This window comes from Streptomyces kurssanovii (assembly GCF_040677245.1).
Classification (GTDB): Bacteria; Actinomycetota; Actinomycetes; order Streptomycetales; family Streptomycetaceae; genus Streptomyces; species Streptomyces kurssanovii.
This window is the reverse complement of the sequence record NZ_JBFAQK010000062.1, coordinates 1-45333: the sequence shown is the minus strand read 5'-3', so window position 1 is coordinate 45333 and position 45333 is coordinate 1. Positions and strand designations below refer to the sequence as shown.

Below are 45333 nucleotides of genomic sequence, written 5' to 3'. Positions count from 1 at the left end.
GTTGTGGGGGGGGGGGGTGTGCCGGCGTTCGAGCCCCGCGTCGCCGGGGGGCGGGGCCCCGGCGCGCGCGGGGGCCGCCGCCGCTGTGCGACATCTGCGTGCGAGGTCTCAGACCCTGACGTTCTCCCGGGCCGCCGCGCGGTCACGGGCCGCCACCACGTGGTCCGGCTCCTTGGGCGTGCCGAGGCCGGCCATCTTCATCGCGCCGCCGACGACCGCGCCGAGCAGGATGAGAGCAGAACCGGCCCAGAAGCCGGCCGGGCTGTTCGCCACCATGAAGACGCCTGCGACACAGAAGCCGATGAAGGCGATGATGACGCCGGTCCAGGCGGCCGGGGTGTGTCCGTGTCCGTGGCTGCTGCCCGCCATGAGTTGCTCCTCGTTTCCGATGCGATTCGTGCGCCGGTGCTCGTGCTGAGCCGGACGCTCGTCCTTCATTGTCCCGTACGCCGGGGCGGGCGCGGCGCGGGGGTCACCCTTCGCGCGTCGGATCCTCGCCCCGGTCCAGGGCCTTCCAGAGGTCCTCGGGGCGGTCGGGGTCGGCCGGGCGTTCCTTGCGGGCGCGCGGGCTGCCGTCGCGCTCGTAGCGGCCGGACATGGACGGCCACCGCGGGCCGTAGCGGAGGGCGAGCAGTCCGGCGAGCAGGATCAGCGCACCGCCCACCGCGGTGACGTAGGGCCAGACCGTGTGGGAGAGGGCTTCGACGGTGGAGGCGGCGTCGCCGGTGGTGCGGGCGGCCTTCTCGTCGAGCGCTCCGGTGTCGGACGCGCCGAGGAGTGCGGCCGTCGCGGCGCCGGCGCCGCTCAGTGCGAGCAGTGCGGCGACGAGCATCCGGCCGGCACGGCGCACGGCGAAGACGGCGACCAGCGCGGCCAGGCCGACGATCGCGAGTGCCGTGGGGACTCCGGTGACGTCGGAGCCCTTGGCGTCGAGGGAGACGGTTCCGCCGCCGACGGACGCGGTGCCCTCGGCCCAGATCCGGCCGGCGGCCAGCAGGACGACGGTCGCGCCGACGGCGCCGAGGAACAGGGCGGCGGCCAGGCTGCGGCGGCTGCTGGTGGCGGGCGTCGCGGCTGCGGCTAGGGGCTGGGGTACGGGTACGGCACTCACGTACCCACTATCCCTTACCGCTCACCGGGTCGTTCAGGCGGTTGGCCGTGTGCACGGCCCGCAGCACCGCGGCCGCCTTGTTGCGGCATTCCGTGTCCTCCGCGACCGGGTCGGAGTCCGCCACCACACCCGCGCCGGCCTGCACGTACGCCGTGCCGTCGCGCAGCAGGGCGGTACGGATGGCGATGGCGGTGTCGGAGTCGCCGGCGAAGTCGAGGTAGCCGACGCAGCCGCCGTACAGGCCGCGGCGCGACGGCTCGAGCTCGTCGATGATCTGCATGGCCCGGGGCTTGGGCGCACCGGAGAGGGTGCCTGCCGGGAAGCAGGCGGTGAGCACGTCGAAGGCGGTGCGGCCCTCGGCCACCTTGCCGGTGACGGTGGAGACGATGTGCATGACGTGGGAGTACCGCTCGATCGACATGAAGTCGACGACCTCGACACTGCCCGGCTCGCAGACGCGGCCCAGGTCGTTGCGGCCCAGGTCGACGAGCATCAGGTGCTCGGCGCGCTCCTTGGGATCGGCGAGCAGCTCGTCCGCGAGGTCGCTGTCCTCCTGGGGCGTGGCGCCGCGGGGCCGGGTGCCGGCGATCGGGTGGACCATGGCGTGCCCGTCCTCGACCTTGACGAGGGCTTCGGGGCTGGAGCCGACGACGTCGAACCCCTCGAAGCGGAAGAGGTACATGTACGGCGAGGGATTGGTGGCCCGCAGGACCCGGTAGACGTCGAGCGCGCTTGCGGCGCAGGGGGTCTCGAACCGCTGCGAGGGCACCACCTGGAAGGCCTCGCCGGCCCGGATGCGCTCTTTGACGTCCTCGACGGCGGCCTGGTAGTCGGTGCCGCCCCACAGGGCGGAGAACTCGGGCAGCTCGGAGGCGGGCAGCGCGGTGGGCGGGGAGGCCAGCGGCCGGGCGAGGTCGGCCTGCATGGCGTCGAGGCGGGCCACGGCGTCGGCGTAGGCCTCGTCGACGCCGGTGTCGAGGTCGTTGTGATTGATCGCGTTGGCGATCAGCAGGACCGTGCCGTCCCAGTGGTCGAGGACCGCGAGGTCCGAAGTGAGGAGCATGGTCAGCTCGGGGAGCTTCAGGTCGTCGCGCTCGCCGGGGCCGATCTTCTCCAGCCGTCGCACGATGTCGTAGCCGAGGTAGCCGACCATGCCGCCGGTGAAGGGCGGCATGCCGGACGCGAGATCGCGCGGCGTGTGCAGGGTCTCGACGGTCTCGCGCAGCGCGTGCAGCGGGTCCCCGTCCGTGGGTACACCGACCGGAGCGTTGCCCAGCCAGTGCGCCCGGTCGTCGCGGACCGTCAGCGTGGCGTCGGAGCGCACGCCGATGAAGGAGTAGCGGGACCACGAACGTCCGTTCTCGGCGGACTCCAGCAGGAAGGTGCCGGGGCGCTCCCCGGCGAGCTTGCGGTAGAGCCCGACGGGCGTGTCGCCGTCCGCGAGCAGCCGGCGGCTCACCGGGATGACGCGGCGGTCGGCGGCGAGCTTGCGGAACGTCTCGAGATCCATGGCGCCAGACCCTACTTGTCGAGGAGTACGTCGGCGTCGAAACAGGTGCGGGCCCCGGTGTGGCAGGCGGCGCCGACCTGGTCGACCTTGACCAGGACGGTGTCGGCGTCGCAGTCGAGCGCCACCGACCTGACGTGCTGGAAGTGGCCGGACGTGTCGCCCTTGACCCAGTACTCCTGGCGGCTGCGGGACCAGTAGGTGCAGCGGCCGGTGGTCAGGGTGCGGTGCAGGGCCTCGTCGTCCATCCACCCGAGCATCAGCACCTCACCGGTGTCGTACTGCTGGGCGATGGCGGGAATCAGGCCGTCCGGGCTCCGCTTGAGGCGGGCGGCGATGGCCGGGTCGAGGCTGCTTTCGGGGACACTGCTGGTCATACGGGCCATTGTGCCGTGTCGAACCCGGTGACCGGCGGTGAGTCCACTGGGCGGACCCGGTGCCCCCGCCGTACGCTGGCGGGCATGTCGACCCATGCCAAGCGTGAACGACTCCTGTTCGCAGACCTGTTGGAGGCGTCCGGCCCGGACGCGCCGACCCTGTGCGACGGCTGGCTCACCAGGGACCTGGCGGCCCATGTGGTGATGCGTGAGCGGAGGCCCGACGCGGCGGGCGGGATACTGCTCAGCGCCCTCAAGGAGCGGGCGGACCGGATCCAGGCCGAGTTCGCCGCCAAGCCGTACGAGGAGCTGGTGCACCTGATCCGTACGGGGCCGCCGCGGATGTCCCTGTACGGGATCAAGCAGATCGACGAGGCCGCGAACACGGTGGAGTTCTTCGTCCACGCGGAGGACGTGCGCCGGGCGCAGCCGGAGTGGACCCCGCGCGAGCTGGACCGGGTCTTCGAGAACGCCCTGTGGGCGCGGCTCGAGAAGGGCGCCCGGCTGCTGGGCCGCAAGTCGCCGGTCGGTCTGGTGCTGCGCAGGTCGAACGGCCAGACGGCGGTGGCTCACAAGGGCACGCCCGTGGTGACGGTGACCGGCGAGGCGGGCGAGTTGACGCTGTTCGCGTTCGGGCGGCAGAACGCGGCGCGGGTGGAACTGGACGGGGACAAGGACGCGATCACCCGGCTGAGCGGGGCCGCACTCGGGTTCTAGTGCGACCCTGCTCCCGTGCCGGGACGCGCTCGGGTTCCGGTGCGACCCTGCTCCCGTGCCGTCAGCGGCCCCGGGCCCACTCGGCGTACGCGTCCTGCGGTTCAGGGGCCACGGCCGGGGGCGCCGGGGGCACGGCCGGGGCCGCGGGGCGCCGCCGGAGGAGTCCCGAGCCGGCCAGCGCCAGCAGGAAGCCGGCCGGGATGGTGACCAGCCCCGGTGTGTGGAGCGGGAACCAGTGGAAGTCCCGGTCGGGGAAGAGTGAGATCGGTGTGCCGGACGCCGCCGGTGACCAGGCCATCAGCACGGCGACCAGCGGCAGCGTCCCGTACACCGCCCAGCGCACCCCGCCCGCGGTGAAGTGCCGGCGGAAGATCGCGAACAGCAGCACGGGCGGCAGTACGGACGCGGCCCCGGCGAACGCGAACGAGAGCAGCACCTGCGGATTCCGTCCGACCGTCTGCGTCGCGACGAACACGGCGAGAACTCCGACGACGGCGACCGCCCAGCGCGCCAGGCGCACCTCCCCGGCCATCGAGCGGCGTCCCCGGCCGCCCACGCCCGTCGGCCCGGCGAGGTCACGTGTGAAGGCCGACGCGGCGGCGAGGGTGATCCCGGCGACCGTGGACAGGGTGGTGATGAACACGGCGCAGGCGACCACGGCGAACAGCAGGCTGTGCCGGGGACCGCCGGACTCGGGGTCGAGTGCGGTGGTGACCATGAGCAGGGCCGAGTTGCCTCCCGGGTCGGCGGCGACGATGTTCTTGTGGCCGACGAGGGCGGCGGCGCCGAGGCCGATGACGATGACGCCGGTGCACAGCACGGCGACCGGCCCGACGGCCCAGGCGGCGGCTCGGCGGGCGTTGCCCGTGCCGCGGAGGGGGTGCAGGCGCATCGTGATGTGGGGCATGCAGGCGGCGCCGAGGACGAGCGTGAGCAGGAAGCCGGTGAGATCGAGCCAGCCGGCGAAGCCGCGCCCGAACTGCAGGCCCGGCAGGGCGTACGAGTCGCTCCGGCTGCTCTGCCGGGCGGCGTCGAAGAGCGAGAAGGGCGACCAGCCGAAGCGGTTGAGGACGATGCCGGCGAGCAGCACGACCACGGCGACGACGACGACCGTCTTGAGGATCTGGATGTAGCCGGTGCCGCGCATCCCGCCGAAGGCCGAGTAACAGATCATCAGGGTGCCGCTGGCGACGGTGCACCCGGTGAGGGCACCCGGCGGGAGGTCGAACATGGACGTCATGATCTTGCCGGCGACAGCGAGCTGGACCACGAGCAGCGGGAACAGGACGACGATCGCCGCGATCCCGAGGGGCACGCGGACGGAGCGGTCGGCGAGCCGCTCGGTGAGGAAGTCGCCGAGCGTGTAGATCCCGCCGCCGCGCAGCGGCTTCGCCAGCACCAGCATCACCAGGACCAGCGAGGCGACGGTCGCCATGGCGAAGAGGATGCCGTCCGCCCCGACGAGAGCGACGGAGCCGGTGGTACTGAGCAGGGTCGCGGCGGAGACGTAGTCCCCGGCGACGGCGAGCCCTCCGCCGACCGGGCCGAGCGTGGCACCGCCGGCGTAGAAGTGCTCCGGGTCGTCCTGGTCGGCGGCGGCCAGGCCGCACAGCAGAAGCGAGACCGTGACGAACGCGAGGAAGACGACGAGGGCAAGGGAACGGCCCTCGAACCCGGCACCCGCCGCGACGGGCCCGACCAGGTGGATATCAGATGACATGCCGGGTAGATCACCAGGCATCCGTCACCGCGTACAGCGGCCGGTCCGGCATCGGTGCCCGCGCACAGGCACGGGCACCTCAGGGTGTGCGGCGTCACACCCCGGCTGGCGTCAACTCTCCAGCAGCCGGCGGGCGGTGAGGGCGAGGGAGACCTCGACGACGTCGGACGGCCGGGACAGCGAGCGGCCGGTGAGCTGTTCGAAGCGGCGGAGCCGGTTGAGGACGGTGTTGCGGTGGCAGTACAGCCGCGTCGCCGCGCGCTGCGCGGAGCCCTCGGCGTCGAGCCAGGCCGTGAGCGTGTCGACGAGCAGGTCCCGGTCGGCCGGCTCGATCGCGTACAGCGGCCCCAGTACGCGCTCGGCGAGCGCTTTGCCGAGGGCCGGGGAGGAGACGACGACCGCGGCCGGCAGGTGGTCGTCGAGGAGGACGACACCGCCGGTGCGGGGGCAGGCCCGCAGTGCTGTACCGGCGAGTCTTCGCCCCTTGCCGAGCGCGGCGAGACCGGTGACGGCGGAGCCGATCCCCACACGGACGCCGGGGGCGGCGCTCAGCCCGGCGGCGACGGCGGCCGGGTCGGCCGGCCCTTGGGGTGCGGCGCCGGCGCCCTCGCCGGGGCCGTCCTCGTCGCCGCCGTCCTCGTCGCAGCGGCGGGGACCGGACGCCGGGCCGTCCACCAGGTGCACGATCCCCAGTTCGGCCTCCGGGGTGGAGTGCCACACCACAGGAGTGCCGGACGGCAGGGTGACCAGCGGGCCGGGCGCGTGCGGATGCGCGGAGGCGGCCGCGATCACGACGAAGCGGCCGTCCTCCGGCAGTTCGAGCATCACCGACGCGTCGGGCAGGTCGGTGATCCGGGCCGTGCCGTCGAGCAGCGCCGCGGTCATCAGCCGCAGGCGGTTCTCGCGCCGCCACGCCATCCGGCGTTCGGCCTGGCGGTAGGCCTCCGTGACGAGGGCGCAGTGTTCGTCGACGAAGTTCCAGACGTCCGCGGCGACGTGGACGAGCAGCCGTATGTCCTCCGGGTGCCGGCGTGCCGTCTCGTCCACCAGGCCCTGCCACACCATGGCCCCGCCGAGCCGGAACGCGTGCAGGACGGCGTCGAGCGGCACGTTCTGTTCGGCGCGTGCGGCGCCGATGGAGCGTGAGGTGCGCCGGGCGATGTCGCGGCTCTCGCGGGGGCGGATCAGGGAGGCGATGTTGTGGCGCAGCGACTGGTACACCTCCTGCCACACCTCTGTCGCGTCGGCATCGATCGCCGCCCGGTAGGCGGGTTCCTGCTCGCGCAGCTCGCTGACGAGGGTGGTGGTCAGCCCGGCCACGTCGTCCAGCAGTACCTGGGCGGCGCGGTGCAGTACGGCGATCGCCTCGGCGTCCAGCAGGGAGCGGGAGCGGGGCAGAACCGCGTGGGGCGTGGGAACCGCCCTGACGCGCGAACGTACGAGATTCGACATGGGCGGCCTCCACCAGGAGTCGGCTCGCTCCGGCGCGCGGCGTGGGACACGACCGCACCGGATCTACCTGACGCTCGCAGAATGGCATACCGCCCAGTCGGTACCCAGGGGTTTGCGGCATAGTTCTCATCACGGTCCAGCAACGCAGGCGGTCGGCGTCAGGCGCCGGAGCGCTCCAGCAGACGTGCCAGTTCGGTCCTCGAGCGCACTCCGAGCAGCGCGAACACGTTCCTTAGATGGTGATCGACGGTCCTCGTGCTGACCGACAGCCGCAGGGCGACCTCCCGGTTGGTCGCGCCTTCCGCGACATGGTGGGCGATGCGCCGCTGCTGCGGCGTGAGCCGGTCCAGCGGGCCGCTCCCGGAGTCGCCGGACACCGCCTCGCCGGCGGCCCGCAGCTCGCCTCCGGCGCGTTCGGCCCAGCCGCGTGCTCCGCAGCGCTCGAACGCGACGAGCGCGTCCCGCAGCGGGCCGCGTGCCTCCCGCGTCCTGCGGCGGCGGCGCAGCCACTGCCCGTACAGCAGCAGGGTGCGGGCCCGCTCGAAGTCCCCGCCGGCCCGCTCGTGGTGGGCGAGCGCCTCCTCATAGCGGGCGGCGGCCTCCTCCGGCGGGGCGACGAGGGCGCGGCAGCGGGCCAGCTGTGCGGGCGCGAGCGGGTCGGCGGTGCTCGCCGCCCACGCCGCGAACTCCTCCACGGCGACGGCCGTTCCGTCCGTGCGGCCCGCGAGGACGGCCGCCTCCACGAAACACGGCACGGCGAGCATCATGACCGCGAAGTGACCGCGCCGCGGGCCGGGTACGACAAGGGGCCGCAGCCGCGCGGCGGCCTCCGCGCACCGGCCCGCCGCCAGGTCCGTCCTGGCCACCGCCCACACCGCGAGGCTCGCGGCCTGGGACAGCCCGTGCGCCGCGGCGGTCGAGCCTGCGGCGGCGGCGTGCTCGGCGCAGGCCTCGGCGTCGCCCTCCAGGGACGCGGTCAGGGCCAGTACGGCGTGCAGATGCGCGGCGCTGTTGCGCCGGCCCAGCTCGAGGGCGGCGCGCAGTCCCTCGAGCGCGTGCACCCTGGCGCGGGCGTGCCGGCCCGCGCGCAGTTCGGCGTACGCGAGGCGCTCCAGTGCCGGGGGCAGCATCACCCGGGGCCCGTGGACCCGTACGGCGGCCAGCGCCCTGGCGCCCGCCCGGCAGGCGGCGTCCACGTCGCCGACGACGAGCGCGGCGGCGGCCGACCGCAGCAGTACCGACGGGTCCCCGGCGTGTCCGGACGCCTCGACGCATTCCCGCAGCAGGGCCTGGCCGGTGCCGGTCCGTCCCGCGAAGACGGCCAGCAGGCCCTCGACATACCTGCCGAGCACCTCGTGGCCGTCCGGGCCGCCGGTCCGGGCGCGCGGGGCCGTGGCGGAACGCGGGGAACGGTCCGGGTCCGGCGCGTCCGTCACCGCCGCCGGGACCCGGGCGAGCGCGTCCACGTAGCCGTGCGGGTCGCCCATGGCCCAGGCGGCGTCCGCGGCGGCGAGCAGGGCGGCCGTCGAGCGGTCGGCGTCGTCGGCGGCCAGGAGCGCGGCGGCGGCGAGCAGGGACTCACGGGCGTCGGCCACCGGACCGTCGCACAGGGCGATCAGCCCGCGTACATGGTGGGCCCGGCCGGAAGCGGGGACGGCACGGACCCGGGCCAGCAGCGCGCGGGCCCGGCCGGGCTCACCGTCCAGCCAGGCGTGCTCGGCCGCGGCCGAGAACCGTACGCCCCGCAGGGTCTCGTCGGCCGTCAGTTCCGCGGCCCGCGCGAGGGCCGTGGCCCGGTCGGTGTGCGGCCGGGGGGCGGTGGCCGCGCCCGCCAGCGCGTCGGCGAGGAACGGGTCGTAGCCGCCTGCCGCGCAGGCCCGTTGGACCAGTCGCGGCAGGGTGAGGTGCGGCCCGTCGAGGGCGGCGGCCAGCAGCCGGTGCGCGGCGCGCCGGCGCGGCAGCGGCGCGCGGCGCAGTACGGCGGTTCGCAGCAGCGGATGGGTGAAGCGGACCCGGGTGCCGTCGTTGTGGAGTGTGCCCGTGCGCTCGGCGGGCAGCAGGCGGTCGGCGTCTATGCCGGCCAAGCGGGCCGCGCGCAGCAGCAGGGCGGCGTCGGCGCCGGCGCCTTCGGGTTCGTGTTCCTCCGCGGCCGCGGCGAGGAGCAGCAGGAGCCGGGTGTCCGGGGGCAGCACCTCGGCGCGGGCGGCGTACGCGTCCAGGATGCGCTCCGCGCCGGGGAGGGGGTGCGGCAGCGGGGCGTGGCCGGCGAGCTGGTCGGGCGTGAGCCGCGCCGTGAGCGCGGTCAGCAGCCCCGGGTTGCCCGCCGCCTCCCGGCGCAGCTCGTCCCGTACCAGCGGGTCGGCCCGGCCTTCCGTCAGCCGGTCGATCAGCGCGCCGGCGGCCGTGTCGTCGAGCGGCCCGAGCCGCAGCCGCGGCAGTCCGGTGAAGGCGTCCCCGCCGCCGGGATCGTCGGTCGCGGTGAGCACCACGGCGGCGCGGTCGCGCGGGGCGAGACGGCGGGCGGCGAAGCCGAGGGCGATGCGCGAGTCGCGGTCCCAGGCGTGGGCGTCGTCGACGCAGAGCAGCAGCGGGCCGTGGGAGCCGAGGATTCTGAGCAGCTCCAGCAGCGCGGTGGGCGCGGTTCCCGCGCGGGTCACGTCGTCGGCCGGCCCCGGCAGCGGTCCGGGCGCCGAGCAGAGCAGAGCGTGGAGTCCGCTGTACGGCAGCCGGGCTTCGGCGGGGGCGGCACGCGTGTGGAGCACCGTCCCCTCGCGCTGGTTGCCGACGGCGTGCCGCGCGAGTGCGCTGCGGCCGAGGCCGGGCGGCCCGGTGATCACGAGGGTGCTGCCGCGGCCGTCGCGCAGACGGCCCGACAGCTCGTCGAGAAGGGCGAGTTCACCGCTTCGGCCGTACAGCCGAAGGGGACTGTGCACGGTCGTCGATGGATTCACGCCCGGCAACTTACTCCCGCGTAACTACCCTCCGGAAGGGTCCGGTCCGCGCTTCGCGGCCCTGGCCCGCCGCGCTGGGCACGGTCCCACCGTGAGCCGCTCCGAACTGTGCGCCCGCACAGCACGTTGCCGGTGGCGGTCGTCCGCCACCGGCAACGTCATGTCGTCCGGGTGGAGCCGCTCCGGACCGGAGCGGCTCCCGATGGGTCAGGAGGTGTGCGGGCAGTTGCCCCGGTACTCCTCGATGGTCAGGCTGGGCCGCGGCAGCGGGCAGAGGAACTGCTCGTAGCGGGTGTCGTTGTCGATGAACCGCTTCAGCCACGAAATGCTGTACTTGGCGATCGTGGTGTTGCTGCTGTTCGGGGTGAAGTGGTTGGCGTTGTTGAGCTCCAGGTACGCCTTGTCGAGCGACGCCGGCAGCGACTGGTAGAACGGCTCCGAGTGCGAGGAGACGGAGGCGACGGTGTCACCGTCGGCGCCGATCACCATGGTGGGGGTGCGCAGTTCGGGCCACGTCTTGTCCGTGTTCCAGCCGGTCAGCGGGATCGCCGCCTGCAGCGAAGGACGTTCCTTGGCGGCCTCGAGCGTGCCGCCGCCTCCCATGGAGTGGCCCATGACCCCGAGCCGGGTGCTGTCGATCCGGCCGCGGACCGAGCTGCGCTGGGTCAGGTAGTCGAGCGCGGCGAGGAGTTGGTCGCCCCGGCTGCCGGGCTGGTCGTAGATGCTGTTGGTGTCGATGGTGAAGACCACGAAGCCCTGAGAGGCGAGCCGGGGGCCGAGCCACGCGATGGACGACTCGTAGGCGGTGAAGCCGGGCGAGATGGCGACGGCCCCGAACGTGCCGTCCGCGGTGGACGTCGGGTAGTAGATGGTGCCGCCGCCGAAGCCCGTGACGGCCAGCGAGGAGACGGACGTGTCGGAGACCGAGTACGGGCCGCGCGAGGCCTCGATGGACGCGACGGTCGGAGCGGGACCGCGCTCGTACGGGTTGTCGGCGGCCTGGGCCTGCGTGCCGGGCAGGAGGGTGGCACACAGCGCCGCCGCCGCGGCGGCGGCCGCGCCCAGCAGGGAGCGGCGGTGGGTGCGGCTCGTGGGGGTGAGGTGCACGAGGAGGGTCCTCTCGGGTCGAGGCGGTTACGCGCCGCAGGACCTGACCCGTCGTCACCAGGAGTCCGTCGTGCCGGTCGCGTACCGCCGTGTTGATGGCGGTACCACCGTCGGGGCCCGGCCCCCGGTAGGGCATCGGCAAGTTCACCGGTCTCCTCGCGGACCGGCGTCCGCCGCGGCGGGCCGCCCACCACGGGCCCTGTACACAGCGGAAGGGGCCGGCAGGACGTGATGTCCTGTCGGCCCCTTCGGGCTACGGTGTCTCAGCGGACCGGGTGGCCCGCCTCGCGCAGCGAGTCCTTCACCTGCGAGATCCGCAGATCGCCGAAGTGGAACACGGACGCGGCGAGCACCGCGTCCGCGCCCGCGTCGATCGCCGGCGGGAAGTCGGCGAGCCGGCCCGCTCCGCCGGAGGCGATCACCGGGACCGTGACGTGCCTGCGCACGGCGGCGATCATCTCGGTGTCGTAGCCGTCCTTGGTGCCGTCGGCGTCCATGGAGTTGAGCAGGATCTCCCCGGCGCCCAACTCGGCGGCCCGGTGCGCCCATTCGACGGCGTCGATGCCGGTGCCCTTGCGGCCGCCGTGCGTCGTCACCTCGAACGTGCCGTCCGCGGTGCGCCGGGCGTCGACGGAGAGCACCAGCACCTGGCGGCCGAACCGCTCGGCGATCTCGCGGATCAGCTCCGGCCGCGCGATCGCCGCCGTGTTGACACCGACCTTGTCGGCGCCCGCCCGCAGCAGCTTGTCGACGTCCTCCGCGCTGCGCACGCCGCCGCCGACGGTGAGCGGGATGAACACCTGTTCCGCGGTGCGGCGCACCACGTCGTAGGTGGTCTCCCGGTTGCCGGAGGACGCGGTGATGTCGAGGAAGGTCAGCTCGTCGGCGCCCTCGGCGTCGTACAGCTTCGCCATCTCGACGGGGTCGCCCGCGTCGCGCAGGTTCTGGAAGTTGACGCCCTTGACCACCCGGCCGTTGTCGACGTCCAGGCAGGGGATCACCCGTACCGCGAGGGTCATACGGCACCTCCATCGGTTCCGGTCGGCCGGTACGCCTCGACCTCGACCTCGACGACCAGCGAGGGGTCGACGAAGCCGGAGACCACGAGCATCGACGCGGCCGGCCGGACCTCGCCGAAGATCTCCTTGTGGGCGCGCCCGATGTCTTCCACGTCTCGGGCGTGCGTGATGTACATCCGGGTGCGTACGACGTCACCGGCGCCGAGCCCGAGCTGCTTCAGCGCGTCGATCGCCACGCCGAACGCGGTGACCGTCTGCTCGTACGGGCTGCCCGCGGCGATCTCGCCGCCGACGACCGACGTGCAGCCGGAGACCAGGACCAGGCCGTTCGGCAGCTCGACGGCACGGGAGTAGCCGAAGGCCTCTTCCCAGGGGCCGCCGGAGCCGACGCGGCGCACCGGGCCGGAGCCGGAAGGGGGACCTGCGGTCATGCGGACACCGCCGCGAGGGCCTCTTCCAGGGTGAAGGCCTTGGCGTACAGCGCCTTGCCGACGATGGCGCCCTCGACGCCCTCGGGGACCAGCGACGCGATGGCGCGCAGGTCGTCGAGCGAGGAGACGCCGCCGGAGGCCACGACGGGCTTGTCGGTCGCCGCGCAGACGTTCTTCAGCAGCTCGAGGTTGGGGCCCTGGAGGGTGCCGTCCTTGGCGATGTCGGTGACGACGTAACGGGCGCAGCCCTCGGAGTCGAGGCGGGCGAGGGTCTCGTAGAGGTCGCCGCCGTCGCGGGTCCAGCCACGGCCGCGCAGCGTCGTCCCGCGGACGTCCAGACCGACGGCGATCTTGTCGCCGTGCTCGGCGATGACCTTGGCGACCCACTCGGGGGTCTCCAGCGCCGCGGTGCCCAGGTTGACGCGGCGGCAGCCGGTGGCGAGAGCGGCCTCGAGGGAGGCGTCGTCGCGGATGCCGCCGGAGAGCTCGACCTTGATGTCCATGGCTCCGGCGACCTCGGCGATCAGCGCCCGGTTGTCGCCGGTGCCGAAGGCGGCGTCGAGGTCGACGAGGTGGAGCCACTCGGCGCCGGCGCGCTGCCAGGTGAGGGCCGCCTCGAGGGGGGAGCCGTACGACGTCTCGGTGCCGGACTCGCCATGGACGAGACGGACGGCCTGGCCGTCGCGGACGTCGACTGCGGGAAGGAGTTCAAGCTTCGGCATCAGAGGGTCTCGATCCAGTTGGTCAGCAGCTGGGCGCCGGCGTCGCCGGACTTCTCGGGGTGGAACTGGGTGGCCCACAGGGCGCCGTTCTCGACGGCGGCGACGAAGCGCTCACCGTGCGTGGCCCAGGTGATCTGTGGCGCGCGGATGGCCGGGTTGGTGACCTCCAGCTCCCACTCGCGCACCGCGTAGGAGTGCACGAAGTAGAACCGGGCGTCGTCGTCCACGCCGGCGAAGAGCGTGCTGTCGGCGGGCGCCTCGACGGTGTTCCAGCCCATGTGCGGCACGACCGGCGCCTTCAGCGGGCCGACGGTGCCGGGCCACTCGTCGAGACCCTCGGTCTCCACGCCGTGCTCGATCCCGCGGGCGAACAGGATCTGCATACCGACGCAGATGCCCATGACGGGGCGTCCGCCGGAGAGCCGGCGGTCGATGATCCATTCGCCGCGGGCCTGCTTGAGGCCGTCCATGCAGGCGGAGAAGGCGCCGACGCCGGGGACGAGCAGTCCGTCGGCGTTCATCGCCTTGTCGTAGTCGCGGGTGATTTCGACGTCGGCCCCGACCCGGGCGAGCGCGCGCTCCGCGGAGCGGACGTTGCCGAACCCGTAGTCGAGGACGACGACCTTCTTCTGTGGCGTCGCTGTGGTCATTCCCAGATCCCCTGAATCCGCATGACGCCCGCGATCAGGCACATCGCGGACGCTCCGGCGAGCAGCACGACGGTGCCCTTGGGCATCTTCTGCTTGGAGAACGAGTACGCACCGCCGGCGAGGAACAGCCCGACGACGATGAGAATGGTCGAAAGGCCGGTCACAGGGCGCCCTTCGTCGACGGAAGGATGCCGGCCGCGCGGGGGTCGCGCTCCGAGGCGTACCGCAGGGCGCGGGCGAGCGCCTTGAACTGGCACTCCACGATGTGGTGGGCGTTGCGCCCGTACGGGACGTGGATGTGCAGCGCGATCTGCGCCTGCGCGACGAAGGACTCGAAGATGTGCCGGGTCATCGTCGTGTCGTAGGTGCCGATCATCGGCGCCATGTTCTCGGGCTCGGTGTGCACCAGGTACGGGCGGCCCGACAGGTCCACGGTGACCTGGGCGAGCGACTCGTCCAGCGGCACGGTGCAGTTGCCGAAGCGGTAGATGCCGACCTTGTCACCGAGGGCCTGCTTGAAGGCGGCGCCCAGCGCGAGGGCGGTGTCCTCGATGGTGTGGTGCGTGTCGATGTGCAGGTCGCCGTCGGTCTTGACGGTGAGGTCGAACAGACCGTGCCGGCCGAGCTGGTCGAGCATGTGGTCGTAGAAGCCGACGCCGGTGGCGACGTCGACCTTGCCGGTGCCGTCGAGGTTGATCTCGACGACGACCGAGGTCTCCTTGGTGGTGCGCTCGACCCGTCCTACGCGGCCGCTCATCAGTGCTGCTCCTTCTTCAGTGCGCGAACCGCATCGAGGAACGCGTCGTTCTCTTCGGGCGTGCCCGCGGTGACCCGCAGCCGTCCCGGTACGCCGTTGTCGCGGACCAGTACGCCCTGGTCGAGGATCCGCTGCCACGCCTTGTGCGCGCCGTCCTCACCGTCGAACCGGCCGAACTGTACGAAGTTGGCGTCGGAGTCGGTGACCTCGTAGCCGATGGCGCGCAGCTCCGTGACCAGCCGGTCCCGCTCGGTCTTCAGCTGCTCGACGTACCCGAGCAGCGTATCGGTGTGCTCCAGCGCGGCCAGGGCGGTGGCCTGTGTGACGGCGGACAGGTGGTACGGCAGGCGCACCAGCTGGACGGCGTCGACCACGGCGGGGTGTGCGGCCAGATATCCGAGGCGCAGTCCGGCGGCGCCGAAGGCCTTGGACATGGTCCGCGAGATCACCAGGTTGGGGCGGCCCTCGATGAGCGGCAACAGCGACGGCCGGTGGCTGAATTCCACGTACGCCTCGTCGACGACGACCAGCGACGGCTTCGCCGCCTGTGCCGCCTCGTACAGCGCGAGAACCGTCTCGGCGGCGACCGCGGTGCCCGTGGGGTTGTTGGGCGAGGTGATGAACACGACGTCCGGGCGGTGCTCGGCGACGGCCGCGGTGGCGGTGGCGGTGTCGATGGTGAAGTCGTCCCCGCGCGGGCCGGAGATCCAGCCGGTGCCGGTGCCGCGGGAGATCAGGCCGTGCATCGAGTAGGACGGCTCGAAGCCGATGGCGATCCGGCCGGGGCCGGCGAAGGCCTGCAGCAGCTGCTGGATGACCTCGTTGGAGCCGTTGGCCGCCCAGACGTTCTCCCGCACGACCTCGTGGCCGGTCGTGCGGGTGAGGTAGCGGGCCAGCTCGGTGCGCAGTTCGACCGCGTCCCGGTCGGGGTAGCGGTTGAGCCCCCTGGCCGCTTCACGCACCCGCTCCGCGATCCGCTCGACGAGCGGCTCGGGCAGCGGATACGGGTTCTCGTTGGTGTTCAGCCGGACGGGGACGTCGAGCTGGGGGGCGCCGTAGGGGGACTTGCCGCGCAGTTCGTCCCGGATGGGCAGTTCGTCCCACGGGGAGGTGGTGCTGCCGATGTCGGTCACTGGCCCGGCACCTTCCAGTCGAAGCGGGCCTTGAGGGCTGCGCCGTGCGCCGGCAGGTCCTCCGCCTCGGCGAGCGTCACCACGTGGTGGGTGACCTCCGCGAGCGCGTCCCGGGTGTAGTCCACGATGTGGATGCCGCGCAGGAAGGACTGCACGGACAGGCCGGAGGAGTGGCAGGCGCAGCCGCCGGTCGGCAGGACGTGGTTGGACCCCGCCGCGTAGTCGCCCAGCGACACCGGGGCCCACGGGCCGACGAAGACGGCGCCCGCGTTGCGGACCCGGCCGGCGAGGGCGGCGGCGTCGGCGGTCTGGATCTCCAGGTGCTCGGCGCCGTAGGCGTTGACGACCTCGAGGCCGTCCGCGATGTCGGAGACGAGCACGATCGCGGACTGCCCGCCGCTGAGCGCGGGCACGATCCGGTCCTCGACGTGCTTGGTCGCGGCGATCTGCGTCTCCAGCTCGCGCTCGACCGCTTCCGCCAGTTCCTCCGAGTCCGTGACCAGCACGGCGGCGGCCAGCGGGTCGTGCTCGGCCTGGCTGATCAGGTCGGCGGCGACGTGCACGGGGTCGGCGGTCGCGTCGGCGAGGACGGCGATCTCGGTCGGGCCGGCCTCCGCGTCGATGCCGATCCGGCCGGTGAAGTAGCGCTTCGCGGCGGCGACCCAGATGTTGCCCGGGCCGGTGACCATGTTCGCGGGCGCGCAGGACTCGGTGCCGTAGGCGAACATCGCGACGGCGGTGGCGCCGCCGACCGCGTACACCTCGTCGACGCCGAGGAGGGCGCAGGCCGCGAGGATCGTGGGGTGCGGGAGGCCGCCGAACTCCTTCTGTCCGGGGGAGGCCAGTGCGAGGGACGCGACGCCCGCCTCCTGCGCCGGGACCACGTTCATGATCACGGAGGAGGGGTAGACGGACCGGCCGCCGGGGGCGTACAGGCCCACTCGGTCGACCGGCACCCACTTCTCGGTGACCGTGCCGCCGGGCACGACCTGCGTGGTGTGCTCACTGCGGCGCTGGGCGCGGTGGACGATCCTGGCCCGCCGGACGGACTCCTCCAGGGCGGCCCTGACGGCGGGGTCGAGCTCCTCCAACGCGCGCTTCAGCGCGGCGACCGGCACCCGGACCTGGTCGAGCCGCACACCGTCGAACTTCTCCCCGTACTCGATCAGCGCCGCGTCGCCGCGATGATGCACGTCCTCGCAGATCGGCCGCACCTTCTCCAGGGCGGCCGCCACGTCGAAGTCGGCACGGGGCAGCAGGTCGCGCAGGGCGCCACCCTCGGGGAGGGCGTCACCGCGCAGATCGATTCGAGAGATCACGGAACCAATTCTCTCAGACCCGATCCCACGCTTGTTTCCCGTATCAGTGGCTGATACAGGCCCCACAAGTTGACCATCACCACTAGCGTTCAGGCCGTCACTCAGCGGGAAGAACAGCTGTACGAGCCAACGAAGCGGAGGAGCGGCAGTGACCGAGCCGCTGGACGACGGGCCCCCGGACGGGCTGAGCCCGACCGAGCTCCACATGTGGAACGCCTTCAGAAACGGAAGCACGTACGACCTCAGTGACACCGATCCCCTGCTGAACGATCCCTTCTCCCCCCTGCCCTGGGGTCCCGAGCGCAGCGTCCGGGCGTCGATCGTGGCCCGGCTGCTGCTGAGCGGACCCGCCGCGAGGCCGGGCCGGGTCTGCGCGCTCAAACTGCGCGGCGTCCTGATCACCGGCACGCTCAAGCTGGCCGGCGGCAGCATCTCCCCGTACGTGGAGCTGCACGGCTGCCGTTTCGAGAACGAACTGCTGATGCCGGAGGCGCACTTCACGACCGTGCGCATGGTCGGCTGCGCGATCCCGCGGATCGAGGCGGCGAGGCTGCGTACGGAGGGCGATCTGCATCTGCCCCGCTGCCGCGTCGAACACGGCATCCGGCTCACGGACGCCCAGATCGGCACGGACCTGCTGATCAACCAGATCCATGTGCGGCCGGACCGCCGGGGCCGCGCGATCACCGCCGACGGGATGTCGGTGGCCCAGGACTTACAGGCCGAACTGATAGAGACCTACGGCGAGTTCAGCCTGCGCGGTGCGAAGGTGGGCGTCTCGCTCAGTCTGCGCGGCAGCCGGCTGCGGGCGGCGGCGGAGCGCCGCGCGCTCAACGCCCCCCAGCTCAGTGTCGAACGCACGCTGTACATGACGGGCGCCTGGGTGAGCGTGACCACGGGCAACCAGGGCGCCACTCCCCCGTTCGGCATCGCCGCCTACGGCACACCCGCGCGCGGCTCCCGGCTGCAGCCCTTCGAGTGCCACGGCGGCGTCCGGCTCGACGACGGGCGGTTCGGCGACGCGGTCGACCTCCAGCGGGCCCGGTTCGTGCTGAGCCCGCGCGAGGAGCTGTCGCTGCGCAGGATCGCCACTCCCGAGCTGCGGTTCAACGCGGAGCGCCCCGAGGAGGGGCGGGTCGTGCTGAACGGCGCGAAGGTCGTGACGCTGATCGATCTGGCCGCGAGCTGGCCGGGCCCGGGCGGCCTGGCGATGGGCGGCTTCGTCTACGAGAACCTGGTGCCGTACGAGGAGTTCCCGCTCTCCCGGCGGCTGGAGTGGGTGGCGTCGGCGACCCCCGAGTACTCGCCCGAGCCCTACGAGCGGCTGGCGACCGTCCTGCGCAACAGCGGCGAGGACGCGGACGCCCGCGAGGTGCTGCTGGCCAAGAACCGCCGCCGGAGGGAGACGCTGCCGCTGGCCGGGAAGCTGTGGGGATATCTCCAGGACCTCACGGTGGCGTACGGCTACCGGCCCGGCCGGGCGGCCCTGTGGATGGCGGTGCTGTGGGCGGCCGGCGCGATCGCCTTCGCCCAGGTCGCCCCACCACCCATCAAGCCCGACGAGCATCCCGAGTGGAATCCGGCGCTGTACGCCCTCGATCTGCTCATCCCGGTGATCAATCTCGGCCAGGACGGCCACTGGCGGCTCCAAGGCGGATGGCAATGGGCGGCCGCCGTTCTGGTGCTGCTGGGCTGGATCCTCGCGACCACGGTCGCGGCGGGCGCCTCCCGGCTCCTCCGTCGCGGTTGAGTCGCTTTCTTTACCGTCTCTTGACTTCGGCCGGGACAACCATTCCGTTGCCACCAAAGCTTCACAGCTGCCCTCTGGCGTGGCGTTCACCTGCGCGTTTTCAATGGTCCGCACCATGTCACTGATCCGCGCCCTGATCCGTACCGCGCGCATGATCCGTCATACGCCACGGCTCACCGACTGCCTCGCCCCTGACGAGGCGGTACTGCTCGACGCCCCCGACGACCGGCTCGGTCCGGCGCTGGTCGCTGCCGCGGTCGGGGAGTACGAACCGGCCGCCAAGCTGCTGGCGACCACACGGGAATCAGCCGAATGGGAGAACCGCGACCGGTACGTCGTCAGGCTCGCGGCATTCGCCCGGAACCGGGACGAATGGCTCGGCGACTGGCTGGGCGCGGCCCCGCGCGACGCCGACGCCCTCGTGGTCAAGGCCGAACTGGCCGTCCGCAGGGCCTGGGAGTCACCCGCCCGTACGGAACAGCTGCGCGAGGTGGGCCCGCTGATCGACGCCGCGGCGGAGGCCGGGCCCGGCGACCCCGTGCCCTGGCGGATCGCGCTCGACCACGCGCGCGGCACGCACGCCACGCACACGGCCTTCGAGACGCTGTGGGAACAGGCCGTCCGCCGCTCCTCGCACCACTACGGCTGCCACGTCGCGGCGCTCAAATACCTGTCCGCCCAGTGGTACGGCTCGCACCGCGAGTGCTTCGACTTCGCGGAGCAGGCCGCCGCCGACGCGCTCCCCGGCTCGCTGGTGCAGGCCCTGCCGGTACGGGCGGCCTTCGCGCAGCTGCTCGGCGGCGAGGCCAGGACATCGGTGCAGGACGACCGGATCGACGCGGCCGCGGACCTCGCCATCACCTTGTCCCGGGGGTACGGGCCCGGCGACCCCTGGCCGGCCGAGGTGCGCAACCTCCTGGCCTACGTGCTGGTGGCACGGGGGCGCTGGGAGGAGGCGCTGAACCAGTTCCGGCTGATCGGCCCGCACGCGACCTCGTTCCCGTGGTCGTCGGTGACCGAGGACCCGCTCGGCCGGTTCCTCCAGGCCAGGGACGACGTACGGACCGAGGTCGCGTCGGCGACGCCGCTGCGTGGACGGGGAGGACAGGTCCGCCTGCTCGACCATTACTCTTGACCGCTGTGACCACCGCTCGCCTGCCGCTCTTCCCGCTGAACTCGGTTCTGTTCCCGGGCCTTGTGCTGCCACTGAACATTTTCGAGGAGCGTTATCGCGCCATGATGCGCGAGCTGCTGAAGACGGACGAGGAGGAGCCCCGGCGCTTCGCCGTGGTCGCCATCCGCGACGGCCGGGAGGTCGCGCCCGCCGCACCCGGGATGCCCGACCCGACCACGGTCGTGGAACGCGGCCCCGCCGCCGGCTTCGGCCCCGACCCGGTCCAGGCCTTCCACCGAGTGGGCTGCATCGCCGACGCGGCGACCATCCGCGAACGCGGGGACGGCAGCTTCGAAGTGCTCGCCACCGGCACGACCCGGGTCAAGCTGCTGTCGGTCGACGCGAGCGGGCCCTTCCTCACCGCGGAGCTCGAAGAGATCCCGGAGGAACCGGGCGACGGCGCCGCCGCCCTCGCGGAAGGCGTGCTGCGGGCGTTCCGCAGCTACCAGAAGCGGCTGGCCGGCGCGCGTGAGCGCTCGCTGTCCACCGGAGCGGAACTGCCGGACGAGCCGTCTGTCGTCTCCTACCTCGTCGCGGCCGCGGCGGTGCTGGACACGCCCGCGAAGCAGCGGCTGCTCCAGGCGCCGGACACGGCGACACGGCTGCGCGAGGAACTGACACTGCTGCGCGCGGAGACGGCGATGCTGCGGCATCTGCCGTCGCTGCCGGCCGTCGATCTGACGTGGCGGCCCACCAGCCCCAACTGACGCGAGGACCTGCCTTGGCGAAGAACGCGACGAAGAAGACGAAGAAGCAGCAGTCGGGCGGTACGCCGGCGACGGTCGCCCTCGCGGCGGCGGGCACCCCGTTCACCCTGCACGCCTACGACCACGACCCGTCGTCCCCCTCGTACGGCGAGGAGGCCGCGGAAGCGCTGGGCGTCTCCCCCGAGCGGGTCTTCAAGACACTCGTCGCGGACGTGGACGGCGCGCTGACGGTGGCGGTCGTCCCGGTCGCGGGCCAGCTCGATCTGAAAGCGCTGGCATCGGCCGTCGGCGGCAAGCGGGCGACGATGGCGGACCCGGCGGCGGCGGAACGCACCACCGGCTACGTCCGCGGCGGCATCTCGCCCCTCGGGCAGCGCAAGCGGCTGCCGACGGTGCTGGACGCGTCGGCGTCGGCGCACGAGACGATCTGCGTGTCGGCGGGGCGCCGCGGCCTGGAGGTCGAACTGTCCCCGACGGACCTGACGTCCCTGACATCCGCGACCCTGGCCCCGATCGCCCGCGCGTAGCGCTTTTCGGGGCTCCGCCCCACGAACCGGGCTCCGCCCGGACCCGGCACCGCGCTGCGCGCGGTGTTTCGGGGGCTCTGCCCCGGACCCCCGCGCCTCAATCGCCGGCGGGGCTGAAGTTGCCTCCGCCGCCGGCCAGGCTGGATGCCGCGCAGCGGCATTTCAGCCCGCCTGGGGGCACCTCCCACGGCCGCCAGGCCGTAGGGGGAGATTGAGGGCACCGCGCGAAGCGCGGTACGGGGTCCGGGCGGAGCCCGCCACGCGGCGGAGCCGCACATCGGTACAGCGGGAAGGGGCGGGGAGGGGACAAGCCCCCGCGCAGCGGCCACGCCCGCCACCCGCAGGGAAACGTCACTGCCGGGGCGCAGCCGCCCCCGTCGCCCCCGTCGGCCACTCCGCCTCCGGCTCCGGATCCCGCGGCCCGAACAGCGCCGTCAGCCCCAGATGCACCACCATCGCGGCCACCGGCCACGCCAGCAGCGCCCCCTTCGCCCGCAGGTCCAGGTACGCGTCGAAGGTGACCCCTTCGCCGACCTGGCGCGCGTGCTCCACCACGTCCCTCGACGGGCCGAACCACACGCCGATGCCCCAGCCCAGCAGGGAGCCGAGCACGGCGCCGACCGCCAGGGCGACCACCACCGCGATGCCGCCGCGCCTGCGGAAGAGGAAGACGGCGACCGCGGTCAGCACACCGAGGGCGACGCCCAGCAGCAGGAACGTGCCGTCCGCGCCGATCGCCTCCTCGCCCTCGGTGTCCTTGAGGAAGACCGCCTCGTCGTTGGAGACCAGCGGTACCCGCGGCGCCAGCCACAGCCAGAGGAAGCCCAGGGCAATGCCCAGGAGCGTGACGGCCACGAGGATCAGCGCGGAGTCCCGCAGGTCCTTCCGCAGCTCCGCGGCCGACTCGGCCTCGTCCTTCGCCGGGTCGTAGGCGTACATCGAGGACGGACCCGGTCCGGTGGGCGGCGCCTGCCAGGCGTTGTCGTCCCGGGAAGGTTCGTGCGGCTGGTGCGGCGGCGTCAGAGGTGCGGTCACACCGCCATCGTGCCAGGCCCGCCCGGGTGACGCCTCACCGGACCGCTGCCCGCCGGTAGGCCCACGTCGCGACCGCCAGGGAGACGACGCCGACGGCCGCGCAGACCGCGAGGTCGAGGGCGACCGAGGGCCAGTCCGGGTGGGCGTCGAAGGTCCGGGCCATGGCCTCGACCCCGTACGTGGACGGCAGCAGATCACGCGCGTAGGAGACCGGTTCCGGCAGGCGGTCGGCCGGCAGCACGCCGAGCAGCAGCGCCGCCGACATGCCCAGCTGCCCGAGGAGCGTGGCCATTTCCTGGCGGGGCGCCAGCAGGCCGAGGGCCGCGCCCAGTCCGGCGAGGGCCGCGCCCGACAGCGGGATGACGGCGGCGAGCACCCACAAATGTGTCAGCGGCAGCTCGAACAGCACACTTCCGGCGACGGCCGTCACCACCGTCCCGGGCACGGTGAAGGAGGCGTACGCGCCCGCCGCGCCGAGCACCACCGCCGCGGGCGGCACCGGCAGGGTGGCGTAGTGGTCGAGGCCGCCTCCGGCGCGTAGCTGGCCGAAGTACTGGGCGAGCAGGTTGAGCGCCACGAAGGCGACGACGAGCACGCTCGCGCCCGCGACGACGGCGCGAGCCTCGTCGCCGCCGTCGACGACGCCCCGCATCAGGACCATGATCCCGACGGACTGGAACGTCGCCACGAAAAGCAGCGGGATGCGGGCGACCCGCGCCCGGGAAAGCTGCGCCCGGTACACGGCCGCCAGCGCCGGCAGCAGCCGCGCTCTCGGGGCGAGAGGCGCGGCGGCGGTCTCCTCCGCCGGCGTCCGGCGCGCGGACACCGCCGCGTCGGATTTGGCGGACACGATGCTCACGCCTTGACCAGCCCCTTCGTCGCGTTCCCCCCGAGTGCCAAGTACACGTCCTCCAGGCTCGGGGTGGCCAGGGTGAAGTCGTCGAGCGCCGCGAAGGCCGCGCCGCCGGTCACCGCGGCGACCGCCGCCCGCGCCTCTTCCGGGGCGAGCCGGAGAACCCAGCGCCGCCCCGATTCCTGCGCGGAGCCGCGCAGCGCGGCGACCTCGGGCACGTCGAGCGGGGCACGCTCGCGCCACACCAGCTCGACCCGTACCTCGCCGGCGACGTGTTCCTTCAGCCCGGACGGGCTGTCGCAGGCGATGACCCGGCCGCGGTCGAGGACGGCGACCCGGTCGAGGACCGTCTCCGCCTCGATGACGTTGTGGGTGACCAGGAGCACCGTCGCGCCGTGTTCGGCGCGGCGCCGGTCGACCGCCGCCCATACGGCGCGCCGTGCGACGGGGTCCATCCCGGTGGTGGGTTCGTCCAGCACCAGGACCGGCCGCTCGCCCACCAGGGTCGCCGCGAAGCAGGCGAGCCTGCGCTGTCCGCCGGAGAGTTTCTTGAGGGGGCGGCCGGCGAGGCCGGTGAGGCCCAGTTCCTCGAGGACGGCGTCCCGTTCCGCGCGTGCTTCGCGCGCGGACAGTCCGCGCAGCCGCCCGGTGGTCTCGGCGGCGAGCGCGACGGTCAGTTCGTCGAGCGCGGTGGACTCCTGGCCGAGGTAGCCGATGAGCCGGGCGGCGCGCTCGGGGTGGCGTACGAGGTCGTGGCCGAGGACGTGGACCGTGCCGGCGTCGGGGCGCATCAGGCCGGTGAGCTGTCGCACCAGGGTCGACTTGCCCGCGCCGTTGGGTCCGAGCAGCCCGAAGATCTCGCCGCGCCGCACCTCGAGGCTGATTCCGTCGCTGGCACGCACCTCGGGTGTACCGGGCGTGCCCCGTCTGCCGCGCGCGGCGGGGTACGTCTTGACCAGATCCCGCACCACGCACACCGTACTCACGAGGTACGAGACTACGGGGTCCGCCCGCCCCGGATGCCCTCGGGCCCCGGCTGCTCACCCGCCGGGCCGTGATCCGCGGCCGTCCGTACGTCGATCTCCCGCCAGAAGCCGGCCCGGATCGCGTAGCGGTCGTGCTCGTCGATCTGGTCGTCCTTGTGCGCGAGAAGTCCGAAACGTGCGGCGTAGCGCAGCAGTTCGCCGTCGATGCGGTGCGGGATGCGGGGGTAGAGCGTGGACAGTTTCTGTACGTGGCCGTTCTCCGGCAGCCGCTCCATCCAGCGCCGCGCGAAGACCTGGCCGACCTCGAAGGGATCACCGCCGACGGTGGTGATGTCCTCCTCGCGGTCGGCCCAGCGCTGTTCGGCGCTGGTGAGCTGGGCGAGGGTGGGCAGTGAGGCGGTCTCCGGGGGTTCGCCCAGCGTTCCGCCGCCGGGCCGTTCGATCCAGCCCTTGTCGGAGGACCAGCGCAGGGTGGCGTTCGGCGGATGGGGTGCCGGATGGGCGGCGGAGGGCTGGCCGGGGGCCCGCAGCCCGGCGAGGTCCTTGGGTGTGGGTACGCCGCCGCCCTTGGGGCCGGCCGGGGCGGGTGCGGGCTGTGCGCCGTCCTCGGCCGGCGCGGTCCTGCTGCCGTTGCGTACGGCGTCCTCCGCGCGCTCCGCGGCGGCGGCGAGCGCCGACTCCGGCAGCGGCGCGGAGAGGATGGCCGCGATCTCGGGCCGGGGAACAGGCGGCGGCGCGCAGATGCCGGTGAGTTCCTTGGCCCGTACGGCCCGGGTGATCCAGGCACGGTCGAGGACCCGGCGCTCGTCGGCCTCCGCGACGAGGTCCTCCGACTGGTTGTAGTCGCCGTCCGCGGCCTGCACGGCCCAGAGGTGGACGGCGACCCCGTGTTCCTTCGCGGACATCAGGCCGGGCAGCAGGTCGCCGTCGCCGGTCACCAGGACCACGTCGGAGCAGGCCCGGTTCCTGGCCAGTTCGGTGAGCTCCGCGTGCATCGCCGCGTCGACGCCCTTCTGCGCCCAGCGTCCGTCGCTTCGGGTCAGGGCGCCGAGCCGGACGGTCACCCGGGGCATCACCCGCAGCCGCCGGTGCTCGGGTTGCGGGACACGGTCGGGGGCGCCGTCGAACCAGTAGATCCGCAGCAGGGGTTGCCGGGTGTCGGCTTCCGCGAGTTCGCGCAGGCCCTGGATGAGGGACGCGTGGTCGACGGTGATCCGCGATCGTGCGGGCTCTCCGGCGAGAAGGCTGGCAGCGGCCCCCAGCAGATAGCCGGCGTCCACCAGGACGACGCAGCGGTCCACGCGTTCCACCCTCTTTCGGGAGCTCAACGGTGCTTCGAGATCCGGGATTGTTGCGGGTTTCCTTCGAGTCTGCCCGACCACGGGAAGGTTGACGTCCGGAACTCGATCATCGGCGTGGCGGATCGCGACGCGTACCGGCCCACCGGGGGCGACTACGGTCCGCAATGATCCAAAATGCGGCGGTTTTACGGGTATGTGAGTCTGGTCGCGGCCCTGGCCCCTAAACCCCCACAGGAGGCATCCCATGGCCAAGAACAAGAAGCAGGAACGCACTCAGAGCAAGGCTTCTCCCGCGGAGCGCGGCACCCAGCAGGCGCGCAGCTCCTCGATGGAGGCCCAGGCCGAGCAGCGGGCACAGGCGGTCACACCTTCCGACGTGGCTCACAAGGGCCGGCAGAAGCGCTTCGGTCACAACTGACCGTCCCGAAGCTGATCGCACAACGCCAGAAGGGGCGCTCCCGTGACGACGGGAGCGCCCCTTCTGCGTGCGGGACCGGTCAGCCGGCCAGACAGGACGGGCCGAGCAGTACCTTGAGGTCACCGAAGAGGGCGGGGTCGGGCTGGACGCGGTGCCGGTCGAGCCGCAGGACCGTGGTCTTGCGGGGGCCCTGGAGCTTGATCCGTACCTCGGTGTTGCCCTTGTGGTGGCTGAGGATCTCGCCGAGGCGGCTGACCATGGGCGGGGTGACCTTGACCGTCGGAATCGTCACCACGACCGGCGCGTTGGTGCCGGCCGAGGACAGGTCGGGGACCATCAGCTCCATGGCGACCAGTCGCGGGATGTCCTCGCGCTTGTCGAGCCGGCCCTTGACGAACACGACCGTGTCCTCGACGAGCTGGGTGGAGACGAGCTGGTAGGTCGCCGGGAAGAACATGCACTCGATGGAGCCGGCCAGGTCCTCCACGGTCGCGATCGCCCACGCGTTGCCCTGCTTGGTCATCTTGCGCTGCAGGCCGGAGATGATGCCGCCGATGGTGACGACCGCGCCGTCCGCGTGTTCCCCGCCGGTGAGCTGGGAGATGGCGGCATCCGTCTTGTCGGACAGGACGTGCTCGATGCCGAAGAGCGGGTGGTCGGAGACGTAGAGGCCGAGCATCTCTCGCTCCTGCGCGAGCAGGTACGACTTGTCCCATTCGACGTCGGAGAACTCGACGTCGAGCCCGAAGCCCGGCTCGTCGCTGACTTCCTCGCCCATGCCGCCGAAGAGGTCGAACTGCCCTTCGGCCTCCTTGCGCTTGACCGCGACCACGTTGTCGATCATCGGCTCGTGGTGGGCGACCAGGCCCTTGCGGGTGTGGCCCATCTCGTCGAACGCGCCGGCCTTGATCAGGGACTCGACGGTGCGCTTGTTGCAGACGACGGCCTCGACCTTGTCGAGGAAGTCCGGGAAGGAGCTGTACTTGCCCTTCGCCTTGCGGGTCTTGATGATCGACTCGACGACGTTCTGGCCGACGTTGCGCACGGCGGTGAGGCCGAAGAGGATCACGTCGTCGCCCTGCGCGGCGAAGTTGGACATGGACTCGTTGACGTTGGGCGGCAGCACCTTGATGCCCATGCGCCGGCACTCGTTCAGGTAGACGGCCGACTTGTCCTTGTCGTCCTTGACCGAGGTGAGCAGCGCCGCCATGTACTCGGCGGGGTGGTTGGCCTTGAGGTAGGCGGTCCAGTAGGAGACCAGGCCGTACGCGGCGGAGTGCGCCTTGTTGAAGGCGTATCCGGCGAAGGGGACCAGCACGTCCCACAGGGCCTGGATGGCCTCGTCGCTGTAGCCCTTCTCGCGGGCGCCCTTCTGGAAGAGGACGAAGTTCTTCGCCAGTTCGTCGGGCTTCTTCTTGCCCATCACGCGGCGGAGGATGTCGGCCTCGCCGAGCGAGTACCCGGCGATGATCTGTGCGGCCTTCTGCACCTGCTCCTGGTAGACGATCAGGCCGTAGGTGACGTCCAGGACCTCCCGGAGGGGCTCCTCCAGCTCCGGGTGGATCGGCGTGATCTCCTGCTGCTTGTTCTTGCGCAGGGCGTAGTTGGTGTGCGAGTTCATGCCCATCGGGCCCGGGCGGTAGAGCGCGGACACGGCGGAGATGTCTTCGAAGTTGTCGGGCTTCATCAGCCGCAGCAGGGAGCGCATGGGCCCGCCGTCGAACTGGAAGACGCCGAGGGTGTCACCGCGCTGGAGCAGCTCGAAGGTCTTGGGGTCGTCGAGCGGCAGGGAGAGCATCTCCAGGTCGATGCCCTTGTTGGACTTCACCATCTTGATGGCGTCGTCCATGATCGTGAGGTTGCGCAGGCCGAGGAAGTCCATCTTCAGCAGGCCGAGCGACTCGCACTGCGGGTAGTCCCACTGGGTGATGGTCACGCCGTCGGTGTGCCTGACCCACACGGGGACATGCTCGGTGATGGTCTCGCTGGACATGATCACGCCGGCGGCGTGCACGCCCATCTGCCGGACCAGGCCCTCGACGCCCTTGGCGGTGTCGATGACCTTCTTCACGTCCGGCTCGTTCTCGTACATCGCGCGGATCTCGCCGGCCTCGCTGTACCGCGGGTGCGAGGGGTCCGTGATGCCGTTGAGGTCGATGCCCTTGCCGAGGACGTCGGCGGGCATGGCCTTGGTCAGCCGGTCGCCCATCGCGTACGGATAGCCCAGCACGCGGGCGGAGTCCTTGATGGCGTTCTTCGCCTTGATCTTGCCGTACGTGCCGATCATGGCGACCTTGTCGGCGCCGTACTTCTCCGTGACGTACCTGATCACCTCGACGCGCCTGCGCTCGTCGAAGTCGATGTCGACGTCGGGCATGGAGACGCGCTCGGGGTTGAGGAACCGCTCGAAGATCAGACCGTGCGGGATCGGGTCGAGGTCGGTGATGCCCATGGCGTACGCGACGATCGAGCCCGCCGCGGAACCACGGCCGGGGCCCACCGCGATGCCCTGGTTCTTGGCCCACATGATGAAGTCGGCGACGACGAGGAAGTACCCCGGGAACCCCATCTGGATGATGACGTCCATCTCGTACTCGACCTGCTTCTGGCGGTCCTCCGGGATGCCGCCGGGGAAGCGGCGCTCCATGCCGCGCATGACCTCCTCCTTGAACCACGTCACCTCGGTGTGGCCCTCGGGGATGTCGAACTTGGGCATGAGGTTCTTGGCCTCGAACATGCCCGCCGTGTCGACCTGCTGCGCGACCAGCAGGGTGTTGCGGCAGCCCTCCTGCCAGGCGTCGGAGGAGTCGATCGCGTACATCTCGTCGGTCGACTTCAGGTAGTAGCCGGTGCCGTCGAACCGGAAGCGGTCGGGGTCGGAGAGGTTCTTGCCGGTCTGGATGCACAGCAGCGCGTCGTGGGCGGCGGCCTCGTGCGCGTAGGTGTAGTGGGAGTCGTTCGTGACCAGGGGCGGGATGCCGAGCTTCTTGCCGATCTCCAGCAGTCCGTCGCGGACGCGGCGCTCGATCTCGATGCCGTGGTCCATCAGCTCCAGGAAGTACCGGTCCTTGCCGAAGATGTCCTGGTACTCGGAGGCGGCCTTCAGGGCCTCGTCGAACTGGCCGAGGCGCAGCCTGGTCTGCAGCTCTCCGGAGGGGCAGCCGGTGGAGGCGATCAGGCCCTCCGACCACTGGGCGATGGTCTCCTTGTCCATACGCGGCCACTTCTGCAGCCAGCCCTCCGCGTACGCGTCGGAGGAGAGCCGGAACAGGTTGTGCAGGCCGGTGGCGTTCGCCGCCCAGATCGTCTTGTGGGTGTAGCCACCGGAACCGGAGACGTCGTCGCGCTTCTGGTGCGGCTGGCCCCACTGGATCTTGCGCTTGTTCCGCCGGGACTCGGGGGCGACGTACGCCTCGATGCCGATGATCGGCGTGACGCCGGCCTTCTTGGCGGAGTGGAAGAAGTCGTACGCCCCGTGGAGGTTGCCGTGGTCGGACATGGCGATATGGGTCATGCCCATCTCGTTGCACGCCTCGAACATGTCCTTGAGCCGCGCAGCACCGTCCAGCAGCGAGTACTGGGTGTGGACGTGAAGGTGCGTGAAGGGCGGCTTGGTCACGGCGGCGGGCCTCCGGGCTGCAATCTCCTGGGGGCGGACCCCCAGACCCCCGCTTTGGGGGACAGCGTGGAAGTCTACGTCGCCGCACTGACACTCCGAGGGCACTCCTGCGTACCTTCATGCGTTGGACGGGGCGGAAATGCTGTCCCATTTGTCATGTACCAGGAGGCGCTCAGAGATGCCGGTCCCGCAGCCCACCGCCGAACAGCGCGGCGAGGAGATCCTCGCCGTCTTCGACACCGCCTTCGGCGAGCTCCTGGCCGCCGACCCGGCCGCCTTCAGGGTCAAGTTCCGCAAGATGGCGGCCTCGGCGTTCGCGTTCTACCGGGGCACGGCCTGTCTCTTCTACAACGACATGGAGCGGGACCGGCACACCGGCCCCTACCTGGACGAGCGGACGAGCCGGGTGTGGATCCACGGCGATCTCCACGCGGAGAACTTCGGCACGTACATGGACGCCAACGGCCGGCTGATCTTCAACGTCAACGACTTCGACGAGGCGTACGTCGGCCCCTTCACCTGGGACCTGAAGCGGCTGGCCGCCTCGCTGGCCCTGATCGGCTACACCAAGGCGCTGAGCGACGAGCGGATCACGGAACTGGTGCGGATCTGCGCGGCCGCCTACCGGGAGCGCGTCCACGCCCTGGCCACCGGCGCGAAGGAGGACGACGTACCGCCCTTCACGCTGGACACGGCGGACGGGCCGCTGCTGGGCGCGCTGCGGATGGCGCGTTCGCTGACCCGGTTCTCGCTGCTGGACTCGATGACCGAGATCCGTGACTTCGAGCGCCGGTTCGCGTCCGGCGGCGGCTCGATCGAGCTGGACGCGGCGACCCGGTACAAGGTCCTGGCCGCCTTCGACGGCTATCTGGAGACGCTGCCGGACTCCAGCCTGACCCGCCCCGACTCCTACCGCGTCAAGGACGTCGTGGGCCGGCGCGGCATCGGTATCGGCTCGGCCGGTCTGCCCTCGTACAACATCCTGCTGGAGGGCAACAGCGACGCCCTGGAGAACGACGTCGTGATCTACATGAAGCAGGCCCAGACCCCGGCGGTCTCCCGGCACATCACCGACCGGGAGGTCCGCGAGTACTTCCAGCACGAGGGGCACCGCACGGTCATCTCGCAGCGCGCCCTCCAGGACCACGCCGACCCGTGGCTGGGATGGACGGAGCTGGACGGCTCCGGCCAGCTGGTGGCGGAGGTCTCGCCGTACGCGGTGGATCTCGACTGGTCCGACATCGACGAGCTGGACGAGATCGCCGCCGTCGTCGCCGACCTCGGCCGTGCGACGGCGACCATGCACGCCGCCGCCGACGACGAGAGCGGCCACTCCCTGGTGCCGTTCTCCACCGAGCGGGCCATCGACGCGGCGATCGCCGCGGACGAGGAGGGCTTCGGCGACCTGCTCGTGGACTTCGCGCACCGCTACGGCGCGAGGGCCCGGGCCGACCATCAGATCTTCGTCGACCTGTTCCGCAACGGCCGGATCCCGGGCCTGTAGGCGCGGGCGCCCGGCCGGAGATCTTGACGGGCTCCTCTTTTAAGAGGCTCTTAAGGAACGCATGGCACACTCGGCGGCGATGGACATGTCCGGGACGCGGCTCAGGGGGCTGCGGGCAGCGATCTTCACGGCACTGGTCGTGACGCTGTCCGCCGCCTCCCATGTGCTGCTGTCCCGCGCCCCGCTTCCGCTGTCCACCGTCGCCGCCCTCGTCGCGGCCGTGTTCGCCGCCGCCTTCGCGCTGTCGGGCAGGGAGCGCGGGTTCTGGCGCATAGCCGGGCTGCTGATCCCGCTGGAGCTGGCCGCGGACACGGTCTTCACCACCGGCCAGCATGTCTGCTACGGCCCCGCGGGCGGACCGGTCGCGGGTTCGCTGCGTGCCGTCGGGTTCGACGTGCTGTGCGGCGGCGAGGTCGGCTCGACGCTGCCGGGCACGGCGCTGCCCGGGGACGAGCAGGGCCTCGCGGCTGTGCTGAACAGTCCCGACCCGGCGCAGCCCTGGCTGCTGCTGGCCGCCCACGTCTGTGTCGGCCTGCTGGCCGCGGCCTGGCTGCGGCGCGGCGAGGCGGCGGTGGCCGCTCTGGTGCGGGCGGTCGGCGCCGTCGCCTTCCGGCCGCTGCTGCTGGCGGTGGCCGCGGTGCACACACCGGGCCCCGCGCGGCCGGTGTCACGTCCTGGCCGGTACCTGCCGCGCTCTTCCCGCACCCGTCTGCTGGTGCACTCCGTGGGACGGAGGGGACCACCCGTTCCGGTCGCACTCTGCGCCTGAACCGGAGATCCCCCTTTTCTTTCGTCCCCGCACGACCCCACACGGAGTGAATCATCATGAGCAAGCGCAACAGCCAGGCCAACAAGGCGGCGGCACGCGAGCGGCTGCGCGAGGAGCGCGAGCGGCAGGCCAGGAAGGACAAGGTCCGCCGGCAGCTCGTCGTCATAGGCTCGGGCATCGCGGTGCTCGCCGTCGCCGGCGGTATCGGCTTCGGCATCATGCAGGCGAACAAGCCCGGCCACTGGGAGTCGGTGGCCGAGCAGTCGAACGTCACCGCGCCGAAGAACACCTCGGGCAAGAACGGGACGACCGTCGTCGTCGGCAAGGACAGCGCGAAGAAGACGCTGGAGCTGTACGAGGACTCGCGCTGCCCGGTCTGCGCGACCTTCGAGCAGGCGGTCGGAGAGACGGTCGACAAGGACGTCGAGGCCGGCAAGTACAAGGTCAAGTACATCGGCGCCACCTTCATCGACGACGCCACCAACGGCGAGGGCTCCAAGAACGCGCTGAGCGCGCTCGGCGCCGCGCTGAACGTGAGCCCCGATGCCTTCCTCGCCTACAAGTCGGCGCTGTACTCGGCCGAGTTCCACCCCGAGGAGAGCGACGACAAGTTCGCCGAGGACTCCTACCTCCTCAAGGTCGCGGACTCGGTGCCCGCGCTCAAGAGCAACGCGGAGTTCAAGAAGAACGTCGAGGACGGGACGTTCGACGCCTGGGCCATGAAGATGTCGGAGACGTTCGACAAGAGCGGCGTCAACGGCACTCCGACGCTGAAGATGGACGGCAAGAAGGTCACCGCGGAGGGCAGCGACAACGCGCCCATGACGGTGGAGGAGTTCAGCACGGCGATGGACAAGGCGCTGGCAGGCTGATCCCCGCCCTCCCGGGAGCCGTGGGCGGTCCGGAGGGCGAAGCGCTGGTTTACCGCTCCGGATGGGCGGGCGAACTTTTTCCGTTCGCCCGCCCGTTCGACGTACTGATCAGTAGTCTGATCGGCCGTGACCAGTCGATTTTCCTCAACTCCCAGTCGCCGCACGGTCGTCAAGGCCGCTGCCGCCACCGCTGTCGCCGCACCCGTTCTCGCGGCCACCGCCTCCCCCGCCGGCGCGGCGGACCAGGCTCCCGTATTCCTCCACGGCATCGCCTCCGGCGACCCGCTGCCCGACGGCGTGCTGCTGTGGACCCGCGTCACTCCGAGCGCGGACGCCCTGCCCGGTTCCGGCAGGGGCGCCGACACCGAGGTGGCCTGGGAGGTCGCCGAGGACCTGGGCTTCACCAGGATCGCGGCCCGCGGCACCACCGTCTCGAAGGCGGCCTCCGACCACACCGTCAAGGTGGATGTGCGCGGTCTGCGTCCGGGAACCTCCTACTGGTACCGCTTCACCGCCGGTGACGCCGTCTCCCCCGCGGGCCGCACCCGTACCGCCCCCGCCACCGACGCGGCCACGCCGGGCGTGCGCTTCGGCGTGGTGTCGTGCGCCAACTGGGAGGCCGGCTGGTTCTCCGCGTACCGGCACCTGGCGGCCCGCGGCGACCTCGACGCGGTCCTGCATCTCGGCGACTACATCTACGAGTACGCCGCCGGCGGCTACCCGGCCGAGGAGTACGGCGTACGGAAGCACGCGCCGCTGCACGAGATCGTGACGCTCGCCGACTACCGGCTGCGGCACGCCACCTACAAGACGGACGCCGACCTCCAGGCGCTGCACGCCGCGCACCCGCTGATCGCGATCTGGGACGACCACGAGCTGGCCAACGACGCCTGGTCGGGCGGCGCGGAGAACCACACGCCCGGCGCCGAGGGTGAATGGGCGGCCAGGGTCGCGGCGGCCAAGCAGGCGTACTTCGAGTGGATGCCGGTGCGCACGTCCACCGAGGGCACCGTCTACCGGCGGCTGCGCTTCGGCAAGCTCGCGGATCTGCATCTGCTGGACCTGCGTTCCTTCCGCTCGCAGCAGTCGGGCATCGGCAACGGCGATGTGGACGACCCGGACCGCACGCTCACCGGCCGGGCACAGCTGGACTGGCTGAAGTCCGGCCTCACCGCCTCCGGCGCGTCGTGGCAGCTGGTCGGCACCTCGGTGATGATCTCGCCGGTCGCGTTCGGTTCGCTTCCCGCGCACCTGCTGGAGCCGATAGCCGAGTTGATGGGCCTGCCCAAGGAGGGGCTGGCCGTCAACGTGGACCAGTGGGACGGCTACACGGACGACCGCAAGGAACTGCTGGCCCACCTGACGCGGAACGGCATCGAGAACACCGTCTTCCTCACCGGCGACATCCACATGGCGTGGGCGAACGACGTCCCGGTCAGGGCGGCGACGTATCCGCTCTCGGCGTCCGCGGCGACCGAGTTCGTCGTGACGTCGGTGAGTTCGGACAACCTGGACGACATCCTCCATGTCGCGCCGGGGACCGTCTCGCTGGTCGCGTCGGCGGCGGTGCGCGCCGCCAACCGCCATGTGAAGTGGGTCGACATGGACGCCCACGGCTACGGCGTGCTCGACGTGACCGCCGAACGCTCGCAGATGGACTACTACACGATCTCCGACCGGACGAAGCAGGACGCATCGTCGTCGTGGTCCCGCTCCTACCGGACGCTCAGTGGAACCCAGAAGGTCGAGCGGGTGAACCAGCCCGTGCGCTAGGGGCGATTTCCAGCCACGCAGCGACACGTTAACGGAAGATCACATCATCACGACGGGTGGCGTGTTCCGCACCATCAATGCGGACACACCACCCGTCGTCGTCACTGCATTCGTTACGTGCGTATCTCAAACCCCGGACACGGCCGAAACGTTTCTCCCCGATGTCCGTAATCACCCTTGGATTGATTGGGCTTGAAGGGTCCTCATCAAGATCTGACATGCACCCGTAATCTCCCCGGCGGTGGCCAGGAAAGGCCCCCTTCACAACCCCCCGCGAGGAGACGTAATGCGCGCTCTTGCCCGTATATCCCCCCGGCTGCGCCACCGCGCAGTCGGTACGGCGATCATGGCCGGAACCCTGGCCATCGCTCCGCTCTCCGCCCCGGGCAGCGTCGCCGCGCCGAAGGCGGCCGTTTCGGCCACCTCCTCCGCCGAGGAGTGCGCCGAGGACGCGCACGCCGGCGCCGCCGCCCGTGAGACCCGTCCCGGCGCCGGCCACGCCCACGAGCCCAACGAGATCTCCGAGGCCAAGGCGAAGGCCATGGACGCGGACCTCAAGAAGCGGCTCGACGCCGCCCGCACCACCGGCCGTGACCTCTCCGCCGCCGCCGCGACGACGATCCCGGTCTACTTCCACGTCATCCACGACGGCGAGACGGGCAAGCTCACCGCCGCGCAGATCAGCAGCCAGCTCGCGGTCCTGAACGCGGCCTACGCGGGCCAGGGCACCGGCAACGTCGACTCCAGCTTCCAGTTCACCCTGGCCGGCACCGACTACACGAACAACGCGTCGTGGTACAACCTGACTTCGGGCTCCACCGCCGAGAAGCAGATGAAGTCCACCCTCCGCCAGGGCGGCGCCGGCGCGCTGAACTTCTACACCGCCAAGCTGGGCGGCGGCCTGCTCGGCTGGGCGACCTTCCCGTCCTCGTACAACTCCAACCCGTCCATGGACGGCGTGGTCGTGCTCGACGCATCGCTGCCCGGCGGTTCGGCCGCCAACTACGACGAGGGCGACACCGCCACCCACGAGGTCGGCCACTGGATGGGGCTCTACCACACCTTCCAGGGCGGCTGTAACGGCAACGGCGACTACGTCACCGACACCCCGGCCGAGAAGAGCCCGGCGTACGCCTGCCCCACGGGCCGTGACAGCTGCGCCAGCAAGACCGGTGTGGACCCGATCCACAACTTCATGGACTACACGTACGACGCCTGCATGTACCAGTTCACCTCGGGCCAGGTGCAGCGGATGAAGGACCACTGGACGGCGTACCGCGCCTGATCCTGCCGCTCCGACAGGTCCGCCCGGCGCGCCCTGTGCGCGCCGGGCGGACCGCCGTTCCCGATGTCACGTACCGAGGTGCTCGACCTCACGTACCGGGCGGACCGACGTGCTCGTCCGTCCGCCCGTCAGAGCGTCTCCAGGAACCCGAGGGCCGTCCGCCAGGTCTGCTCCGCCGAAGTCTCGTCGTAGTCGGGCAGATCGGGGTCGGTGAACAGATGCCCGGCCCCCGGATAGCGGTGCACCTCCACGTCCGCGCCCGCCCGCTGCATCCGCAGGTACCAGGTGTTCAGCCAGTCGTGCGGCTCGAACGGATCCGGGTCCGCGACGTGCAACTGCACCGGCAGACCGTCCACGCTCGCGCCCTCCGCGATGTCGGACGTGCCGTGGAGAAGCAGCAGCCCGCGCGCCTTCTCGTCACCGAGCGCGAGGTTCTGCGCGAGCGCCCCGCCGAGCGAGAACCCGGCATAGACCAACCCCTGGTCGGAGTGGGGCGCGGCGGCGTGGATCGCCCGCCGCAGCAGCTCGTCCGTGCCGATCTTCTCCCTGAGATCTCTGCCTTCCTCGACGGTCCCGGCGGTTTGCCCCTCGAACAGGTCGGGCACGCGCACCTCGTGCCCTGCGGCACGCAGCCGGTCCGCGGCCGCGTGCACCGCGGGGCGCAGACCGAAGGTCGAATGGAAAAGGATGACGTTCATCCGGCCATCCTGCCAGCCGCCTTCACCGGCACGGAGTTACGGAGACATGGAGAACATATTGCGCCCGACGGCCGTTGTCGGCGGAGCGGTCCTGCTCACCCTCGCGCTCGGCTGGGCCGTCGACCGCGTGCTGCGCCGGATCGACGACCGCCACCCGGAGACACCCCTGTGGGACATGCTGCGCCGCTGTCGGCTGCCGCTCCAGGTGGTGGTCCTCGGGGCCCTGTTGAGGGGTGCCTACCGGGAGACCCGCTGGTCGCTCGTCGAGCGCCACGAGGCGCTCATCGGGCATGTGCTCTCGCTGGTCCTGATCGGCGCGAGCGCCTGGCTGGTGACGCGCATCGTGTCCGCCGCCGTGGAGTCCTCGTACACCCGTTACGCGTCCTCCACCCGCGACCCCGCCCGGGTACGGCGGGTGCGGACCCAGATCACGCTGATCATGCGGATCGTCACGGCCGTCGTCGCGGTGGTCGCCGTCGCCGCGATGCTGCTGACGTTCCCCGGCATGGAGAAGTTCGGCGCCTCGATGCTGGCGTCCGCGGGCATCATCGGCATCGTCGCCGGTGTCGCGGCCCAGTCCACCCTGGGCAATCTCTTCGCCGGCTTCCAGATCGCCTTCGGCGACATGGTCCGCATCGGCGACACGGTGGTGGTGGACGGCGAATGGGGCGTCGTGGAGGAGGTCACCCTCACGTTCCTCGCGGTACGGACGTGGGACGAGCGCCGCATCACCATGCCGGTGTCGTACTTCACGAGCAAGCCGTTCGAGAACTGGTCGCGCGGCGGGGCACAGATGACGGGGACGGTCTACTTCCAGCTGGACCACTCGGCACCGGTCGCCCTGATGCGCGAGAAGCTCCAGGAGATCCTCGCCGGCTGCAAGGCCTGGGACGGCAGGGACTGGAGCCTGGCCGTGACGGACACCACACCCAGCACGATCGAGGTCCGCGCGGTCGTGACCGCGAAGGACGCCGACGACATCTGGACGGCCCGCTGCACGGTGCGGGAGCAGATGATCGCCTGGCTGTACGAGAAGCACCCGTACGCCCTGCCCCGGATCGCCACGGCATCGGCCTCCCTGCCGCCGGACGGCCAGTGGCCGCGGCAGGCCGCTCCCCCGCGGGCGGAGGAGATCCACAGCAACAACGCGGGCGACTACACGCCCACGAGCGACGAGGCCCCCCGCACGGGCCGCGGCTGACGGGGCCGGAGCACCGGCGGTGCCTGCCCGCGGACCGTTCCCGGGCTGGCCCTAGAGGGCCCGACGCATCGCCAGGTGCGGAATGCCCGCGTCCAGGAACTCGGAGCCGTAGGCCGCGTACCCGAGCCGCTCGTAGAAACCGAGCGCATGGGTCTGCGCGTGCAGGTCCACGGCCGCGAGTCCGCGCGTCCGGGCCGCCTCCTCTATGGCCCGCACGAGCGCGATCCCCACCCCGAGGCCGCGCGCCGCCTTGCTGACGGCGAGCCTGCCGAGGGAGCCGACCGTAAGATCGCCGCCGGTCTTCTTGAGCGCCGAAGCGCCGTGCAGCAGCCGCCCGGTACCGAGCGGGCGGCCGTCCTCGGCCACGGCCAGCACATGGATGGTGTCCGCGTCCTCGGCGTCGTACGCGTCGTACTCGATCTCCTCGGGCACCTGCTGCTCGGCGACGAAGACCTCCTTGCGGACGGAGAAGCACGCCTCGCGGTCGGCCTGACCCACTGCCACCCGCACGCTGTACACCGTCACGCGCTCTCCGCCTCGATCCGGTCCAGCGCCTGCTGGAGGTCGGCCGGGTAGGTGCTCTCGTACTCCACCCACTGCCCGTCCGACGGGTGCTCGAAGCCCAGTCGCACGGCGTGCAGCCACTGCCGGGTCAGACCGAGCCGCTTCGCCATCGTGGGGTCGGCCCCGTACGTCAGGTCGCCCACGCAGGGGTGGCGGTGCGCGGCCATGTGCACCCGGATCTGGTGGGTGCGGCCCGTCTCCAGCTTGATGTCCAGCAGCGAGGCCGCGCGGAAGGCCTCGATCAGGTCGTAGTGCGTCACCGAGGGCTTGCCCTCCGCCGTGACCGCCCACTTGTAGTCCGCGGTGGGGTGCCGGCCGATGGGGGCGTCGATGGTGCCGCTGAGCGGGTCCGGGTGGCCCTGCACCAACGCGTGGTAGCGCTTGTCGACGACGCGTTCCCGGAACTGCTGCTTCAGCAACGTGTACGCGCGCTCGGACTTGGCCACGACCATCAGGCCGGACGTGCCCACGTCGAGACGGTGCACGATGCCCTGTCGCTCGGAGGCGCCCGACGTGGAGATGCGGTAACCGGCGGCCGCGAGACCGCCGATGACGGTGGTGCCGGTCCAGCCGGGGCTGGGATGCGCGGCCACGCCGACCGGCTTGACGATCACGACGATGTCGTCGTCGTCGTGCACGATCTCCATGCCCTCGACGGGCTCTGCGACGATCTGTACGGGTGCGGGGGCCTGCGGCATCTCCACCTCGAGCCAGGCGCCGCCGTGCACACGCTCGGACTTTCCGACGACCGAGCCGTCGACCTGCACCTTCCCGGCAGCGGCCAGCTCAGCAGCCTTCGTACGGGAGAACCCGAACATCCGGGAGATGGCGGCGTCCACACGCTCACCCTCCAGGCCGTCGGGTACGGGCAGGGTGCGGAACTCGGGAATCGTACTCACCCGTCGAGTATGCCTTGTCAGTCCTTGTGGACTGTCCCGTCGGGGTCCAGACCCTTGAACGACAGCAGCACGATGAGGACACCGCCGCACACGATCGCGGAGTCCGCGAGGTTGAAGACGGCGAAGTGCGCGGGCGCGATGAAGTCCACGACCGCGCCCTCGAAGACGCCGGGCGAGCGGAAGATCCGGTCCGTCAGGTTGCCGAGCGCCCCGCCCAGCAGCAGGCCGAGGGCGACCGCCCACGGACCGCTGTAGAGCTTGCGCGCCAGCCGCACGATCACGACGATCACGGTCGCCGCGATGAAGGTGAAGATGATGGTGAAGGCCTCACCCATGCCGAACGCGGCGCCCGGGTTCCGTACCGCCTCGAACTTCAGCCAGTCGCCGATGATCTCGATCGGCTCGTGGTGCTCCAGCTTGGCCACCACGAGCAGCTTGCTGCCGAGGTCGAGCAGATAGGCGATGAGCGCCACCGCGAACAGCACGGCGATCTTGCGCTTGCCCTTCGGCGGCTCGGCGGGCGCCGCAGCCTCGTCGTCAACATCTGGCGTACCGATGATGCGCTCCGCCTCTGCCACGTGAGTCCCTCAACCCTAGGTTCCTGACTGAGGACGAGGGTACGGCACGCCTCCGCGCGGTCAGCCCCTGCGTTCCTGCTTCTGCTTGCACTCCACGCACAGGGTCGCCCGCGGGAACGCCTGCATACGGGCCTTGCCGATCGCCTTGCCGCAGCTCTCGCACCGACCGTACGTCCCGGTGTCGAGCCGCTGCAGAGCGCGCTCCGTCTGCTCGAGCATCTCGCGGCCGTTGGCCGCGAGCGCCATCTCGTGCTCGCGCGTGATGTTCTTCGCGCCGGTGTCGGCCTCGTCGTCGCCGGCGCCGTCGCCGGAGTCCCGCATCAGCCCTGCGAGCGCCGCCTCCGAGGACGTGATCTCCGCGTTCAGCCGCGCCGCCTCGCCTTCGAGCTCGGCCCGCGCCTCGTCCACCTCAGCCTGGGTCCATGGATCCTCACCGGGCCGCACCGCCAGCTCGCCCGGCGGTGTCGCGGCCGCCGCACCGGCCGTGGGAACCGCCACCGCGCTCCCGCCTGCGCCTGATGCCCTACCCGCGGTCTTCTTCGCTGCCACCGTCCTGGCTCCTGTCTGCTTCGCGGCCTCGGCCGCCCCCTCGGCCGCGGGCGCGGCCTGTGTCGCGGCGGTCGCCCGGTCGGCGACCTCCGTGGTCACCGGTACGGGCGCCGGATCGGCGTCCGTACCGGCCTTCTTCCCGGCCCTGCGGGCCGTGGTCCTCTTCGCCGGCGCCGCCTTCTCGGCGCCGTCCGCCGCGGCGACGGCGTTCTTGCCCGACCCCGCCTCGGCGGCGTCCTCTGCCACACCCTTCTTGGCCGGGGCGGTCTTCCTGGCCTTGGCGGCCGCCTTCTTGCCGGGCGCTTTTTCGGTCCCGGCCGCCGCGGCGTCGGCGTTCTCGGTCGGCCCTGCCTCGGCGGCGTCCTCTGCCACACCCTTCCTGGCCGGGGCGGTCTTCCTGGCCTTGGCGGCCGCCTTCTTCCCGGGCGCTTTCCTGGTCCCGGCCGCCGCCTCACCGACGGTGGCCGGCTTCTCGCCGGCCGCCTTCTTGGCACCGGCCTTGCCGGCGGCGGCCGGCTTCCTGGTCCTGGCAGGCTCCTTCCCGGCCGGGGCCGCTGCGGCTGCCGGCTGCCCGGCTGCGGCCTCGTCGGCCGCGGGCGGCACGTCGGCCGCCGCCTTCTTGGCGCCGGCCCCGGTACGGGTGGTGCTCGTCGTGGTCGTGGTCGTCTTCGCTGAGGGCTCCTTGGCTGTCGTGCTGTCGGCTGCCGGCTCGGTCGTCTTCTTCGCGGGGGCCGCCGGGGCCTTCCCCGCCACTTCCTCGGCCACCGCCTTCTTCGCCGGGGTCTTCCTGGCTGTCGACCCGCTCGCCGTCGTCCTCTTCGCCGGAGTCCCGCCGCCGGACGTCTTGCGCGACGCGGACCCGCCGGTGGAGCGTGCCGCCGTGCCCGGCGCTCCCGTGGCGGCCGTCTTACGGGCCACCGGCTCCGCGGCGGTGCCGGCCGTCCGTGACGTGGACTTCCGGGGCGCGGCCTTCTTCCCGGAGGGTTCCCGGGAGGCCGGCCTCCCGGACGTCGCCCCCGCGGCGGCGGAACGCGCGGACGCCGTCTTCCCGGCAGTCTTCTTCGCCACCATGGCCGCGGCCCCTTCACATATTGTGATCTTGCTCGCGAATCGTGCTGGGACGATAAATCGACCCCAGCCCCGCGGCAACGGGGCACGCCGCCGGTTCGGCCCGCCCCGCGCTGCGAGAAGCCGGGACTGCATCGGTTGTGCCCAGCTCTCCGCCAGGTAATCCGCCATGGACACCGCACCGCACCCCCGGAGGACGTCCATGTCACGGGTGTGGCCATTCGGGTCAACCGCGCCGCGGTCGAAAAGCGGTCGGACGCTCGACGTCGAGGCCCGTACACTGGGCCCAGCGAAAGGCGTGGATGGGGACGAGTAGCGTCGTACGCAGCCATGAGCGACCCGGGGACGGTGAGAGCCCGGGGGCGAGCGCGACGTGAAGCATCACCCCGGAGCCGCCGGAAGAAAGCCGCGGGGATCCCGTGGCCGGTAGAACCGGCGTCGCGACCCCAATGAGGGGGCGGTGACCTGTGCACCGCCAAGGAGGGTGGTACCGCGGGAGCCGCGCAGCATCGGCGCTCTCGTCCCTCCGACGGAAGAAAAACTGTCCGCCGGAGGAGTTCGTAGATGACACCGCCCCAGTACCGTCAGGTGCCGGCCCAGGTCGACCTGCCCGCGCTCGAGCACGCCGTGCTCGACTTCTGGCGCGAGAGCAAGATCTTCACCAAGAGCCTCGAGCAGTCCGAGGGCCGCCCCGAGTGGGTGTTCTACGAGGGCCCGCCCACGGCGAACGGCATGCCCGGCGCGCACCACATCGAGGCCCGCGTCTTCAAGGACGTCTTCCCCCGCTTCCGCACCATGCGCGGCTACCACGTGGGCCGCAAGGCCGGCTGGGACTGCCACGGCCTGCCGGTCGAGCTCGCCGTCGAGAAGGAACTCGGCTTCTCCGGCAAGAAGGACATCGAGGCGTACGGCATCGCCGAGTTCAACGCCAAGTGCCGTGAGTCGGTGACCCGGCACACGGACGCCTTCGCCGAGCTCACGACCCGCATGGGTTACTGGACCGACCTCGACGACCCCTACCGCACCATGGACCCGGACTACATCCAGTCGGTGTGGTGGTCGCTGAAGGAGATCTTCAACAAGGGCCTGCTGGTCCAGGACCACCGCGTCGCGCCCTGGTGCCCGCGCTGCGGCACCGGCCTGTCCGACCACGAGCTGGCGCAGGGCTACGAGACGGTCGTCGACCCCTCCGTCTTCGTGCGCTTCCCGTTGACGAGCGGCCCGCTCGCGGGTGAGGCCGCGCTCCTGGTGTGGACGACGACCCCGTGGACCCTGGTGTCCAACACGGCGGTCGCCGCGCACCCCGAGGTCACGTACGTCGTGGCGACGAACGGCGAGGAGAAGCTCGTCGTCGCCGAGCCACTGCTGGAGAAGGCCCTCGGCGAGGACTGGGAGGCCACCGGGCAGACGTTCACCGGGGCGGAGATGGAGCGCTGGACGTACCAGCGCCCGTTCGAGTTGGTGGAGTTCCCGGCGGAGGCCCACTACGTGGTCAACGCCGACTACGTGACCACCGAGGACGGTACGGGTCTGGTCCACCAGTCCCCCGCGTTCGGTGAGGACGACCTCAAGGTCTGCCGCTCCTACGGCCTGCCGGTCGTGAACCCGGTCCGCCCCGACGGCACCTTCGAGGAGGACGTGCCGCTGGTCGGCGGCGTCTTCTTCAAGAAGGCGGACGAGGCGCTGACCGCCGACCTCGAGGCCCGCGGTCTCCTCTTCAAGCACATCCCGTACGAGCACAGCTACCCGCACTGCTGGCGCTGCCACACCGCGCTGCTGTACTACGCGCAGCCGTCCTGGTACATCCGCACGACGGCCGTCAAGGACCGGCTGCTGGCGGAGAACGAGGCCACGAACTGGTTCCCCGACTCGGTCAAGCAGGGCCGCTACGGGGACTGGCTCAACAACAACATCGACTGGGCCCTGTCCCGTAACCGCTACTGGGGCACGCCGCTGCCGATCTGGCGCTGCGAGGACGACCACCTCACCTGCGTCGGCTCGCTCGCGGAGCTGTCCGAGCTGACGGGGACCGACCAGTCCGGCCTGGACCCGCACCGCCCGTACATCGACGCGGTCACCTTCGACTGCCCGCAGTGCTCCGGCACCGCGACGCGTGTGCCGGAGGTGATCGATGCCTGGTACGACTCGGGTTCGATGCCGTTCGCGCAGTGGGGCTATCCGTACAAGAACAAGGAGATCTTCGAGAAGCGCTACCCGGCGCAGTTCATCTCGGAGGCGATCGACCAGACCCGCGGCTGGTTCTACACGCTGATGGCCGTCGGCACGCTGGTCTTCGACAAGTCGTCCTACGAGAACGTGGTCTGCCTCGGCCACATCCTCGCCGAGGACGGCCGCAAGATGTCCAAGCACCTGGGCAACATCCTTCAGCCGATCCCGCTGATGGACCAGCACGGCGCCGACGCGGTCCGCTGGTTCATGGCGGCCGGTGGCTCGCCGTGGGCGGCACGGCGCGTGGGCCACGGCACGATCCAGGAGGTCGTGCGCAAGACCCTGCTGACGTACTGGAACACGGTGGCCTTCCAGGCCCTGTACGCCCGCACCGCGGGCTGGGCCCCCTCGGCCGCCGACCCGGCCCCGGCGGAGCGCACGGTCCTCGACCGGTGGCTGCTCTCCGAGCTGCACGCCCTGGTGGACCAGGTCACGCAGGCGATGGAGGCGTACGACACCCAGCGTGCCGGCAAGCTGCTCTCCGCTTTCGTCGACGACCTGTCGAACTGGTACGTGCGCCGCTCGCGCCGCCGCTTCTGGCAGGGTGACGCGGCGGCGCTGCGGACGCTGCACGACGTGGTGGAGACCGTCACGCGCCTGATGGCACCGCTGACGCCGTTCATCACCGAGCGGGTCTGGCAGGACCTGATCGTCCCGGTCGCGCCGGACGCCCCCGAGTCCGTCCACCTGTCCTCCTGGCCGGAGGCCGACCTCGACGCCATCGACCCGACGCTGTCGACCCAGATGGCACTCGTGCGCCGGCTGGTCGAGCTGGGCCGCGCGACGCGTGCCGAGTCGGGCGTGAAGACCCGCCAGCCCCTGTCGCGGGCCCTGGTGGCGGCGACCGGCTTCTCGGCGCTCTCCGAGGAGCTGCAGGCGCAGATCACGGAGGAGCTGAACGTCTCCTCGCTGGCGTCCCTGTCCGAGGTCGGCGGCTCGCTCGTGGACACCACGGCCAAGGCCAACTTCCGTGCGCTGGGCAAGCGCTTCGGCAAGGGCGTCCAGGACGTGGCCAAGGCGGTCGCCGCCGCGGACGCCGCCGCGCTCTCCCTGGCGCTGCGGTCCGGCGAGGCGACCCTCGACGTCAACGGCGAGACGATCACGCTGTCCCCGGAAGAGGTCATCATCACGGAGACGCCGCGGGAGGGCTGGTCGGTCGCCTCCGACTCCGGTGCGACGGTCGCGCTGGACCTCGAGATCACGCCCGAGCTGCGCCGGGCCGGTCTGGCCCGTGACGCGATCCGCCTCATCCAGGAGGCCCGCAAGAACAGCGGCCTGGACGTCGCGGACCGTATCGCCCTCCGCTGGACCTCCGAGGACCCCGAGGTCACCTCGGCCCTGGCGGACCATGCGTCGCTGATCGCGGACGAGGTGCTGGCGACGGACTTCGCGGAGGGCGGGGCACCGGACGACACGTACGGTGCGCCGTTCACGGACGAGGGCCTGTCCCTGACGTTCCGCCTCCGCAAGGCGTAGCACGCCCTGACCCTGCGGGCCCGGCCACACCTGTGACCGGGCCCGCCGGCTTTTCCGAGACCCCGCGGACGGACGCACCCCGGCCTTGCCGGAACGCCGGCCCCACTGGCGTTTGAGGCGCGGGGGCCCGGCACGCGCCGGGTCCTGCTGACCTCGCCGCTGGCTCTTCCGGCTTCGCCGATACCCGCGGCCCGGACCGTGCCAGGCCCCGCCGACCCCGCCGGCTGGCCTTTCCGGCCTCGCCGACACCCGCGGCCCGGACCGTGCCAGGCCCCGCCGGCCTCGGCACGTTGTCGGGCGAGGTCGGGTGGGGTCGGGCTGCACCCGGTACGCGCGCATGGAGGCCGCTGCGCGGGGCCCGTTCCCCACCCCGCCCCTTCCCGAAACCGGGGCGGGCCCCGGACCCCGTGCCGCCCTGCGGGCGGCGTACCGCGCTCCGCGCGGTGCCCTCAAACGCCGGGCGGGCTGAAGTTGCCTGGCAACGTCAGCCTCGCCGGCGATTGAGGCGCGGGGGTGCGGGGGCGG

Annotated in this window: 39 protein-coding genes; 13 read left to right on the top strand and 26 right to left on the bottom strand. The window is 71.8% G+C overall.

What is annotated here, in order from left to right; genetic code table 11:
* Positions 1 to 108 precede the first annotated feature (108 nt).
* From AB0K36_RS29445 to hisI, 4 genes are all read right to left on the bottom strand, one after another.
* Positions 109 to 369, bottom strand: coding sequence for an HGxxPAAW family protein (locus tag AB0K36_RS29445; protein ID WP_364600117.1), 261 nt, complete (start codon positions 367 to 369; stop codon positions 109 to 111).
* A gap of 103 nt (positions 370 to 472) precedes the next feature.
* Complete coding sequence (locus AB0K36_RS29440) at positions 473 to 1111, bottom strand: TIGR02234 family membrane protein (protein WP_364600115.1); 639 nt, start codon at positions 1109 to 1111, stop codon at positions 473 to 475.
* 7 nt (positions 1112 to 1118) lie between these two features.
* Positions 1119 to 2621: an anthranilate synthase component I gene (locus AB0K36_RS29435; protein WP_364600113.1), complete on the bottom strand. Its 1503-nt coding sequence runs from the start codon at positions 2619 to 2621 to the stop codon at positions 1119 to 1121.
* Positions 2622 to 2632: 11 nt separating this feature from the next.
* Positions 2633 to 3004, bottom strand: coding sequence for a phosphoribosyl-AMP cyclohydrolase (gene hisI / locus AB0K36_RS29430; RefSeq protein WP_189472640.1), 372 nt, complete (start codon positions 3002 to 3004; stop codon positions 2633 to 2635).
* Positions 3005 to 3079: 75 nt separating this feature from the next.
* Between hisI and AB0K36_RS29425 the strand changes: the two genes are divergently transcribed.
* Positions 3080 to 3712: a TIGR03085 family metal-binding protein gene (locus AB0K36_RS29425; protein ID WP_364600111.1), complete on the top strand. Its 633-nt coding sequence runs from the start codon at positions 3080 to 3082 to the stop codon at positions 3710 to 3712.
* 61 nt (positions 3713 to 3773) lie between these two features.
* Here AB0K36_RS29425 and AB0K36_RS29420 read toward each other — a convergent pair whose 3' ends face one another.
* The 12 genes from AB0K36_RS29420 to hisD all read right to left on the bottom strand — a co-directional run bounded on the left by AB0K36_RS29420 (position 3774) and on the right by hisD (position 16973).
* The gene (locus AB0K36_RS29420) at positions 3774 to 5432 is read right to left on the bottom strand and encodes a sodium/solute symporter (RefSeq protein ID WP_364600109.1); all 1659 of its coding nucleotides are present in this window, start codon (positions 5430 to 5432) and stop codon (positions 3774 to 3776) included.
* 111 nt (positions 5433 to 5543) lie between these two features.
* On the bottom strand, positions 5544 to 6884 hold the full coding sequence (locus AB0K36_RS29415; protein WP_364600107.1) for a PucR family transcriptional regulator: 1341 nt from the start codon (positions 6882 to 6884) through the stop codon (positions 5544 to 5546).
* 158 nt (positions 6885 to 7042) lie between these two features.
* A complete protein-coding gene (locus AB0K36_RS29410) occupies positions 7043 to 9835 on the bottom strand; it encodes a helix-turn-helix transcriptional regulator (RefSeq protein WP_364600105.1) in 2793 nt (930 codons plus the stop codon).
* Positions 9836 to 10042: 207 nt separating this feature from the next.
* Positions 10043 to 10942: a bis(hydroxyethyl) terephthalate hydrolase gene (gene bdeA, locus AB0K36_RS29405; RefSeq protein WP_364600103.1), complete on the bottom strand. Its 900-nt coding sequence runs from the start codon at positions 10940 to 10942 to the stop codon at positions 10043 to 10045.
* Positions 10943 to 11205: 263 nt separating this feature from the next.
* Positions 11206 to 11961 (bottom strand): imidazole glycerol phosphate synthase subunit HisF, encoded by a 756-nt coding sequence (hisF, locus tag AB0K36_RS29400; RefSeq protein WP_189472649.1) that lies wholly within the window; start codon positions 11959 to 11961, stop codon positions 11206 to 11208.
* A complete protein-coding gene (locus AB0K36_RS29395) occupies positions 11958 to 12392 on the bottom strand; it encodes a RidA family protein (protein ID WP_364600101.1) in 435 nt (144 codons plus the stop codon). The genes hisF and AB0K36_RS29395 overlap by 4 nt, the downstream gene beginning before the upstream one ends.
* Positions 12389 to 13114: a bifunctional 1-(5-phosphoribosyl)-5-((5-phosphoribosylamino)methylideneamino)imidazole-4-carboxamide isomerase/phosphoribosylanthranilate isomerase PriA gene (priA, locus tag AB0K36_RS29390; RefSeq protein ID WP_005318757.1), complete on the bottom strand. Its 726-nt coding sequence runs from the start codon at positions 13112 to 13114 to the stop codon at positions 12389 to 12391. Before priA ends, AB0K36_RS29395 begins: the two co-directional genes overlap by 4 nt.
* Complete coding sequence (gene hisH / locus AB0K36_RS29385; RefSeq protein ID WP_364600099.1) at positions 13114 to 13764, bottom strand: imidazole glycerol phosphate synthase subunit HisH; 651 nt, start codon at positions 13762 to 13764, stop codon at positions 13114 to 13116. The genes priA and hisH overlap by 1 nt, the downstream gene beginning before the upstream one ends.
* On the bottom strand, positions 13761 to 13928 hold the full coding sequence (locus AB0K36_RS29380; RefSeq protein ID WP_167306871.1) for a CG2302 family histidine operon protein: 168 nt from the start codon (positions 13926 to 13928) through the stop codon (positions 13761 to 13763). The genes hisH and AB0K36_RS29380 overlap by 4 nt, the downstream gene beginning before the upstream one ends.
* On the bottom strand, positions 13925 to 14521 hold the full coding sequence (hisB, locus tag AB0K36_RS29375; protein WP_005318751.1) for an imidazoleglycerol-phosphate dehydratase HisB: 597 nt from the start codon (positions 14519 to 14521) through the stop codon (positions 13925 to 13927). The genes AB0K36_RS29380 and hisB overlap by 4 nt, the downstream gene beginning before the upstream one ends.
* Positions 14521 to 15654 carry a histidinol-phosphate transaminase gene (locus AB0K36_RS29370; protein ID WP_364600097.1) on the bottom strand — a complete coding sequence of 378 codons (1134 nt, stop codon included), beginning with the start codon at positions 15652 to 15654 and terminating at the stop codon, positions 14521 to 14523. Before AB0K36_RS29370 ends, hisB begins: the two co-directional genes overlap by 1 nt.
* Complete coding sequence (hisD, locus tag AB0K36_RS29365) at positions 15651 to 16973, bottom strand: histidinol dehydrogenase (protein WP_364600095.1); 1323 nt, start codon at positions 16971 to 16973, stop codon at positions 15651 to 15653. The genes AB0K36_RS29370 and hisD overlap by 4 nt, the downstream gene beginning before the upstream one ends.
* Before the next feature lie 148 nt (positions 16974 to 17121).
* On the opposite strand from hisD, the gene AB0K36_RS29360 reads away from it, so the two are divergent.
* The 4 genes from AB0K36_RS29360 (at position 17122) to ybaK (ending at position 21131) form a co-directional block, all read left to right on the top strand.
* The gene (locus tag AB0K36_RS29360) at positions 17122 to 18723 is read left to right on the top strand and encodes an oxidoreductase (RefSeq protein WP_159692937.1); all 1602 of its coding nucleotides are present in this window, start codon (positions 17122 to 17124) and stop codon (positions 18721 to 18723) included.
* Positions 18724 to 18826: 103 nt separating this feature from the next.
* Complete coding sequence (locus AB0K36_RS29355; protein WP_364600093.1) at positions 18827 to 19858, top strand: hypothetical protein; 1032 nt, start codon at positions 18827 to 18829, stop codon at positions 19856 to 19858.
* Between the two features lie 5 nt (positions 19859 to 19863).
* Positions 19864 to 20604 carry an LON peptidase substrate-binding domain-containing protein gene (locus tag AB0K36_RS29350; protein WP_364600091.1) on the top strand — a complete coding sequence of 247 codons (741 nt, stop codon included), beginning with the start codon at positions 19864 to 19866 and terminating at the stop codon, positions 20602 to 20604.
* 14 nt (positions 20605 to 20618) lie between these two features.
* Positions 20619 to 21131, top strand: coding sequence for a Cys-tRNA(Pro) deacylase (gene ybaK, locus AB0K36_RS29345; protein WP_364600089.1), 513 nt, complete (start codon positions 20619 to 20621; stop codon positions 21129 to 21131).
* Between the two features lie 351 nt (positions 21132 to 21482).
* Here ybaK and AB0K36_RS29340 read toward each other — a convergent pair whose 3' ends face one another.
* The 4 genes from AB0K36_RS29340 to AB0K36_RS29325 are packed head-to-tail and all read right to left on the bottom strand — an operon-like array spanning position 21483 to position 25315.
* Complete coding sequence (locus tag AB0K36_RS29340) at positions 21483 to 22166, bottom strand: ABC transporter permease (protein WP_364600087.1); 684 nt, start codon at positions 22164 to 22166, stop codon at positions 21483 to 21485.
* Positions 22167 to 22200: 34 nt separating this feature from the next.
* Complete coding sequence (locus AB0K36_RS29335; RefSeq protein ID WP_435877958.1) at positions 22201 to 23016, bottom strand: ABC transporter permease; 816 nt, start codon at positions 23014 to 23016, stop codon at positions 22201 to 22203.
* 5 nt (positions 23017 to 23021) lie between these two features.
* Positions 23022 to 23987 (bottom strand): ABC transporter ATP-binding protein, encoded by a 966-nt coding sequence (locus AB0K36_RS29330; RefSeq protein WP_364600119.1) that lies wholly within the window; start codon positions 23985 to 23987, stop codon positions 23022 to 23024.
* Between the two features lie 29 nt (positions 23988 to 24016).
* On the bottom strand, positions 24017 to 25315 hold the full coding sequence (locus AB0K36_RS29325) for an NYN domain-containing protein (RefSeq protein ID WP_364600083.1): 1299 nt from the start codon (positions 25313 to 25315) through the stop codon (positions 24017 to 24019).
* Positions 25316 to 25550: 235 nt separating this feature from the next.
* On the opposite strand from AB0K36_RS29325, the gene AB0K36_RS29320 reads away from it, so the two are divergent.
* Entirely contained in the window at positions 25551 to 25724 is a 174-nt protein-coding gene (locus AB0K36_RS29320) for a hypothetical protein (protein WP_167306870.1), read from the top strand.
* A 79-nt stretch (positions 25725 to 25803) separates the two neighbouring features.
* Here AB0K36_RS29320 and dnaE read toward each other — a convergent pair whose 3' ends face one another.
* Positions 25804 to 29343, bottom strand: a complete 3540-nt coding sequence (gene dnaE / locus AB0K36_RS29315; protein WP_364600081.1) for a DNA polymerase III subunit alpha — start codon at positions 29341 to 29343, stop codon at positions 25804 to 25806.
* A 178-nt stretch (positions 29344 to 29521) separates the two neighbouring features.
* On the opposite strand from dnaE, the gene AB0K36_RS29310 reads away from it, so the two are divergent.
* The 5 genes from AB0K36_RS29310 to AB0K36_RS29290 all read left to right on the top strand — a co-directional run bounded on the left by AB0K36_RS29310 (position 29522) and on the right by AB0K36_RS29290 (position 35546).
* Positions 29522 to 30847 (top strand): DUF2252 domain-containing protein, encoded by a 1326-nt coding sequence (locus AB0K36_RS29310; RefSeq protein ID WP_364600079.1) that lies wholly within the window; start codon positions 29522 to 29524, stop codon positions 30845 to 30847.
* A 79-nt stretch (positions 30848 to 30926) separates the two neighbouring features.
* Entirely contained in the window at positions 30927 to 31616 is a 690-nt protein-coding gene (locus AB0K36_RS29305; protein WP_435877957.1) for a hypothetical protein, read from the top strand.
* A gap of 56 nt (positions 31617 to 31672) precedes the next feature.
* Entirely contained in the window at positions 31673 to 32488 is an 816-nt protein-coding gene (locus AB0K36_RS29300) for a DsbA family protein (RefSeq protein ID WP_364600075.1), read from the top strand.
* Between the two features lie 126 nt (positions 32489 to 32614).
* Positions 32615 to 34261, top strand: coding sequence for an alkaline phosphatase D family protein (locus AB0K36_RS29295; protein ID WP_364600073.1), 1647 nt, complete (start codon positions 32615 to 32617; stop codon positions 34259 to 34261).
* A gap of 286 nt (positions 34262 to 34547) precedes the next feature.
* Entirely contained in the window at positions 34548 to 35546 is a 999-nt protein-coding gene (locus AB0K36_RS29290; protein WP_364600071.1) for a zinc metalloprotease, read from the top strand.
* Between the two features lie 128 nt (positions 35547 to 35674).
* On the opposite strand, the gene AB0K36_RS29285 is transcribed toward AB0K36_RS29290, so the two are convergent.
* Positions 35675 to 36244, bottom strand: a complete 570-nt coding sequence (locus AB0K36_RS29285; protein WP_364600069.1) for a dienelactone hydrolase family protein — start codon at positions 36242 to 36244, stop codon at positions 35675 to 35677.
* Positions 36245 to 36290: 46 nt separating this feature from the next.
* Here AB0K36_RS29285 and AB0K36_RS29280 point away from each other — a divergent pair, with 46 nt between their 5' ends.
* Positions 36291 to 37445, top strand: coding sequence for a mechanosensitive ion channel family protein (locus AB0K36_RS29280; RefSeq protein WP_364600067.1), 1155 nt, complete (start codon positions 36291 to 36293; stop codon positions 37443 to 37445).
* Positions 37446 to 37496: 51 nt separating this feature from the next.
* Here the strand turns inward: AB0K36_RS29280 and AB0K36_RS29275 are convergent, their stop codons facing one another.
* The 4 genes from AB0K36_RS29275 to AB0K36_RS29260 are packed head-to-tail and all read right to left on the bottom strand — an operon-like array spanning position 37497 to position 41106.
* Complete coding sequence (locus AB0K36_RS29275; RefSeq protein WP_364600065.1) at positions 37497 to 37970, bottom strand: GNAT family N-acetyltransferase; 474 nt, start codon at positions 37968 to 37970, stop codon at positions 37497 to 37499.
* Complete coding sequence (locus AB0K36_RS29270) at positions 37967 to 38908, bottom strand: RluA family pseudouridine synthase (RefSeq protein ID WP_364600064.1); 942 nt, start codon at positions 38906 to 38908, stop codon at positions 37967 to 37969. Before AB0K36_RS29270 ends, AB0K36_RS29275 begins: the two co-directional genes overlap by 4 nt.
* Before the next feature lie 17 nt (positions 38909 to 38925).
* Complete coding sequence (gene lspA / locus AB0K36_RS29265; protein ID WP_364600063.1) at positions 38926 to 39486, bottom strand: signal peptidase II; 561 nt, start codon at positions 39484 to 39486, stop codon at positions 38926 to 38928.
* A gap of 60 nt (positions 39487 to 39546) precedes the next feature.
* Positions 39547 to 41106, bottom strand: coding sequence for a TraR/DksA family transcriptional regulator (locus AB0K36_RS29260; protein ID WP_364600061.1), 1560 nt, complete (start codon positions 41104 to 41106; stop codon positions 39547 to 39549).
* Between the two features lie 561 nt (positions 41107 to 41667).
* On the opposite strand from AB0K36_RS29260, the gene ileS reads away from it, so the two are divergent.
* Positions 41668 to 44808, top strand: a complete 3141-nt coding sequence (gene ileS / locus AB0K36_RS29255; protein WP_364600059.1) for an isoleucine--tRNA ligase — start codon at positions 41668 to 41670, stop codon at positions 44806 to 44808.
* Positions 44809 to 45333 lie beyond the last annotated feature (525 nt).

What these genes read in the sequence shown, in the direction of transcription:
- AB0K36_RS29420 (WP_364600109.1), bottom strand. Translation starts at nt 5,432, where the DNA reads ATGTCATCTGATATCCACCTGGTCGGGCCCGTCGCGGCGGGTGCCGGG.
- AB0K36_RS29310 (WP_364600079.1), top strand. Translation starts at nt 29,522, where the DNA reads ATGCCGGTCCCGCAGCCCACCGCCGAACAGCGCGGCGAGGAGATCCTC.
- hisH (WP_364600099.1), bottom strand. Translation starts at nt 13,764, where the DNA reads ATGACCACAGCGACGCCACAGAAGAAGGTCGTCGTCCTCGACTACGGG.
- AB0K36_RS29300 (WP_364600075.1), top strand. Translation starts at nt 31,673, where the DNA reads ATGAGCAAGCGCAACAGCCAGGCCAACAAGGCGGCGGCACGCGAGCGG.
- AB0K36_RS29415 (WP_364600107.1), bottom strand. Translation starts at nt 6,884, where the DNA reads ATGTCGAATCTCGTACGTTCGCGCGTCAGGGCGGTTCCCACGCCCCAC.
- hisF (WP_189472649.1), bottom strand. Translation starts at nt 11,961, where the DNA reads ATGACCCTCGCGGTACGGGTGATCCCCTGCCTGGACGTCGACAACGGC.
- AB0K36_RS29445 (WP_364600117.1), bottom strand. Translation starts at nt 369, where the DNA reads ATGGCGGGCAGCAGCCACGGACACGGACACACCCCGGCCGCCTGGACC.
- AB0K36_RS29320 (WP_167306870.1), top strand. Translation starts at nt 25,551, where the DNA reads ATGGCCAAGAACAAGAAGCAGGAACGCACTCAGAGCAAGGCTTCTCCC.
- hisI (WP_189472640.1), bottom strand. Translation starts at nt 3,004, where the DNA reads ATGGCCCGTATGACCAGCAGTGTCCCCGAAAGCAGCCTCGACCCGGCC.
- priA (WP_005318757.1), bottom strand. Translation starts at nt 13,114, where the DNA reads ATGCCGAAGCTTGAACTCCTTCCCGCAGTCGACGTCCGCGACGGCCAG.
- AB0K36_RS29290 (WP_364600071.1), top strand. Translation starts at nt 34,548, where the DNA reads ATGCGCGCTCTTGCCCGTATATCCCCCCGGCTGCGCCACCGCGCAGTC.
- AB0K36_RS29425 (WP_364600111.1), top strand. Translation starts at nt 3,080, where the DNA reads ATGTCGACCCATGCCAAGCGTGAACGACTCCTGTTCGCAGACCTGTTG.
- AB0K36_RS29355 (WP_364600093.1), top strand. Translation starts at nt 18,827, where the DNA reads ATGGTCCGCACCATGTCACTGATCCGCGCCCTGATCCGTACCGCGCGC.
- AB0K36_RS29305 (WP_435877957.1), top strand. Translation starts at nt 30,927, where the DNA reads ATGGACATGTCCGGGACGCGGCTCAGGGGGCTGCGGGCAGCGATCTTC.
- AB0K36_RS29395 (WP_364600101.1), bottom strand. Translation starts at nt 12,392, where the DNA reads ATGACCGCAGGTCCCCCTTCCGGCTCCGGCCCGGTGCGCCGCGTCGGC.
- ileS (WP_364600059.1), top strand. Translation starts at nt 41,668, where the DNA reads ATGACACCGCCCCAGTACCGTCAGGTGCCGGCCCAGGTCGACCTGCCC.
- AB0K36_RS29280 (WP_364600067.1), top strand. Translation starts at nt 36,291, where the DNA reads ATGGAGAACATATTGCGCCCGACGGCCGTTGTCGGCGGAGCGGTCCTG.
- AB0K36_RS29435 (WP_364600113.1), bottom strand. Translation starts at nt 2,621, where the DNA reads ATGGATCTCGAGACGTTCCGCAAGCTCGCCGCCGACCGCCGCGTCATC.
- AB0K36_RS29260 (WP_364600061.1), bottom strand. Translation starts at nt 41,106, where the DNA reads ATGGTGGCGAAGAAGACTGCCGGGAAGACGGCGTCCGCGCGTTCCGCC.
- AB0K36_RS29285 (WP_364600069.1), bottom strand. Translation starts at nt 36,244, where the DNA reads ATGAACGTCATCCTTTTCCATTCGACCTTCGGTCTGCGCCCCGCGGTG.
- hisB (WP_005318751.1), bottom strand. Translation starts at nt 14,521, where the DNA reads ATGAGCGGCCGCGTAGGACGGGTCGAGCGCACCACCAAGGAGACCTCG.